This is a genomic window from Pseudolysinimonas yzui (assembly GCF_014653215.1).
Lineage (GTDB): Bacteria > Actinomycetota > Actinomycetes > Actinomycetales > Microbacteriaceae > Pseudolysinimonas_A > Pseudolysinimonas_A yzui.
In genome coordinates, this window is sequence record NZ_BNAI01000003.1 from 278,397 (window position 1) to 334,082 (window position 55,686).

The window sequence follows — 55,686 nt, forward strand, 5'->3', positions numbered from 1 at the left end:
TCGAAGTCGTCGGGCAGCGCCGCGAGGGCGACCTCGACGGCCCGTCCGGTGCCGGGGATGTCGTCTTGGTCGACGACGTGGGCTTCGGGAAGGAACTCGGCGACCGCGGCGGCGACGAGGTCGCGCTCGTGACGCACCACCGTGACGACATGCGCGGCCGACAACTCCCGCGCGGTGGCGAGCACGTGCCCGAGCAGCGGCACGCCGGCCAGGTCGTGCAGCACCTTGGGCCTGGATGACTTCATCCGCGTGCCCTGTCCGGCGGCAAGGACGACGATGGCGAGCCGTGAATCGGTCATGGCCCCATTCTCTCCCGCAGCCAGCGCGCCACGGCGCGAAACTGCCAGGCTGAGTCAATGCCTTCGACTCGCCCCGTGCGCCTCGCCGTCCAGATCGCCCCCCAACACGCGCCCTACGAGAAGATCCGCGACACCGCGGCCGAGCTCGAAGAGCTGGGCGTCGACATCCTCTTCAACTGGGATCACTTCTTTCCCCTGAGCGGCGAACGCGACGGCCTCCACTTCGAGTCCTGGACGATGCTGGCCGCCCTCGCCGAGCAGACCTCGCGGGTCGAGCTCGGCGCCCTCGTCAACTGCAACAGCTATCGCAACCCTCACCTGCAAGCCGACATGGCCCGCACGATCGACCACATCTCCGCACACGGCACCGGCACGGGCCGGTTCATCTTCGGCACCGGGTCGGGCTGGTTCGAGCGCGACTACGACGAGTACGGGTACGAGTTCGGCACCGTGGGGAGCCGGCTGGATGCCCTCGCCCGCGACCTGCCCGTCATCGAGGAGCGCTGGGGCAAGCTCAACCCGGCGCCGACGCGGGAGATCCCGATCCTGATCGGAGGCGGCGGCGAGAGGAAGACCCTCCGCATCGTCGCCCAGCACGCCGACATCTGGCACAGCTTCAGCGACGCCCCCACCCTGGAACGCAAGCTGGGGATTCTCGCGACGCACGGTGACGCTGTGGGGCGCGACGTCTCCGAGATCGAGATCTCGGTCGAAGTCAGCCGCAAGACGCACGCCGAAGCCGAGGAGTTGCACACCCTCGGGGGGACCCTCTTCACGGTCGGCATCTCCGGACCGCACTACGACCTCGCGAAGGTCGGCGACTGGCTCGCCTGGCGGGACGCTCTCAACGCCCCCTAGCCACCGAGCGCCACCGGCCATTCCTCACCGTCGACGGCGGAACCCGCGACCGCGACGGTGGCGACAACGAGCGCGGTCAAACGGTCGACGAACTGTGCTGATGACTCAGGCTGTCCGGTGAAGAACTCAACACCGTAGATGATCCGCACGACGCACTCGGCGAAGACCGTGCGGCCGACCGCCTCCACGGCGGCGCGTCGACCGGGGATGCGCTCCATCAGTCCGCGGATGGCGGCTCGCGACTCCAAGCCGCCTCGACGCCGCAGCTCTTCGTCCACCGAGGCGCGGATGATGACGGCACGAAGAAGACCTTCATGCGCCTGGAACACGTTGAGCATCGCCTCCACCGCGTGGCGCGCGGCGGTCTCGAGGCCATCCTCGGGCCGCACGGTGCTGACCACGCGGGCCTGCGTCGCCGCGACGCGCTCCATCCCATACTCGTAGACCGCGTAGAAGAGGCCCACTTTGCCGTCGACTCTGGCGTAGAGCGACGGGGCGGAGATGCCGCAGCGACGACACACCTCCGAGACCGTCAGCGCGTCCCAGCCACCCGACACGAGCAGGTCGAGACCGGTATCGAGAACGCGCTGCCAGCTCTCGCGGGTGCGATCCTGCCGGGGAGGACGCACGGACGGTGAGGTCGGCATCCTGCGATCATCTCGCATCCGACCCCGCCGCCCGGCTTCCGGTTCACGCGTTCGCGAGAGTCTCAGCCCCCATCTCCTGCAACTGGTCGACGATCTCTTGCGGGCTGCGGTCACCGACCTGCTTCTGCAGCATGTCGGTGCGATCGAGCATGAAGTCGCGCAGCGGGCGGAGGGGCCGCGGGATGTGATGGAACGCCTTACCGAGGATGTAGGCCTGTTGCACCTGCGATGTCGTGTGGGGGATGCGACGTCGGTCGTACTCGAGAAGCGCCTCCTCGACGGCCGGCGTCGATGCGAGGTCGACGTGCTTCAGCAGCTTGGCGAGGGTGTAGCCGTCGCCGATCGCCATCCCCGCTCCGTATGCGGCGTACGGCGAGGTGGCATGAGCCGCATCTCCGGCCAGGGTGACGCGCCCGCGAGACCAGCGCGTGAGCGGCTTTCGGTCGCGAATGGCCCAGCGCTGAGTGTTCTCGTGCTTCGTCGCGGCTATGAGATCGGTCAGCGCCGCTCCGAAGTCCCGGGCGAGTTCGCTCGCGTGGGCGTGCAGATCTGTGGGTGCCGGCTTCTCGGGGTCCCAGGCCTCGAGCACCCACCACTGGTAGCCGTCCCGTCCGTGGTCGCGGATCGCCGAATAGCTGCCCTGCACCCGCCGGGTGTGGGCGATGACGGCTTCGTTGCGCTCGGCGCTCTCCGGCATCTCGGTGGTGTAGCCGCCGATGACCTGAAGTCGGTGCTCGCGCTTGGGTGAGGCGCCCCAGAGGTGGGTCCGCACGACGGAGTCGATCCCGTCGGCTCCGATCAGGACGGGGGTCTGCACCGTCGACCCGTCGGCGAACGTGAGTTGGACCCCGTCGCCGTGATCGCGGATGCCGGTCACCGTGCGGTTGACCTGGATGATGCCGTCGGGCATCGCGCCGAGCATCCGTTCGTACAGCACCGGGCGCAGCATGCCGATGAACCCTCCCTGATAGCGCGCGATGACGTCGTCGGGCAGGTGGGTTTCGGCCCGCACATGCCCGGTGTAGGCGTTGCGGAACGTCGTGTGGCACGGCGCCCCGAGGTCGACGGTGTCGACGCCCATCTCTTCGAGCGCGCGGATCGGCGGCGGCCAGAGGTTCAGGATGATGCCCGCCGGGCGGGCTTCGGGGTAGCGCTCATAGATGCGCACCTCGTGTCCCACGGTGTGGAGCGCCAGCGCGGTAGCCATGCCGGCGGGGCCGCAGCCCAGGACGGCGATCGGGTCGGTCATCGTGATTCCTCTTCCTTGAGGTCGGGCGCCGGCTATTCCGGCTGCCGTCACGGTAAGACCACGATCAATTTCTGTATACCCTTTACAGTTACTACCAGGTATCGCCACCCGAGGGGCCCCGTAGAATCAAGGCGACGACACGCTGGAGTGCCCCGACATGACCGACCTGCGGAACATCGACGCCAACCTTGTCGTCGTGCTGGACGCGATTCTGACGGAACGCAGCCTCACCCGCGCCGGCGAAGCGATCGGCATGACCCAGCCCGCGGTCAGCGGCGCGCTGAGCAAGCTGCGCAAGCTCGTCGACGACCCGCTGCTGGTACGCAACGGTCGCACCTTCGACCTCACCCCCAAGGCGAAGGAACTCCAGCCCCTGGTCAGCGACGCGCTCAAGGAGATCGGGCGCACCTTCAACCTCCGGCCGGAGTTCGACCCGCTCACGAGCGACCGGAGGTTTCGTCTGTGGGCGTCCGACTACGTCCTCGCGACGATGACCGGCACGCTGCTGAGGATCCTCGAGGAGGAGGCCCCGGGCACGTCGGTGGAGTTCGGCACGCTGACCGACACGCAGGTGACCCCGATCGATCTGCTGCGCACCGACGTCGTCGTCACGTCGGCGAATCGGGGGATCCCCGGCAAGCGTCAGGCGCTGTTCTCGGACAGTTTCGTGTGCATCATCAGCACGACCCATCCGCGTCTGTCGCGCGGCCACCTGACGTTGAACGATCTCGCGGATCTCCCCTTTGTGCGGGTCGACTTCGGCGAGGGGATCGTCACCATTCCCGACGATGCGCTCGCCGCGGCCGGCGTCGACCCCCAGATCGCCATGACGGTTCCCGGCTTTCTCTCCGTGCCGTTCATGGTGCAAGGCAGCGACATGTGGGGGATGGTTCAGGCTCGGGTGGCGGAGCTGTACGCCGAGCAGCTCGGGTTGATGATCGTCGACACCCCGGTTCCGCGTTCGAACCTGATCGAGGCCGCGTTCTGGCACCCGTCGAAGACGAGCGACCCGGCGCTGCGGTGGCTCGTCGCCATCCTGCGGAAGACGGCCGAGCGCGTCGAGTTCGCGGCCGAGGATGACCTCGTCGCGTTGTGAGCCCCGGTTCTCAGCGCTCCCGTGGGCGCACGGCGTCCGAGAGGAACGTCGCGGCGCCCGACAGGTACTGACCGCCGTCGACGGAGATCTCGGCACCGGTGACGAACGAGGCGGCATCCGACAGCAGGAAGACGACCACGCCGGCGACCTCGATCGGCTCTCCGCCTCGACCGAGGGGCGAGATGGCGGTATTCGCGTCGAGGAACGACGCGGGAGCGCTCGCGGTCATCTCGGTACGGATGTAGCCGGGATGCACGGCGTTGACTCGGATCCCGCGCGGGCCGAGCTCGGTCACCGCTGTGTGCGTGAGTCCGCGCAGAGCCCACTTGCTGGTCGTGTGCGCGGCCGTGTAGTGACCGGTCAGCCCGGCGGCCGACCCGACGTTGACGATGGAGGCGCCCTGCCCCATGAGGGGAAGAAGCGCCTGGATGCCGAGCATCGCGCCCGTCACGTTGACCGCGAGAACGTGGTCCCACTCGGCCCGGTCCACCTCGCCGATGCGGACGCGGTGGGTGATCCCGGCGTTGTTCACGAGCCCCTTCACGCGTCGGCGACCGAGGTGTGTGGCGAGGGCAGCCCAGTCCGACTCGGAGGTGACGTCGAGTCGGCGGTACTCGACGGTGCCAGGGAGCGCGGCGGCAGCCGCGAGCAATTCGGGCGCCGCTTCGCGTACGTCGGCCGCAACCACGTGAGCGCCGTTCTCGGCCAGGAGCAACGCTTCCTCAGCCCCCTGCCCGCCTGCCGCACCGGTCACCACGAAGACCTCGCCGGTCAAGCCGGGAAGGCGGATCTCACTCATGCGGGAGTGACCAGCGCCTGGAGCGACTCGAACATGACGCGCGGCGCGTCGGCGTCGGGCGTTCCCGGGTGCTGCTCCCACTTCGCCAGCAGCAGCGATGCGTCGACGACGCCCTTGATTCGCGGGATGCGCCGCTCGTAGAACTCGGCGAACTGCTGCTCCAGGTCGCCCTCCTGCGTGACGTACTCGGCGAGGATGAGCGAGTCTTCGACACACTGCGCCGCACCCTGGGCGATCAGCGGAGGCACGGCGTGGACGGCCTCGCCGAGCGCGATGACACGGCCCTGGTGCCACGGCGCGTCGACGAAGATCCACTCGATCTCCTGGAAGTTGAGGAAAGTGGAGGCGTTGATCGATTCCCGCAAGGCGTCGAAGTCGCCGTGGTAGTTCGCCATCAGCCGTTTGACCTCCTCCCAGTCCGCCAGTCCGTTCTGGGGTCGTTCGGGTCGGCACAGAACGAAGACGTAGCACTGGGTCGCGCTGACCGGGGTGTAACCCACCTTGTAGGCGCCGCCGTCATCCTCGAAGGGGAACGCGATGCCGCCCGTCATCTCGGGCTTACGGTCGGTGACCGCACGCCAGATCCCCAGACCACTCGAGGCGCGTTCCGCGCTGATGCCGAGTTTGGGCCGCGTCTGAGACCGGATGCCGTCCGCGACGATGACGAGATCCCAGAACTCGGTCGCGCCATCCGACAGCAGGGTCGACACCTCATTGCCGTGGTTCTCGAAGGAGACCAACTCGCGACCCAACCGGATCTCGACCCCCAAAGACTCGGCCCTGTGCACCAGGATCTCGTGCACGTCCGGCCGGAGCGCGCCGAGTGTCGCGGGAAGGTCGGGCCCGCCCGTGCGCGGGGTCGGCACCTCGGCCATCACGCGACCGTCGGCGAAGTACAGGGTGAGGGCGTCCTCGGCGAAGCCCTTCGCAAGCAACTCGTCGAGGACGCCGAGCTCTTGGAACACCTTGAGCGCATTGCCCTGAATGGTCAGGCCGTGCCCGACCCGCGCCCATGCGGGGGCGCGGTCGACCAGCGTGACGCGCTTGACTCCGCGCTGGGCCAGCGCGATCGCTGCGGTGAGGCCGGTGAAGCCGCCGCCGACAATGAGCACCGAACGAACAGACATCGCACCGACTCCTCAGACCGGACGCACCCTCGCGTCTCGCCTCGACGCTATTGCCGGAGGATGGCGGGTGCCACCGACGAGCGCGATGCCAGGCATCGCTCACACTTCGGTTCGGGGGCTACGGGGCGACTGCCGGCGTGCCCGCAGCCAGTGCGGCCACGATGGTCTCCCGCACCCACGCGTGAGCGGGGTCGTGGGTGTGCGCGGGGTGCCACCACAGTCGCTGGATCAGCTCGACCGCCGGGAACGGGGTCGGGATGGCGACGGTCTCGGTCACCGCTCCCAGCCGATCGACGAGCCGCCGGGGAACGACCCCGATGAGATCCGTTCCGGCGACGATCGGCGGGATGGGCAGCATCGACGAGGTCGTGACCCGCACGTCGAAGGTGAGATCGAGTTCTCTCATCCGACGCTCCGGCGGCGGGACGATCGTGCGACCGAAGTCGCACCGCACGTGGGGCAATCGCAGAAAGTCCTCCATCGAGATCTTCCCGGACTGCACGGCAGGGTTGTCGCGCGCGGCGACGACGACGTACTCGTCCCGATACAACTCGACGCTCTCACCCTCGAACCCGATCCCGGCCGGGGCCACGATGAAGTCGTGAGCCAGCAGCTCGCGGTCGGCATCGAACGGGTCGGCCGGGATGCGCTTGAGGTCGAGTTTGACGCCCCGTGCGGCACGCAGGATCGTGAAGTAGGGGCGCAGCTCGAGCGCCGCGTCGTCGGTGATCTGGAACGAGATCCGACGATCGGCGGCGTCGGGGTCGAAACCTCCGTCGATGCCGAGCGCCCGCTCGATCAGCGGAATCGTCACCTGCACTTGGGGCAGCAGTTGGCGAGCCAGCGGGGTCAGCTCGTAGTCGCGCCCGACGCGAACGAGGAGTTCGTCCTCGAACTGGGTGCGGAGGCGACCGAGAGCGGACGACATCGTCGACTGCCCGATGCCGATGCGCTCCCCCGCCCGTGTCACGTTCGCCTCTTCGAGAAGAGCACGGAGCGCGACCAGCAGATTGAGGTCTGGTTCGCCACCGCTCACGCGATGCATGGTATCCCGGCAATCGCTGGTCGGTCTCGAATCGCCCGTCGTACATTCAGGTCGGCGTGACACGCCACTGTCCTGATGAAAGGTCGACGATGACTCAACGACTGGTCTCGCACCTGCGTTACGCGGCACTCGCAATGCCCAACTTCGACGAGGAACTCGAGTTCTTCACCCAGCACTGGGGCCTCACCGAAACGCACCGCGACGGGGACACCGCCTACCTGGCCGCCGAAGGTTCACCCGAGCCCTACATCGTGCGTCTTCGCCGCGACGACAAGCGCATCGACCTGGTGTCGTTCGGCACGAAGGACCGCGAGGACCTGCTGAAGCTCGCGGACAAGCTTCGTGCCGAGGACGTCCAGTTCGTCCACGAACCGCGCGAGCTGACCCAACCCGGCGGAGGTTTCGGATTCCGGGTCTTCGACGGAGACGGGCGAGTGCTCGAGTTCTCGACCGAGGTCACGCTTCGCGAATCTCGCAAGATCCGGGAACGCGAGCCGATTCCGGTGAAGTTGTCGCACACCGTCTTCAACTCGGCCAATCTCAACGAGAGCGCTCAGTGGTACGTCGATCACCTCGACTTCACCATCTCGGATTCGCTCGTTCTGCCCGACGGCAGCGAGCTCATGCACTTCCTGCGCTGCAACTCGACGCATCACTCGATTGCGATCGCCAAGGGTCCCCACCACTCGCTGCACCACATGTCGTTCGAGATGCGCGGCATCGAGGAGTGGATGCGCGGTGCCGGCAAGATCCTCCGGGCCGGAACGCGCATGATCTGGGGACCGGGCCGTCACAACGCAGGCGACAACACCTTCGCGTACTTCCTGTCACCCGCGAAGAACACGATCGAGTACACGACCGAGCTGCAGATCCTCGACGAGGACACCTGGCACCCGTCTCGCCTCGACATCAGCCAACTGTCGACCCAGGATCAGTGGGGGACGGCATCCGAGATGAGCGAGCTCATCGCCCGGGAATCGTTCAACGACATCGACAAGGGCCTCTTCGTGGCCCCGCCGGTCTAGCCACCCCCGCCACTTCTGGGAGTCTGAGAACATGCGCATTCACCTCGCCGCCAACTTCGGCGGATATGCCCTCGCCCGGGCGCTCGAAGCGCGCGCGATCGCTGCCGGTCATGACGTCGTCTGGCACGGTTCAGCCGAGCCCGATCCCGACGACGACTACCCCATCTACGCGGTGCGCGTCGGGAAGGCAGTCGTCGAAGATCAGGATGCCGCCGTCGACGCTTTCGGGGTGCTCGTCGTCGACGACGTTCTGGCCGGCGTTGTGGCCGCCAACAAGGTCAACGGTGCTCGCGCCGTCCACGCACCGTCGTCGGCCGTCGCGATAGCCGCTCGTCGCGGCGTCGATGCCAACGTGCTCGTCCTCGAAGACATCGCGTATGAGCCGTCGGCCTGGGAGGCCCTCGCGGTGTTCATGTCGACGAGCATGGAGCACAAGGTCGCGCCCGCTCGGCGCATCCTGCAGATCGAGGAATACGAGAACTCGGGCACGATCGAGGGGTGGGCGATTCAGCTGCACCCCGTGCAGGAGTCACGCGTCTACCCGCCGGAATCCTGACATCACTCCGGGATGAGTCACGCAGCGCTGTACCACCGCACGGGGACACCCGACGTCCTCGTCGTCGAGGACGTCGGCGACATCGAGCCGGGTGCCGGTGAAGTCGCCGTCCGGGTGCGGGCGGCCGGTCTGAATCCCGTCGACGCGAAGCTGCGGAGCGGATTCATCCCGTCGGATGCCCCGTTCCCCCGCCGCATCGGCTCCGACCTCGCCGGAACGGTCGAGGCCGTCGGCCCGGGGGCCGCGTACGCCGACGGCACGCCGATCGCGGTCGGCGACGAGGTCTTCGGGCGCGCGGCGGGTTCGATCGCCGAGCGCGTCGTCGCGCTCGCCTCCGAGCTCGCCCGGCGACCCGAGCGATTGGCAGGAGAGGTGGCCGGCGGACTGAACGTGGCGGGCCTCACCGCGGTGTCGTGTCTTGCGACCGCGCCGATCGGGCCGGGTGACACGGTGCTCGTCGGCGGAGCCACCGGAGCCGTGGGCCTCCTCGTGTGCCAGTTGGCGCGGGCGGAGGGCGCGACGGTCTTCGGCACTGCAGCGCCGCGGAACCACGACTTCCTCCGCGCAATCGGGGTCCAGCCCGTCGCGTACGGCGCCGGACTCGCGGAGCGGGTCGCCCCGCTCGGCCGCGTCACGGCGGTGATCGACTGCCACGGTCGGGAGGCGCTCGACGCGGGCGTCGCCCTCGGGGTGCCGGTCGACCGCATGGTGGCGATCGCCGCCTACGCCGCGCTCGACGAGCTCGGCGTTCTCAACGTCGAGCGGGCCGCCCGCACGACCGCCAACCTCGCGAAACTGGGCGAGGCGATCGCGGACGGCCGACTCGTCTTCCCGGTGGCTGCCACGTTTACCCTCGACGAGGTCGCCGCCGCGTTCCGCGCGCTCGAGTCCTCCCACCAGCCGGGCAAGATCGTCCTGCTGCCCTGAGTGGCGGCGACCGTCAGCCTTTCCAGATGGTCTTGAGGTTGCAGAACTCGCGGATGCCGGCGGCGGCGAGCTCCCGCCCGACACCGGAATCCTTCACGCCGCCGAAAGGCAGCTCCGGGTACGAGATCGTCATTCCGTTCACGAACACCGCACCGGCGTCGAGGTTCTGGATGAACCACTCCTCGTCGTCGGCATCGTTCGTCCAGACCGCGGAGCTGAGGCCGAAGGTGGTGCCGTTGGCGATCGCCAGCGCCTCCTCGCGGTCGGCGACCCGGTAGACCGAGGCCACCGGGCCGAAGGCCTCCTCCCGGTAGATCCGCATCGCCGGGGTGATGCCGTCGAGCACCGTCGGCGTATAGAACCATCCCGCGCGGTCCGGCACGGTGCCGCCGGTGACGGCGGTCGCGCCCTGGGCGACGGCATCCGCCACCAGCCCGGCGAGCTCGTCGCGGCCCGACCGGGTCGCGAGCGGACCGACATCCGTCGTCTCGTCGAGCGGGTCGCCGACCGTGAGCGCCGCGACCTTCTCGGTGAAGAGGCGCACGAAGTCGTCGTAGACGTCGGTGTGCACGATGAACCGTTTCGCGGCGATGCACGACTGACCGTTGTTCTGGTTCCGCGCCGTGACGGCGACGGTTGCGGCCTTCTCGAGGTCGGCGCTCGGCAGCACGATGAAGGGGTCGGACCCCCCGAGTTCGAGAACGACGTGTTTCACCTCGGAGCCGGCGATCGACCCGAGGGAACGTCCGGCGGGTTCGGAGCCGGTCAGCGTCGCGGCCTTGACGCGGGGGTCGCGGAGCACGCGCTCGACCCCGGATGCCGGAATGAGCAGAGTGTGGAAGGCGCCGGTCGGGAAGCCGCCGCGCTCGAAGAGCGTGTCGAGGTAGAGCGCCGACTGCGGCACGTTGGAGGCGTGCTTGAGCAGGCCCGTGTTGCCCGCCATCAGGGCCGGGGCAGCGAAGCGCAAGACTTGCCAGAGCGGGTAGTTCCAGGGCATGACCGCGAGCACGACACCGATCGGGGCGTATCGGGTGCCCGCCGCGGAGGCGTTGACCGCCGACGGATCGGCGAGCGCCTCGGGTGCCAGGAACTCTTCGGCGTGATCGGCGTAGAAGCGCATGCCCTTCGCGCTCTTGCGCACCTCGGCGCGAGCCCCCGCGATCGGGCGGCCCATCTCGATCGTGATGAGACGCGCGAGCTCCTCGACCTCGTCGTCGAGTAGCTGGGCCGCGGCCCGCATCCACTCCGCGCGCTGGGCGAACGTCGTCGCGCGCAGGGCGTGGAATGCGGCGTCCGCGGCTGCGATCCGGCGCTCCACCTCGGCGTCGCTGTGGGGCTCGAACGTCTGCTCGGTCTCGCCCGTGAACGGGTTGATCGTCGCGATGGCCATGCGCTGCTCCTCGTCGAGTGAAGAAGTGACTCGACGAGACTACGTGGCGCGAAGGGGCGCCACAGCCGATAGCTGGCATACCCGCTGCGCTCTCGTCACGACGCTCGATATTTGATATTCCTGGCAGATGACCATTCACCGCCCGGCCCGCATGGCCGATCAGGTCACCCGCGTCCTGCGCGATCGGATCGTCGACGGCACCCTTCCCGCGGGCTCCCGCATCGATATCGGCGAGACCGCGAACGAACTCGGTGTCAGCCCGACGCCCGTGCGCGAGGCGCTCGTGCAGCTCGAGTCGCTCGGACTGCTGACCCGCGAGCCGTACCGCGGCGCCGTCGTCGTGGGCATCGACCTGAACCGCCTCGAGGAGGTCACGGCGCTCCGCATCGACCTCGAGGGTCGTGCCGCCGAACTCGGCGTCCCGCGGCTCAGTGACGCCGACCTCGAACGGATGCGGGAGGTGCTCGGGCAGCTGGAACGCGGCTCCGACGACGCGGCCTTCTCGTTGGGACTGTTCAACGAACTCAACCGCGAGTTCCACTCGGTGATCTATCGCGCGAGCGATTCGCCGACCCTCGTGCGACTCATCGACCTGCTGGGCGCCGAAGCCGATCGCATGCGACTCCATGTCGACGTCCGCGCCCCGTTCGCTGAGGCGTTCCACCGGCAGATCCTCGCCGGCTGCGAGCGCCGGGACGCGCCCGCGGTGGCGGCCGCGACGCGCCAGCACCTCCTCGAGGCGTACATCGCGATGCGTCATGGCGACGACACGATCTCCCCCGGGATCCTCGCGGATGTGCTCAGCAGCACCGGAACCGAGGCCCGCCATGGGTAGCGAGGGATTCGTCGCAGAACCTGCGACCCGCTTTCTCACCGACAGCGATGTCGCGGCACTCGCCGACTGGGACAGCGCCATCGCGGCGTTGCGCGCCGCGTATGCGCGCGCGGACGAGCCCACCGCCACTCCGGAACGGTCGGTGGCCGTGACGGCGACGGGGTGGCAGCGCACGATGCCGTCGGCGCCACCAGGTGCACGGTTCGCGGGATCGAAGACGATCACCGCGTCGATCGCGACCGGCCTCGTGAGCTACCTGATCACCCTCTTCGACCAGAACGACGCTCGCCTCGCTGCGCTGATCGACGGCAACCGCCTCACGGGCATCCGCACGGCGGCGACCGCCGCCGCCGCGCTCACGGCTCTCCTGCCGCGCCAGCCGATCGTCGCCGCCGTGGTGGGATCCGGGTTCGAAGCCCGCGCTCAGGTGCGGGCGGCATCGCGCGTCGCCGATCTCTCCTCGGTGCGGGTCAGCAGCCCCACCGCCGCCAACCGGGAGCGCTTCGCGACCGAGCTCGCGGCCGAGCTGGGACTCCCCGTCGTCGCCGTCGACTCCGCCGAAGCGGCGGTGCGAGACGCCGATCTCGTGCTGTGCGCCGCACGCTCGCGCGACGAGACCCCGACCGTGTTCGCCGAATGGGTCGCCGACGACGCGACGATCGTCTCGGTCGGCTCGACGACCCCCGCCCAGAGGGAACTCGACCCGGCGCTCATCGGCCGAGCCGGCCTCGTCGTCGCCGATGCCCTCGCCGAGGTGCTGCACGACTCGGGCGACATGATCGCGGCGCGCGCCGCGGGGTTCGATCCCGACGTGGTCACGGTGTCCCTCCACGACCTCCTCGGCGGCCGCGTGTGCCGGCCGGCGTCGGGGATCGCCATCTACAAGTCCACCGGCTCGGGATTCCAAGACCTCGTGATCGCCGAACTGCTCTACGAGCGCGCCGTCGAACGGGGCCTCGGCACACCGCTCCCGGTCGGCATCCTCACCATCCGCAAGTAACCCACCTCACCGACACGACCCCAGGAAGAACCATGGCCAGCTACCAGAAGTCCGAGGCCCGCGAGTGGGCGCGGGAGCGCCTCATCGGTGCCGTCAACTGCACGATCCCGTCGTTCACCACCGACCTCACCGCGATCAACGAGACCGGCATCCGGCACGACATCCAGCTGGCGAAGGAGCACGGCTTCCTCGGCACCCTCGGCGTCTCGGAGGTCAGCATCACCCTGCCCGAGTACCTCGAATTCCTCGCGATCTCGAAAGACGAGGGTGGCGACGGCTTCGTCGTCGTTCATCACGCGAGCTGGAGCACTCTCGAGCAGAACATCGAGGCCGTCAGGGGCGCGGAGGCGGCGGGGGCCGACCTCGTTCTGCTGTCCTACCCGCCGAACTTCTACCCGCAGAGCGAGCAGGAGATCTACGACTACACGAAGGCGGTCTGCGACGCGACGAATCTCGCGGTGATCCTCTTCCCGATGCTCCTCTGGGGATTCAGCCAGCGCATCCACCCCTCCGACATCCCGACGCGCCTCATCCGCCGACTCCTCGACGACGTGCCGAACATCGCCGTCATCAAAGCCGAGGGCGGCTTCCCGAGCATCATGGGGATCATCGAAGCCCACCGGGTGTTCGGCGACGAGGTCGTCATCTCCTGCCCGATCGAGGGCGAGCTGCTGCCGCTCGGCCAGCTCATCCCGATTCAGCTCTCGGCGACGAGCGACCACGAGTTCTGGGGTGCGACGATTCCGCAGGCGATGAGACTGCTGGACGACGGCAGGTTCGCCGAGGTCACCGAGCTCTACTGGAAGATGCACCCGGCGAGAAAGGCGAAGGCCGCGATCGCACAGCAACTGAACGGTGGAGCATTCATCAACCGGCAGCTCTGGAAGTTCCAGGGCTGGCTGCAGGGCTACAACGGCGGGCCGTTGCGTCTGCCCACCCAGCGCATCCACGACCCGCAGATGGGCGCGCTCAAGAAGGGGCTCATCGACTCCGGGTACGAGCCGACGAGCGATCCGTTCAGCGCCTTCTTCGTGGGGCGCAACCCCGTCTGATCCGATGCCTCCCATGCGCAAGAGCCCTGCCGCGGCGGGCGCGACGTGATTCAGGATGGGGCAACGAGCAAAGGAGCCGCCGCGATGCGATTCGTCGACCTGTCCATGCCCCTCGACGATGTGACCCCCGTCGACCCGGCCTTCCTCAGACCGAAGATCGAATACAAGAACCACCTCGACACCGTCGAGGAGATGCGCGCGATGTACGGCATCCGGCCCGACCAGCTTCCGGAAGGTCAAGGCCTCGCGGCTGAGAACCTCACCCTCACGACGCACTCCGGAACCCACGTCGACGCCCCCTGGCACTACCACCCGACGATGAACAACGGCGAGCGCGCCTGGACGATCGACGAGGTTCCGCTCGACTGGTTCTTCCGCCCCGGCGTGAAACTCGACCTGCGCCACCTCCCCAGCGGTCACCTCGTGACACCCGCCGAGATCGATGCCGCTCTCGCCGAGATCGGGCACGAGTTGCAGCCTCTCGATATCGTGCTCGTCCATACGGTCGCGGCGGATGCCTACGGCCGCGACGACTACATCGATACGGGGATCGGGTTCGGCCGCGAGGCGACCCTGCACCTCACCGGCAAGGGGGTGCGCGTGGTCGGCACGGACGCCTGGAGTTGGGACCTGCCGGTGAGCCTCAACCGGCAGCTCTTCGAGCAGACCGGCGACCCGTCGGTCGTCTGGGAAGGCCACAAGGCCGGCGCCGAGGTGGGGTACTGCCAGATCGAGAAGCTGCAGAACCTCGGCGACCTGCCCGCCACGGGCTTCACCGTCGCGTGCTTCCCCGCAAAGGTGCGGGGCGCATCCGCGGGGTGGACCCGAGCCGTCGCGATCTTCGACCACTGACCCGACTCGACCCGATCCGCGTATCAGCGAGAGCGATGACGGGGATCGGCAGGACCACCTTCCACCCTGAGGCCTCGCCTCCGTAGCGTGTGAACGCGCGACGGTGCGAGCCGCGACGCAGCGAGCGGAGATCCCACAATGTTCATGTACTTCCCCACCAACTACGTCTGGAGCATGGCCGCCGTCGGCGCGCTCAACAACGGCGGTTTCATCGACGAGGTCGACCGGGCCTGCAAGCCCGTACTCGAGGCCTCGCAGAACGGCGACGACGTCGGCACCGAACTGCTCTACGACTCGTGGGCGGCGGTAGCCGACCGGCTCATCGCCTCGGCCGACGCGGATGTCACCCTGGGCCGAGTGATCAATGCCGGCGACAAGCTCTACCGCGCGAGCCTCTACACCTCGATGGCCGAGCGGCTCCAGTCGCCGCAGTGGGAGGGGCGCCGCGCCGCGTACCAGAAGTCGATCGACCTGCTGCTGCGCCACATCGAGCTCTCCGGCAGCCCCGTCACGACCCTCGAGGTCCCCTACGAAGACACCAGTCTTCCGGCGTACTTCCACCCCGCCGACCCGGCCGCCGTGCCCGCGGGCACGAAGTCGCCGGTCATCATCCTCTGGAACGGGCTCGACTCGACGAAGGAGATGATGTACTACTCCAGCTACCCGCAGATGCTCGCCCGGCGGGGCATCGCGACCCTGATGGTCGACACCCCCGGATCCGGTGAGGCGTTGCGGATGCGCGGCCTCACTTCGCGGTACGACACCGAGGTCTGGGCGGCGGCGTGCGTCGACTACCTGGAGACGCGGGACGACATCGACCCGAAGGCGATCGGCATCACCGGCTGGTCGCTCGGCGGCTACTACGCGCCCCGCGCCGCAGCCTTCGAGAAGCGCATCGCCCTCGTCGTCGCCTGGGGGGCCAACCACGACTGGGCCGAAGTGCAGCAACGTCGGCTGCAGCGCGAAGGCGAGAACCCGGTTCCGCACTACTGGAACCACGTGCAGTGGGTCTTCGGCGCCTCCTCGATGGACGACTTCATCGAGAAGACCAAGAACATGAGTCTCGACGGGGTGGTCGAGAAGATCACCGTTCCGTTCCTCATCACCCACGGCGCGAACGACCGGCAGATCCCGGTCGCCTACGCGCACCGGTCGGCCGAGCAGGCGGTGAACTCGCCCAAGCTCGAGTTGCGCATCTTCGACGAGCCCGAGGGCGGCACGGAGCACATCTCGATCGACAACATGCCCTACGTCGCCGCATTCGTCGCCGACTGGGTCGCCGAGACCTTCGCCGAACTGCGGCGCTGACGCGTCAGAACGGATCCGGGGACGCCACCACGCACCCCCGGATCCGTGGACCTGGTGACTGCTCGGCTACCCCGCCGCGCGGGTGCGCGCCCGTGAGCGCGGCCGGGCCGGCGGGATGGCCGGGGTGACCCGCGACTCGCCGAGCACGTTGCGGATCTCACCGAGGCGCTCCACCCGGATGACGACCTCGTCGCCCGGAACCAGCGGAGCCGGCACGAGTTCGCCGGCGCGACCCCAGAGCTCGGCGAGGCACCCGCGCCCGGCGGTGCCCGAACCCAGCACGTCACCCGGAACGACCCGTGTGTCGCGGCTCGCGTAGGCGACAAGCTCCGCGAAGGGCCACCCCATGTTGCTGAGCAGGTCGGTACCGATCGTGACGCCGTTGACGAGAACCTCGACCTCGAGCTGCAGGAACCCTTCGGCATCGACCAGGTCGGCGACCTCGTCGGCCGTCACGAGCACCGGGCCGAGAGTGGTCGCGAAGTCCTTGCCCTTGGCCGGCCCCAGCTTCACCGCCATCTCACGGAACTGCACGTCGCGCGCCGACCAGTCGTTCATGATCGTGTAGCCGAAGATGTGGGCCCCGGCTTCGTCCGGCGCGAGGTGCGCGCCGTCGCGGCCCGGCACAGCGCCGATGACGGCGGCGACTTCGAGTTCGAAGTCCCGCTTCACCGACGCGGCCGGAAAGATGACCGGGTCACCGGTGGCGATCACGGAGTGCGGGTTGGTGAAGTAGAAGGTCGGGAACTCGTACCATTCCGCCGGAATGTTGCCGGTGCCGTCAGGCCCGGCCGTCATCCCTTCGACGTGTTCCTCGAAGGTCACGAAGTCACGGATCGTCGCGGGGCGCAGCGGCGGCAGCAGGGTGACGTCATCGAGGCGCACGGCCGCGTCGGTCAGCCCGGCTTCGACGTCGGCACCGATCTCGAGTGCCCGCGTGAGACCTGCCTCGAGAAGCTGCTGGATGCCGACGCCGGCCGGTAGCTCGCCGAGACGCTCGCCGACCATCACCCCTTCGTGCACGGCAGGGTCGCCGGGCTGACGCCAGCGCGCGAACCTCACGCGGGTACGCTCGCGAGCTCGGCGATCCGACCGATGAGCCCGGGAACATCCCCTTGCTCGTGGTTGAGCTGCCACCGCCCGAGCTGCAGGGACGCCTCGACGATCGTGCGCGCGCGCTCAAGCCGCCGGCGGGTGAACTCCTCCCACACCGCATCGTCGACCGTCGACTCCCGGGCGAGGATCTCGCACAGCACGAGCGCATCCTCGGTCGCCTGCGCCCCGCCTTGAGCGATGGTCGGCGGGCAGCTGTGGGCGGCGTCGCCGATCAGCACCACGCGACCGCGGTTCCAGGGGCCGTCGATGAGGTGTGAGGTGAACCAGGTGTAGTTCACTCGGGAGTCGGCGCCGAGGCTGTCGCGGATCTGGTTCCACGGCCCGCCGTAGGCGCGAGTGGCATCGCGCATGATCTCGACCGACTGCTCAGGGGTGAGCCCCGAGCGATCCTGCTTGTCTTCGACGAGGTAGGCGTACATCATGTCTTCACTCGTCGGGCAGTAGCCCGCGATGTACATCGGTCCGCCGTAGTAGAGGTCGGTGCTCGTGACCTCGGCGGGCCGCGGCACGAACGCTCGCCAGATGCCCATGCCGGTGGGTTCCGGCTTGACGTCGATTCCCACCATCGAACGCACCGCCGAGTTGATGCCGTCGGCACCGATCAGCAGGTCGACCCGATCCGTCGTGCCGTCACTGAGCTTGATGTCGACGCCGTCCGCATCCTGGGTGAGCGATTCGATGGTGCGCCCGAAGTGCACGCGCGCTCCCAACTCGGTGGCTCGATCGAGCATGATCTGCGCGAGGTCGGGGCGGAACATGCCGGCAGCGGCGGGGAAGTCGGGGCCGCCGGTGCGCGCATCGGGGATGGTTGCGATGACGGTGGCGTCGGGCCCGGGAGCGCGGAGGGTCAGCACGTCCTGCGACCAACACTGCTTCTGCACCTCGTCCCAGATCCCGAGCCGGGCGAAGCTCCGCAGGGCGTTGCCCTGAAGAGTGATGCCCGACCCGAGAGCGGTCAGCTCCGGCTTGATCTCGTAGACATCGACGTCGACGCCGTCTTCTGCCAAGAGGATGGCGGCGGCAAGGCCGGCCATACCGGCTCCGGCGATGGCGACGCGCTGCACTGCGCTCATGGGGTATCCCTTCGGTGGTGGGTGCCGCTACTTGACGGCGATGGGGTTGACAGGTGAACCGACCGCGCCGGTGATGCGCAGCGGCGGAGCAGTGAGCAGGAAGTCCCAGCGGCCGTCGCCCGCACAATCGGCGGCCAGCTGATCGAAGTCCCACATCTCCCCGATGGTCAACCCCATGTTCGGGATGACCACCTGGTGGAGGGGCTGGAAGGCCTCGTCGAACTCGTTGGGCCGCACTTCGAAGCCCCAGGTGTCGGTCGCCACCGCAGCGACTTCCTTCGCGTGCAGCCAGCGGGCGGTCGTGAAGGACAGTCCCGCGCTCGGGCCGCCGGCGTACCCGTTCCAGCCCTCGCGTTTGGCGCGGGCCAGTCGGCCGGTGCGCACCAGCAGGATGTCGCCGCGGCCGACGCGCGCGCTCTCCCCCTGCGCCGCGATCGTCGCCTCGAGGTCGTCGACCGTGATCGGGTAGCCGTCCTCGAGCTCACCGTCGGCGCTCAGGTGACGCGCGACATCGAGCAGCACGCCGCGCCCGACGAGCTGGGATGCCATGTGCTCGATGCCGGTGACGAGGTCGCCTTCGCTCGTGACGACCTGCTCGGAGCGGCGGCCGTTCCATGCCATCCCGTGGTCGAAGATGTGGCCCAAGCCGTCCCACTGGGTCGAGCACTGCAGGGGCATCGCGATGACGTCATCCGCACCGCCGATGCCATGCGGAAATCCCTGATTGCCGAGCGCCGCGTCGACCCCCGTGTCGGTCATCGTGTGCACCGGGTTGGTGCGACGGCGCCAGCCGGTCTGCGGGCCGTCGGTGTCGAACGCCTGGGAGAGCGAGAAGGTCACGCCGCGGCGCACGAGGCCGGCGGCCTCGATGCGCTTGGTCTCGTCGAGAAAGTTGAGGGTTCCCAGAACGTCGTCGGGTCCCCAACGGCCCCAGTTGCGCACGTCGCGGACGACGCGCGCGATCTCGCCCTCGGCATCCGAGCGGTCCAGGGTCATCGAGTTCTCCTCCCCGGGGACCTCGCTGCGTTGCAAGCTACCGGGACTCCAGTGTCGATCTGGGTCGCCGCTTCCGGGAAGGCGCATTGGATGATGCCGACTATCGGTGTCACCGATGGTCCACCTGAGTATCGGTCTGAGGGATTCCAGGCATCGACGCCTCCGCGTTCCCCGGCACTCGATCCCGCGCGACAGTGGAGCCGACCGGGCACGGAGCCCGTCGCCGCGACCAGAGGATCGAAGATGATCAAGTTGCTGTCCCACCTCGCCCACATCGAGATCACCTCTCCCGATGTCGAGGCGAGTGCGAAGTTCTACGAAGAGCAGGTCGGCCTGCGGGTTTTCGCCCGCGAAGGCGGCAAGGTGTACCTCCGCTGCTGGGGTGACTACTACAACTACTCCCTCGTCATCGCCCCGGGTGAGCAGCCCGCGCTGGGCGCGATGGCCTGGCGCACCTCGAGCCCTGAGGCGCTCGAGGAGGCGGCGAAGCGCATCGCCGCCGAAGGCATCGAGGTGCAGTGGTCGGATGACCGCCTGAGCCTCGGCAGGAGTTTCCGCTTCGTCGGCCCCTACGGCCACACGATGGAGCTGTTCTGGGACGTCGAGAAGTTCCACGGCACCGGCGACCAGGCCTCGATCTACCCCGACCGCCCGGAGCGACGCAGTCGGCACGCGGTCGCGCCGCGCCAGCTCGACCATGTGACCGTAGCCGCCAGCGACGTGCGCGGGATGGCCGACTGGTACAGCCGGGTTCTCGGCTTCCGCATCATGGCGTACACGGTGCTCGAAGAGGCACCGGTCACGGTCTTCACGGTCGTCACGACGAACGAGAAGTCGCACGACCTCGGCATCGTGCTCGATGGCTCGAAGACCCCAGGCCGGATCAACCACTACGCGTTCTGGGTGGACACCCGCGAGGACCTCCTCCAGGCGGCCGATGTGCTGATGGAGAACGGCACGAACATCGAGTACGGCCCGAGCATCCACGGCATCGGCGAGCAGAACTTCCTCTACTTCCGCGACCCGTCGACCATGCGTATCGAGGTCAACACGGGCGGCTACCGCAACTACGTGCCCGACTGGGAGCCGAACGTGTGGAAGCCCTCGCAGGGCCCGAACAACTTCTACCGCAACTCGTCGATGCCGATGTCGATGACCGAGTCGTTCCCGCCCGCTGACCTGCCGTCGGCGACCGAGGAAGGCATCCACCCCGACACCCGTGAGGCGCTGCTCGGAAACATGAACCCCTACTCGGAGCACGGGCGCGGCTAGCCCACGGGTATCGACCAGGCCGATTGCTGCTATCGCGGATCGGGCTTTCCAAAGGGCACAACGAGCGGCACCCTGGGCCGTGATCGCCCTGCACCCATGAAAGAGCGAGAGAGGCCTCCGGGCCACGTCGTCAAAGGAGACAACACCATGCATCGTCAACCCCTGTTGCGTCGGGCCCTCGTGGCCGCCGCGTCAGCGACCATCGCGCTTCTCGCGCTGGCCGCCTGCACCACACCGGAACCCACCGAGACCGACCCGGGTGCCGGAGGCACCGACTCGGCGGCGCTGCTCGCCGAGGTCTACGCCGGAACCTTCCAGGCTCCCCCGACCGAGCCGGTCGAGCTCGTCGAGGGCCTGTCGCTCTGGCACGTCTCGTGTGGTGAGGCCAGCCCGACCTGCTCCACCCCCGCCGCCGCGACCCTGGCCGCCGCTGACGCGGTCGGCTGGGATGCCACCCTCTGCGACGGCAAGCTCAACCCCGAAGGCTGGGGCACCTGCGTCCGTCAGGGAATCGCCGCGGGCGTCGACGTGATCAGCCTCATCGGCGTCGACTGCGCGCCCATCGCGGGTCCGCTCACCGAGGCCGCCGAGGCGGGCATCATCACGATCGGCGTCGGAGCCAAGGACTGCGACCAGACCGGCGGTGAAGCCCTCTACTCGGCCGTGACCACCTACCTGCCCGACACCTCGTACGACGAGTGGTGGCTCAACGTCGGCGCGACGCAGGCCAAGTGGATCGTCGGCCAGAACGACGGTGCCGCCCAGGCGCTTCAGATCATCTTCCCCGACCCGGCGTTCGGCCCGATCATGGCCGCCGGCTTCGAGGAGGAGATGGCCAAGCACGAGGACAGCTCCATCGTCGCGACGCTCGAGATCACCAACGCCGACTTCGCCGGTGGCACCTTGGTGTCGAAGTTCTCGACCGCGCTGCTCCAGAACCCCGACATCAACTCGATCGTGGTTCCGATCGACGGATGGTTCCTCGCCGGACTCGCCCAGGCGATCGAGGCGTCGGGCCGCTCCGACGAACTCGCCGTGATCGGCGTGTTCGGTTCCATCCCGACCTTCGGCCTGATCGCCGAAGGCACCGGACAGGACGCAACCGTCACCTGGCCGAGCGAATGGGATGGCTACTCGGTGATCGACACGACCCTGCGGGTCCTGGCCGAGCAGGAGATCCTGCCGACCGGTCTTGGAATCCAGGTGGTCGACGCGGAGCACAACCTCCCCGCACCCGGCACGCCGTTCAGTTTCGAACCTGCCGTCGACTTCCGCGCCGCCTACCTGGCTGCCTGGGGTCTCGAATAACCCATGACGGTCCTGCCAGCGCTCGAAGCCTCCGGCGTCGTGAAGACGTTCGGCGGGACCGTCGCCCTTGCCGACGCGCACCTGCGCGTCGGCAAGGGCACCATCCACGCCCTGCTCGGCGGCAACGGTTCGGGCAAGTCGACGCTCATCAAGTGCCTCGCCGGCGTGTACCGGGCCGACTCCGGCCGGATCGTCGTGCACGGTGAGGAACGAGCGGCGGCCGATCAGACGCCCGCAGTCGCCCGGCGCTCCGGACTGCACTTCGTGCACCAAGACCTCGGGCTCTTTCCCCAGCTCAGCATCGCCGAGAACATCGCCCTCGACCGGGGGTACCCGACCGCACGGGTGCTCGGTGGTGTGCGCTGGTCCCGCCTCGAAGCCGATACCGCGGCCCTGCTCGAGCGTTTCGAGATCGCCGCGTCTCCTCGCACTCCGGTCGCGGCTTTGCGACCGAGCCAGCGCAGCCTGGTCGCCATCGCCCGCGCGCTCGCGGATGCCGGTGACGACGCCATCCTGATGCTCGACGAGCCGACGGCCACCCTCGCCGAACACGAATCGCAGGAACTGCTCGCCGCGTTGCGCAAGCGAGCCAATCGCGGCCAGACCATCGTGCTGGTCAGTCACCGCTTCCCCGAGGTCCAGGGGGTCGCCGACGATGTGACGGTCTTCCGCGACGGCCGCGTCGCCGCGACCGACGCCATGAGCGAGATGCCCATCGACCGCCTCGTGGCCGCCATGACGGGCGGCGCGGAGTTGCCTCATCCCGAGCGCACGGCCGTGCGAGCCGGGTCGGCCGAACGGTTGCGGATCACCGGGCTCCACGCCGGAGCACTCCGCGGAGTCGATCTCACCCTGGCCGCCGGCGAGATCGTCGGACTCGCCGGACTCGGTGGCTCGGGACGATCGAGCCTTCTGCGCACCGTCTTCGGGCGGCTCCCCATCCGCGCCGGGTCCATGGAACTCGATGGCGCTCCGTACTCGCCCCATTCCGCCGCGCAGGCGATGGCTCTCGACGTGGCTCTCGTTCCGGAGGATCGGCTCGGCGAGGCCGCGTTCCTCGACCTGTCGGTGCGCGAGAACACGAGCATCACGGTGCTGAAGCGGTTCTGGCGGCGCCTGGCGATCTCACCGTCCGCGGAGCGGAGCTCGGCGGAGGCCCTGGTCGCCGCGTTCGGGATTCGGACGCCGGGGATCGAGACACCCCTCGGCTCGCTCTCGGGCGGCAACCAGCAGAAGGCGATCCTCGCCCGGTGGCTGCAGCGGGCGCCGAAACTGCTGCTGCTCGACGAGCCGAGTCAGGGTGTCGATGTCGTCGCCCGTTCCGAGATCTCGGCGCATGTCGTCGCGGCCGCCGATGCCGGTGCCGGCGTGATCGTCGCCTCGTCCGACCTCGACGAGCTGTTCGCCTTGACGCACCGCATCGTCGTGCTTCGTGCGGGCCGCATCGTCGCCGATCTCACGACCTCGAGCACCACCCGCGACGAGGTCGCCCATTTGTCCATGCTCGATTCCGAGGAAGGGATCCCCACATGAGCCAGCCCGTCACTTCGCGACGCACCCCCGTGGCCGAATGGGGCGAGCGCCTCGGCCTGCCGATTCTGCTCGCCGTCATCGTGCTGTTCTTCTCGGTGTTCCCCGCGAGCAGCCGCGCCTTCTTCTCGGTCGCCAACCTCACGATCGTGCTCGCAAATCAGTCGATCATCATGCTCGTCGCGATCGCCCTGATGTTCCCGCTGATCGCCGGCCACTTCGACTTCTCGGTCGGCGCGATGACGGTGCTGGCCGCCGTGGTCTGCGCCGGGACGAACGCGCAGATGGGCCTTCCCATCGCGGTCAGCATCCTGCTCGCGATCGGCGTGGGGCTCGCCGTGGGTCTGGCGAACGGAGTCCTGGTGGCTCGGCTCGGCTTGAACTCGTTCGTGTCGACGCTGGGCGCCGCGACCCTCATCGGCGGCCTCATCCAGTGGTACACCGCCGGGCAGGCGATCATCGGCATCGACCCCGCGCTGCTGCAGTTCGGGTCGCGTCAATGGCTCGGCGTGCCGCGAGTGCTGTTCATCGTCATCGTCGTCGGCTTCGCGGCCTGGTACATCCTCGGCCACACCCCCTTTGGGCGATCCCTGTATGCGATCGGGTCGAACCCCCGCTCCGCGGATCTGGTGGGCCTGCCGCGGATGCGCTACACCCTGTTCGCCTTCGCGATGTCGGGCCTCATCGCGGGGATCGCCGGCGTCGCCCTGACGGCGCGGACCGGAGGGGCCAACCCCGATGGGGGCACCTTCCTGCTGTTCCCCGCACTCGCAGCCGTCTTCCTCGGGGCGACGGCGATCATCCCGGGCCGGTTCAACGTCGTCGGCACCGTGATCGGCGTGCTCTTCGTCGCGGTGAGTGTGAGCGGGCTGACGCTCGCGGGGGCGCAGAGCTGGGTCGACGCGGTGTTCAACGGCGCGGCGCTGATCATCGCCGTGTTCGTCTCGAGTGTCCTGCGAAAGCGGCGCGCCGGATCCTAGGGTTTCGCGCCGACGACGGAGCGCAGTGCGTCGATGATGTGCGTCGCCCGCACGTCGTCGATCGCCTCCATCTGGGTGGTAAGGAACGCGAAGCCGACCTTCGCAGCCCGGTCGGCGAAGGCCACCTGACCGCCCGCGCCGTCGTGACCGAAGGATGCCTCGCCGAGGTACCGCCGCGCCTCGGCGTCGAGCTGGAACCCCATCGCCCACCGCGGCCAGGGCGGCGGTGACGGGAAGACCGGTTCCCCCTCGCTCTGCACGACGAGGGCTCGATCGAGCGTCGCGTCATCCAGCACGCGCACCCCGTCGGTGTCGGTCACCGTCGAGGACCAGATCGCGGCGAGCGCCCGGGCCGTGGCGATGCCGCCGGCCCCGGGGATCTCCGCGGCGCGCACCGCCGGGTCGTTGAAGCCCTCGGCTTCCCCGACGAGGGTGCGCGGCAACGCGCCTCCCAGCGTCAGCGCGCGGGCGTTCCAGTCGATACCGGGCATCGGGTCGGCGTTCTGCTGCCCGACGAGCCGGGCGAGGCTGGCGCCGACCCGGAGGTGAGCCACCCGATGCGCCTCGGCAGCCGGGAGCCCGATCCAGGCGTCGGCGTGCAGCGGCGCGGCGAGCGTGCGCGCCAGGTACTCGCCGACGTGCATCCCGGTGATCCGGCGGATCACCTCGCCGATCAGCCAGCCGTGGGTGATCGCGTGATAGGCGTACCCCGTTCCCGGCTGCCACAGCGGCTCCTGCCGAGCGAGAGCATCCGTGATCCTGCCCCAGTCAGCGAGGTCGGCGGTGATGAAGTCCTCGCGAGGCGCGGAGAGACCCGACCGGTGGGAGAGGATGTGGCGCACGAGCACGCCGCCCTTCCCCGCCTGCGCGAACTCGGGCCAGTACCGGGCGACGGGCGCGTCGTAGTCGAGGCGGCCCTCCTGCACCAGCCGCGCGGCGAGCACCGACATGATCCCTTTGCTGCACGAGAAGATCACCGTCGCGGTGTCGTCCCGCCAGGGCGAGCCGTCGCGGGCGTCGGCGATGCCGCCCCACAGGTCGACGACCGTCGCGCCGCGATGTCGCACGGCGAGCGCCGCTCCCATCTGCGGAAGCCCCGCGAAGGCCGCCACGAAGGCGTCGCGCACTCCCTCGAAGCCCGGGGCGATCTCGCCGTGGATCGCCACCGTCATCGAGCAACCTCGCGTTCCGCGTCGACCACCAGCGTCTCCCCCGCCCAGCTCAGGGGCAGCGGGTCGGACAACCTGCCGACGAACTCGCCGTCGCTGCCGATGTTCTCGAAGGCCAGCAGCATCCACTGCCCCGCCCGATCGCGGATCGCCCGGCCGCTGTAGTGCCGCTCGTCGAGCAGTCGGGTCGCCTCCCCGACCGGATAGCCGGCCGGGCCGGGCGCATCCGCGACCCAGATGCCCCCGCGTTCCCCTCTCGCGGCGCGCTCCCCCGCGAGGTGCGGGGTGTCACACGAGAACAGCAGCAGGGCGCGGCCGTCGATCTCGAGGTGCTGTGGAACCTCGAGGTGCATGAAACCCGCCCCCGGCGCGCTCGCCGGCGCGCGCACCGTCCAGGTCATCAGGTCGGCGGAGGTCGCGAGGCCGATGACGCCGCGGTCGACGAGATCGCCGTCGGCGCTGCGCGCGGTGACGAGCATCCGCCACTCGTCGCCCACCCGGAACACCCACGGATCACGCCACGCCTCCTCGCGCCAGGTGCCCGCGTCGAGGGTCTCGTACCACCGGGGGTCGGCGACGACGATCGGCCCGGGCGCCTTGACCCAGGTGTGCAGGTCGCGCGAGGTCGCGACGCCGATCGTCTCGATGTTGGCGACGGAGTCGGCGGCGAGGAATCGCGAGCCGGTGTAGAACATCCGCCACACCCCGTCGTCGCCGCGCACCACCGAGCCCGTCCAGGTCGCCGAGCCGTCGAACCCGTAGGCGTCGCCGGGTCCGAGCACGGGGCCGTGGTCCTGCCAGGTGCACAGGTCGTCCGAGCTCGCGTGCCCGATGCGGGCGTGCCGGTGCCGCAGGTCGGGGTCGCCGAGTGACCGTGAGGCGTAGAGGTAGTAGAGGTGGAACCGCTCGCCGTCGTCGGCCAGCCAGAAGTCCCAGACCCAGTGGTCGGCGTGGACGAAGCTCATGGTCGGTGTCTCGTTTCGTGGTTCGTTCGGCGCGAGCGCCGGCGTCGGCGTCAGCCCTTGACGGCGCCCTGCAAGAGGGCCTTGATGAACTGGCGCTGGAAGATCAGGAACACCACGATCGCCGGGGTGATGATGATGAGCGCGCCGGCGTTGAGGAGCGGGATGCTCGCGTAGTACTGCCCCTGGAAGAAGGTCAGCGCGCCGGCGACCGTGCGGTCGAGCGGATCCTGGATGAGGGCGACCGGCAGGATGAACTGGTTCCAGGTCCACAGGAACAGCAGGATCGCGAGCGCCGCGAGGGCGGGGCCGGCGAGCGGGATCTGGATGCGACGGAACTCCTGCCACACCGTCGCGCCATCCACCCGCGCCGCCTCGGAGAGTTCGGTCGGCACCCCGACGAAGTGCGCCCGCATCCAGGCGACGCTGAACGGCATGAACAGGCCGATGAGGGTGAGCCCGACGGCCCACGGGGTGTTCAGAAGGCCGAGCGACTTCATGTGGTAGTAGATCGGGATGATGAGCGACTCGAACGGGATCGTGAGGCCCGCGACGAACAACAGCAGCAGGAAGCGGCTGCCGCGGATGCGCAGGTTGCCGAGCGCGTAGCCCGCCATGGTCGCGATGAGCAGGCTCGCCGGTACGACGATGAGTACGATCACGAGGCTCGAGCGCATGAGCTGCCAGACGTGCCCCGCCTCGAACGCCGTCACGAAGTTCTGCCACTGCGGGTCGCTCGGCCAGACCAGGCCGGTGGGGTTGCGGTCGGCCGGCTGGAGGGCGGCCGAGAGCATGCTGACCAGCGGCAGCACGGTCACGAGGAGCACGACGATGAGCACGATCCGGCCGACGACCGCCTCGGTGCGATTGCCGATCACGAGCTCTCCTTCGACAGGCGCTGGATCGGGATGACGACGATCAGCACGAGTGCCATGAGCACGATGCCGAACGCCGAGGCGAGCCCGACGTCGCTCTGGGTGAATCCGATGCGGAAGATCGACAGCCCGGGAACCAGGGTCGCCCGACCCGGTCCGCCCTGGGTCGAGGTGTAGATGATGTCGAAGCTGCTGAGCGCGGCGATCACGGTGATGGTGATGAGCACCGCGATCTGCTGACGCAGCCCCGGGATCGTGATGGTGATGAACTCCCGGAACCAGCCGGCCCCGTCGAGTCGCACCGCCTCGTAGAGCGAGGCGTCGATCTTGCTGATGCCGGTGAGCAGCAGCACGGTGCACAGGCCGGTCAGCACCCACGATCCGATGAGCCCCACCGCGGGGAGGGCGGTGCCGTAGTCGGCGAGCCACGGCCGGGTGATGCCGCCGAGACCGACGGCGGAGAGGATCTGATTGACCGTTCCGGTCTGCGCGTACATCCACGACCAGGCGATGCCGGCGGCAGCGAGCGGGATGATCTGCGGCAGGAAGAGGATCGTCTGCGAGACCGTCGAGAAGACGCCCGCCCGGATGTTGCGGATGAGCGTCGCGAGCACCAGGCCGGTGCCGACCGGGATGACCGTGAAGAAGATCACCAGCACGAAGGCGTTGCGGATGGCGGACAGCATCTCGCGGTCGGTGAACACCCGCAGGTAGTTGTCGACGCCGACCCAGGTCGAGGCGCCGACCCCGTTCCAGTCGTAGAACGAGTACTGCACGCCCTGGATGAACGGGACGAGCACGAAGAAGCCGTAGGCGGCGAGGGCCGGTGCGATCATCAGCACGCCGGCGAGGGGTCCCCGCCGGGTCGCCTTGCGAGCGACCCGGCGAGGGGCAACCGCGGACGTCGCCGGAGGTGAGTCCGCATCGCCGCCCGAGTGGGACACCGCCCCGATGGCGCCGCCGCGGTTGCCGGCAGACATCAGCCGCCGATCTCTTGCTCGTAGAACGCCTGGACGCGCTCGACGAACTCCTGTCCGGTGATCTGACCGGTCACGAGCAACTGGGATTCGGGGATGATCGAGCCGGCGTAGATGCCGGCCGTGGTGTTGGCCATGAAGTCGACCTGACCGTTCTCGGCACCGATCGTGGCGCTCATCTCCAGCGCCTTCTCGATGAGCGAACCGGGCTCGACGTCGGGCAGCGGCAGCGACGGGTCGCCACCGGGCGAAGCGCCGGTCACGTCGACGATGATCTGCCGGGCGACCGGATCGGTGTGGATCCAGTTGAGGAAGTACACGATCTCGTTGAGGTTGTCCGAGCCCGCGGCGACGGAGAACGAGTTCGCGGCCCCCATCGCGACGTGATCGCCGCCTTCCTCGACCGGCGGCACGAGGAAGAAGGTCACGTCGTCACCGAGCGCCTCCTGGTACCCGGCTGCCGCCCAGTTGCCGTTGAAGGTGAACAGGCCTTCGCCCTCCGAGAAGCGGGTCACAAAGGTGAAGTAGTCGATCGCGTTGATGTCCGACGGGAAGTAGCCGGCATCCGCCCACTCCCGCACCAGCTCCGCGCCTTCGACGGTGCCGGGCTGGTCGTAGCTGGCGCCCGGCTCGTTGAACATCCACGACATGAACTCGTCCTTGTCGACGAACTGGTTCATCGCGGCCTGCACCACGAAGTTCACGACGCCGTCGGAGTCACCCGCCATGATCGGCAGCACCCCGGCATCCTTCGCGATCTGCATCTGCTCTTCGAACTCCGCCATGGTCTCCGGCGGGGCGTCGATTCCCAGCTCGTCGGCGAGGGCCAGGTTCATGAAGATGCCGGTCACCGAGTAGCCCAGACCGAGCTGGTAGAGCGATCCGGAACCGCGCACGCCGTCATCCGTCATGCGCAACGGTGCGAGCTGCGACGCCGGCCAGGCGTCCCAGCCGTAGGCGTCGAAGTACGGGTCGAGGTTGGCGAGCAGGCCGTCCTTGACCGTGTCGCCGATGGTGGGGAGACGGATGAGGTCGGGCGGGTTGTCACTGGCCAGCAGGCGCGGCGCGTTCGCGGTGAGGTTCTGGAACGTGTCGCGGGTGATCTCGAAGGTGACGTTCGGGTGCTGCTCGGTGAACGCCGCCGCGAGCTCGTCGGTGACCGGGAAGCCGGTCTCGTCGGCGATGGTCAGGACGACCTCTTCGTCGGTGAGCTCGGTGCTCACGTCGACGCTTTCGGTCGGTCCCGCGGTGCCGCCGGGGGCGCAGCCCGCGAGGGTGAGGCCGGCGACCGCGATGAGTGCTGCGGCGGCGACCGGCGAGCGCCCGAAGCGGGCACGTCGGAGTGTTGCCATGTCTGACTCCTTTGTCGTTCGTGTCGGTACAGGGGTGCTAAATGGTTTCAGCACCCTCATCATTCGCCGTCGCGGTCGATTCTGTCAAGCTGAATCGAATTAGCTGCCAAGCTCTCACTGGTTCAATGATCCGTGACGACGGAGCTGGCGGGAGGGTGAGATGGCACAGAAGCGGGTGACGCTGGCGGATGTCGCGCGCCGAGCCGGCCTGTCGACGTCTGCCGCCTCGATGATCCTCAACGGCCGGCCCGACACCCGCCTCTCCCAGGACGCCCACGACCGGGTCAACGCGGCGGCCGCCGAACTCGGCTACCGGCCCAACATCGCCGCGCGCGGGCTGCGCACCGACAAGACGCACACCATCGGCTTCGTCTCCGACCTCGTCGCGAGCACCCGATTCGCGAGCGGGCTGATCAAGGGCGCCCTCGAGGCGGCCGAGAAGGCCGAGCACGTGGTGCTCGTCGCCGAGACCGGCGGCGAGCCCCGGCGTGAAGAGGAGGCGATCGCCGCGCTGCTGGACCGCCAGGTCGACGGGATCATCTTCGCGACGATGCGGGCGAGGGAGCTCTTCGTGCCGGAGCTTCCGAGCGCGACGACGGCCGTCATGCTCAACGCGACGAACCCCCGGTACACCGACTCGGTGCTCCCCGACGAGCTGGTCGGCGGCCGGGCCGCCGTCGAACTGCTGCTCGCGGCCGGCCATCGTGACGGCATCGCCCTGATCGGCCAGAGCGATGCCGCCGAACGCGACGTCTTCCGGTCGGAGACCGTGTCGCGACGGGTCGCCGGCATCCGCGAGACCCTGCGCGAGAACGACCTGCGGTTCGTCGCCGAAGAGTCGATCTGGCTCTGGGAGCCCGAGAACGGCTACGAGGCCACCCTGCGGCTCCTGACCGCGGACCCCGGCATCCGGGCACTCATCTGCATGAACGACCGCCTGGCCTTCGGCGCCTACCAGGCGGCCGCCGAACTCGGTCGCCGCATTCCGGCCGACCTCTCGATCGTGTCGTTCGACAACGACGAGATCGCCGCCTACCTGCGCCCCGGGCTCACCACCGTCGCACTCCCCCATGAGGAGATGGGGCGCCGGGCCGTCGAGATCCTGCTCACCGGCGAGCCCTCCGGTCAGACGCTGGTGCCGATGCCGGTCATCGTGCGGGACTCGATCGCTCCGCCCGGGGAGTAGCCCGCCGGAACGGTGATCGGAATCGCTTCGACGCCCCCCGCCGTGAGGTGGGACATGTGATGTATGCTGTTTGCGGCTGCGATCGGCGCGCCGAGGACCGTCGAAGGTGACATGAAGATCACGGGGTACCGCATCCTGCGTTCCTTCCACGACTGGGGGCGCCCGGTCGGCGACGTCAACGGCTACATCGAGTCGGGCCTCACCCCGGTGCCGGTCGTCCTGGTCGACACCGACGACGGCCTCACCGGGGTCGGCATGGGTTCCGATCACGACATCGACCGCATCTTCCCCGCGATCGAAGGCGAAGACCCGCGATCGGTCAGCGCGCTCTACGACCGGATGCTCGCGCAGGTCTTCAAGGCTGGTCACTCGGGTGCGACCTTCGGAGGCATCGGCACGCTCGACATGGCTCTGTGGGATCTCAAGGCCAAGGCGGCGGGCGAACCCCTGTGGCGGCTGCTGGGCGGGCGCGACCGGTTCGTCGCCGGCTACGCCTCGGGTCTCGACATCGCCCTCGACGACGACCGGCTCGCGGCCTGGTACGCCACGATGGCCGCACGCGGCTTCACGAGCGGCAAGCTCAAGGGCGGCCGCGACATCCCCGCCGACATCCGCCGGCTCGGCATCATCGCCGACGCCCTCCGCGTCAACACCCCGAACCCGGCGCTCATGCTCGACGCCAACGAGTCGTGGAACCTCAAGCAGGCGGTTCGGCACGTGAGCGCGGTCGAGGCGGTGCACGACCTCACCTGGATCGAGGAGCCGCTGCGCCGCTGGGACGCCGGCGGCCATGCCCGGCTCACACGATCGATCCGGGCGGCCGTGGCCACCGGCGAGAACCTGACCGGGCTCGAGCAGTACGGTCCCCTCTTCGACGCCGGTGCCGTCGACGTGGTACAGGCCGGCAGCGTCTGGGGGATCACGCACTTCCTGCGCGTCGCCTACGCCGCGCACAGTCGCGACCTGCCGATGAGCCCCGTCGGACTCACCGGCAACAACGCGGTGGCGCACGCGGCCGCCGCCATCCCCAACCACCTCTCGGCCGAGGTGCAAGACCTCGGCGCACCGTTCGGCATCACGGTCGATCAGGAGTTCGCCGACGGCGGCATCGTGCTCGGCGACACCCCGGGGGCGGGGGTGTCGATCGACGAGGCGGCGATCCAGAAGCGCACCGCCGCCGCCGACTGGCTCGTCACCGAAGGTCCGCACGTACGGCCGAAACGGGCGGGGCTGCAACTGGTGGCCGACCCTCCGCCCGCCCTTCTGGGCTGACCGATCGCGCGCCCTACACTGAATCGCATGACCGAAGCGGCCGGCGCGGGCGACGGGCGACGCCCCGTGCTCGTCGCGTCTGCCGGTCGCGTCCCGCCCGCCCGGCTGGGCGTCGCGGTCGTCGCCGACCTCGTCGCCGCGATCATCACCGGCGTTCTCGAGCCCGGCGAGGTGTTGCCGCCCGAAGGCGAACTCAGCCAGCAATTCGGCGTCTCGCGCACCGTCATCCGGGAGTCCGTCAAGCGGATCGAAGAGAAGGGTCTGGTTGTGGTGGCGCAGGGGCGCGGCACGACCGTCAACCCCCCGAGCATGTGGAACGTGCTCGACCCCGTCGTGCTGTCGGCGATGGTCGATCACGACGACTCGCTCGGCGTGCTCGATGAGCTCTCGATCGTGCGCGGCAGCCTCGAGGCCTCGATGGCTCGGGCCGCCGCCGCGAGCCAGACCCCGGAACGAACCGCCGCACTGCAGGCCGCGTTCGACGACACGCGCCACCGCATCGACGACTTCGAGGCGTACAACCAGGCCGACGCCGACTTCCACTACCTGATCATGGAGCAGTCGGGAAACCGTCTCGCCGCCAACATCACCCGCATCCTGTTCGCCCGCGCGCGGGAGAGCGCCCGCTTCATCGGCACCCCGGGACCGGAAGCGTTGCGCGTCACCCTCGACGAACACCAGGCGATCCTCGAAGCGATCACGCGCGGCGACGGTGAGGCCGCCGCTCAGGCGATGCGCGACCACATCGCGAAAGCCTGGGCTCGCCGCCGGCCGACGAATCCCCGCACCGGCGCCTGACCGACTGCTCCGCCCCCAGGATTCGAACCTGGACCTAACGGCTCCAAAGGCCGTCGTGCTGCCGTTACACCAAGGCGGATCGCGTTCCCGCGGTGCGGGGCGCCGATCTAGCTTGCCAGGCTCGGCGCGCAATACTGGACGGGTGCCCGCTTCCGACGAGGTCGACCGCATCGTCGACGCGTGGTCGCGCGAACGTCCCGACATCGACTTCACGCCGTTGCAGGTGCTGTCGCGGGTCGACCGCCTCGCCCGCCACCTCGATCGGTCGCGTCGTTCGGCGTTCACCTCCTCGGGTCTCGAGCCGTGGGAGTTCGACGTGCTCGCGGCGCTGCGCCGCGCGGGTGACGCCGCCCAGCTGAGCCCGAAGGCGCTCCTGCAGCAGACCCTCGTCTCGAGCGGCACGATGACGAACCGCATCGACCGGCTCGTCGATCGCGGGCTCGTCGAACGCCACACCGACCCGCACGACGGTCGCGGAGTGCTCGTCGTGATGACCGACGCCGGGCGGCGGCAGGTGGATGCCGCGATCTCGGTGCTCGTCGCCGAGGAGGCCGAGATGCTCGCGGGCCTGTCGAAGGCCGACCAGGAGCGGCTGAGCGGCCTGTTGCGGAAGCTCAGCCTCGACTTCGACTAGCCATGCCTGTCGCCGAAGATCTCGACGCGCCTCCCCGGGAGCGGCGGCTGTCTCTCTGGCGCGACGGAATCGGTGACGGGGCCGCCGCCCACGAGCACCGGCTGCTGTCGGCCGCCCGCCCCGCGCTCCCGCTGCTCAACTGGCTCGGCCAGTTCGCGAACCCGATCATGAGAGTGCCGGGTCTCGGCTGGATCACCGCCGACCCCCGCACGGCGCGCGCCCTGCTCAACGACCCGGAGCACCTCACGCTGCTCTCCGAAGGCGGAGTCGGCCACCTCTGGGCGCAGATCCTGGGCGACTGGGTGCACGACCTGTTCGACGGGCCCGGGCATCACGACCTGCGCACCCGCAGCCGGGAGCTGTTCACCGAGAAGACGTCGGCCGCGTTCGTGACCCGGGCCTGGGGTGCTCGCCTGGCGGAGGCCCGGGCCTCCTTCGAGGCCGGCGAGGAACTCGACCTCGCCGACCTGTCGCGGGTGCTCGTCGGGCACATGGTCGTCACGCTGCTCGGCCTCCCGATCGAGAGCGGCCGCGGGGATGACGCCTACCGCGAGATCTTCGCGACCGGCGAGCAGCTGGCATCCATCGCCCTCGGCACGACCGCCGACACCACCCTCCCTCCGCAGAAGATCGCGGTGGCCCGCGAGATCGTCGAACGGCTCACCGCCCACATCGGCGACGCGTTCGGAACCGCGCATCCCGACACGATCATCGGCCGCTGCCGCGAGATCGGCCTCACCGTGCAGCAGACCCAGGGCCTGTCGACCCTGCTGATGGTCGCCGGCACCGAGACGGCCGCCTCGGCGATGGCACGCACCGCCGCCCTGCTGTTCGACTCCGGCGAGCAGCACCGGCTGCTCGCGATGCCCCAGCACCGGGATGACGCCATCCGTGAGGCGCTGCGCGTCACCAGCCCGGCGCCTCTCATCGGGCGCTCCGTGCTCGCCGATCTCGACGTCGCCGGCCGGCGGCTGCGGGCCGGCGAACGCGTCATGGTGCTGACCTGGACGGCGAACAACCTCGCCGGTCCGTACCGGATCGACCGCCCGTACCTTCCTCAGCACCGCCAGTTGTGGTTCGGCGCCGGACGGCACCTCTGCCTCGGCGGCCCCCTCGCCCGGGCCGAACTCGGCGCGATCGTCGACCTGCTGCTGGGCGACGGGCGGCCGTTCCGGGTCGTCGAGCGCCGCTACGGCCGCAAGGTGCTCATCCCCGCCTACTCCTCGCTCGTCGTTCAGAAGGACCGCGGGCCCCGGAGAGAGGAGTAGGTTTCTCCAGTGCAGTTGAGCGGCCGCGTCGCGGTGGGAAAGCGCAGCCGTCGGCGTTTTCATCCGGCGCAGGTGATCTTCGTCGCCTTCGCGGTGTCCGCGCTCGCCGGCACCGGGCTCCTCCTGCTGCCGATCGCGAAGGCCGGCCCGGGCGGAGCGACCTGGGTGGAGGCACTCTTCACCGCCGTCTCCGCGGTCGCCGTCACCGGGCACGTCGTCGTCGACACCCCGACCTACTGGACGCCGTTCGGGCAGGTCGTGATCCTCGCCCTCATCCAGCTCGGCGGTCTCGGGGTCATGACCTTCGCGACCTTCGTCGGCGTCGTGGTCGTGCGCCGCCTGTCGTTCCGGTCGCGCCTCAACACCGCGACCGAGACGAAGGCGCTCGGCCCCGGCGAGGTGCGCGGCCTCGTGCTCGGAGTCGTGCGGGTGTCGCTGCTCGTCGAAGGCGTCGTCGCCGTCATCCTCGCGCTGCGCTTCGCACTCGGCTACGGCTACTCCCCCGGTGAAGCGATCTGGCTCGGCGTCTTCCACGGCGTCTCGTCGTTCAACAACGCCGGATTCGCCCTGTTCAGCGACTCGATGATCGGGTTCGTCAGCGACCCGGTGATCAGCCTGACGGTGTGCGCGTCGATCATCCTCGGCGGTCTCGGATTCCCGGTGCTGTTCGAACTGCGCAAGCGCTTCCGGCGCCCCCTGCTGTGGAGCATGAACACCCGCCTGGTTCTCGCGTTCACCGTCGCCCTGCTCGTGCTCGGCACCCTCTTCATCACGGCACTCGAATGGAACAACCCCGCGACGCTCGGCGACCTCGCCTGGCACGACCGCATCCTCGCCGGCTTCTTCCAGTCGGTGCAGACCCGCACCGCCGGGTTCAACTCGGTCGACATCAGCCAGCTCAACGGCGCCACACTGCTCGGGATGGACGCGCTGATGTTCATCGGCGGCGGCCCGGCCGGAACGGCGGGCGGCATCAAGGTCACCACGTTCGGCGTGCTGCTGTTCATCCTGATCGCCGAAGTGCGCGGCGACGCCGTCGTCAACGTCTTCGGCAAGCGGCTCTCGCGCGCCGTGCACCGGCAGGCGATCGCCGTCGTGCTCGTCTCGGTGGCCCTCGTCGTGGTGAGCACCATCGCGATCATGATCATCAGCGGACTCGACCTCGACCGCGTGTTGTTCGAGACCATCTCGGCGTTCGGCACCGTGGGACTCTCCACCGGGATCACGGCGTCGCTGCCGGTTCCCGCCCAGCTCATCCTGGTGCTGCTGATGTTCCTCGGCCGGCTCGGCCCCATCACGTTCGCCACCGCGCTCGCGCTGCGTCCGCGGTCGATCCTGTATCAACTCCCGAAAGAGAGGCCCATCATTGGCTAGTTCTCGTAAGACAGGGCAACGCGGCGACATGGGGCGCATCGCCGCCGCCGACTCGGTCGCCGTCATCGGTCTGGGCCGCTTCGGTCGCGCACTCGCGCTCGAACTGATGGCGAGCGGCACCGAGGTGCTCGGCATCGACGCGAGCGAAGACATCGTGCAGGACCTCAACGGCCAGCTCAGTCACGTCGTGATGGCCGACTCGACGAAAGAAGACGTGCTGCGTCAGCTCTCGGTTCACGAGTTCGACCGCATCGTCGTCGCGATCGGTAGCGACGTGCAGTCCAGCATCCTCACCACCTCCCTGCTTTTGTCGTTCCGGCCCCAGCATCTCTGGGCGAAGGCCGTCAACGACGCTCACGGCCGCATCCTCGAGCAGCTCGGCGTGCAGCACGTCATCTACCCCGAGAAGGAGATGGGCAAACGCGTCGCCCACCTCGTGCGCGGCTCGATGCAGGACTACCTCGAGATCGGCGACGACTTCGCGCTCGTGAAGACCAAGCCGAGCGCGCGGTTCGTCGGCACACCCCTCGGGCAGCTCGGCATCCGCGCGGAGCACGGCGTGACGGTCACCGCCGTGAAGCACGCCGGCGAGCGCTGGACCTACACGACCGCCGACACGGTGCTCGCGCCCGACGACGTCATCCTGGTGGCCGGCGAGACCCGCAAGGCGGAGGCGTTCGGCCAGCTCCGCTGAGGCATCACCAGCGCTCGGCGCCCTCGAGCGTCGTCGGGGTGGGGCGGTAGCCGAGGCGGGTGCGGGCGGCCGTGAGGTCGAGGGTGCGCTCCATGCCCACCTGACTCACGGCGTAGCGGGTGAGGGCGGGGCGCCGACGGCGGATGCGGGCGGCCGTCTCGAGGGATGCCGCGAGGGCGAAGGCCGACCGGTACGGGATCGACGCGATGCGCACCCGCATCCCACGGCGCGTGAACACCTCGCGTAGCACGGCGGCGAGCACCACCGGGGAGTCGTCGGCGACGTTGTAGGTGCCGCGCGGGGTGCCTGCGTCGAGCGCGCGTCGCACCGCGAGCACGAGGTTGTCGATGTGGGTGAGCGAGTGCCGCACCTCGGCGCCCTCGGGCAGCACGAGCCGTCCCCGCCGCACCCCCGCCAGAAGCCGGGGCAGCAGGGTCGTGTCACCGGGGCCGTAGACGGCGTGCGGGCGCAGGATGACGGCATCCGTTCCCGCGAGTTCGAACTCGGCGAGCGTCTTCGACTCCGAGTAGGTCGAGAGGAATCGCCGCACCGGCGCCGCCGACTCGGGCACGTCGATGTTGGGCACGAACGCGTCGTACACGCTCGACGTCGACAGGTGCACGATGCGCGCCCCCGGGAAGCTGCGCACCACCGTGCGCGTGCCGTCGCGGTTCGCCTTCAGGGCCGCGGCGAGGGGCGCCCAGTCGTCGGCGAGCGCCGCGCAGTGCACGACCGCCTCGAAGTCGCGGTCGGCCCGCAGCGGACCGCTGTCGAGATCCCAGTACCGGTACCGGGCCCGCGGGTGCGACCAGCCCCCCGCCTGCCGTCCGAATCCGACGACCTCGTGGTCGGCATCCGCGAGCGCCGTCGCCACGGCACCGCCGATGAACCCGCTCGCTCCGGTCACTGCGATCCTCACGACAGGCTCCGGGCGATCCCGGCGACGGCGGCACGGTCGAGTTTGCGCGAACGCCCGGCCCGCGGCAGCTCGGGCACCGCGACGACGAGGTCGGGCAGCGCCCCGGCGTCGATCAGTCCCGGCAGGGCGCGCGCGACGGCGCGGGCGACGGGATGCGACGAGTCGGGATGCGCGGGCGGATCATCGGGGACGACGAGCACCACGATGCGGTCGTCGCCGATCGCGTCGGGCACTCCCGTCATGACCGCTTCGCGCACGCCCGGGAGGCCGGCGATCACCGGCTCGTAGAGTCCCGGGTACACGTTCTGCGTGCCGCGGATGAACATGTCCTTCTTGCGCCCGAGCAACACCAGCTGGTCGCCGTCGAGACGCGCGAGGTCGCCGGTGCGCACCTCCGCCAGCGGGGGTTCGCCGAGATACCCCGCGGCGAGTCCCGGGCCGCTGAGCACCAGCTCCCCGGTGTCGAGACGGGCGCGCACACTCGGCACCAGACGCCCTGCGTAGTCGCCCTCGGCGTCGCGACGCGCCAGCTTCTCGGCGCCGTCGGCGATCGCGACAGGCAGGATCTCGGTCATCCCGTACACCGCACGGATCGTGACCCCGGGAAAGCGGGCGAACGCGCGCTCCAGCAGCGGGCGCAGCACCGGCGCTCCGCCGAGGATGAGCGTCTCGAGCCGCAGCGGGGCGAGGTGCGGGGCGTCGTCGAGCAGCCGCAGGATCGCGTCGAGCGCCGCCGGCGGGGTGAACAGCACCTCGGCGTCGGGCAGCAGCCCGAGGTAGCGCTTCGGCGACGCCCCCGGGTCGAGGCCGGGAGTCGGCATGATCCAGTGCGCGCCCGCGATGAGCGCCGGGATGCCGACCATCAGCTGGTCGGTGACGACGCGTTGGCCGGCGCGCATGCTCGAAGCCGCGACATCCGCGAGCCCGGCGCCGAGCGACCCGCGGGTGTGCACCACGGCCCGGGGCGCGTCCGTCGTGCCCGACGTGAACACGATCAGCGCCTCGTCGGACTCTCGCCCACCCGTGGGTTGAGGAGCGCCCGGCGCAGCCGGACGCGTCTCGAAACCGTCCCCGGGGTAACCCACCGGCGGGGTTTCGAGACGCGTCGCCCTTCGGGCGGCGCTCCTCAACCCGCGGACTGGGAGGGCGCCTCTGGGCACACCCGGAAGCCAGGGGCCGACGTAGAGGTGGCGGGCGTCGGGGACGAGGCGGGCGTAGGGGGCGAGATCGAGCCCGCGCCGCCGGGCGAGCGGACGCAGGGGGCCCGACGACCCGAAGTAGAGGAGCGACTCGGCGGCGACCCACTTCGGGGCGGCGAGGGCGGTGCGGGCTCGGAACAGCGCCTCCCCGGCCCCGGGGTCGGCGAACACGACGGTGCCGCCGGCGAGCACGATGGCGAGCGCGAGGATGACGGCATCCGGTCCCGGGCGCACCGAGAACAGCACGCGGTCGCCGCGCTGCATCCCTTCGGCCCGCAAGCCGGCAGCCGTCGACCGGATCGCGGCACCGAGTTCTGCGTAGGTGTGGGTTTCGAGACGCGTCCGCCGAAGGCGGGCGCTCCTCAACCCGCGGGTGACCGCTGCCGCCGATCCGTGCCGATCGCAGGCGGCGAGCACGGCATCCAGAAGGTCGGTCATGACCGCTCCACGACGAGCGAGGCGTAGGAGGGGATGAGCACGCCGCGCGACGGGCGACGCGACACCACGCGCAGGGTGGGGGTGCCGAGCAGGGCGTCGAGGGTGAGCCGGATCTGCGCCATCGCGAGCGGCGCCCCGAGGCAGAAGTGGCTGCCGGCCCCGAACCAGAGCTGCTTGAGCTGTGCGGCGGGGTTGGTCGCCGGATCGAATTCGCCGAGCGCGCGGTTGGCCCAGTACGTGCCGAGCAGGATGCGCTCCCCCGGCCGCACCGCGACTCCCCCGATCGTGCGCGGCTGCACGACCGACCGCAGCATCATCGGCGACGGGGTGGTGACGCGCAGTCCTTCGGCGACCGCCGCATCCACCTGCTCCGGCGAGGCCGCGAGCCGCGGCAGCCAGCCCGAGTCGATGAGGATCGCGGCGAGCCGCGGCACGTACGACACGATCGTCTCGGTGCCGGTGAGCACGAACGCGCCGACCGCCCCGAGGGCTTCGCGTTCGTCGAGGCCGAGCGCCCGCATCCGCCCCGGCACGGTCGACTCGTCGCCCGCGTAGGCGCGTCGCGCGTGCTCCCCCAGTTCGGCGAGGATGCCGCGCGCGATCCCGAGCTGACGGGGCGTCAAGCGCGGGCGGGCGAGGGTGACGAAGCCCGTCACCCGCGACACCCGGGCGAACAGCTCGTCGTCGATGACCCGTTCGTCGAGCCCGACCAGGCGCGCGATCACCGCGGAGGCGCCGCGCCGGGAGTGCGCGACCAGGTCGACCCGCTCGCCGCGGGCGAGTGCATCGGCGAGGTCCCGGGTCGCCGCGCCGAGGCTCTCGGCCACCAGGGCGTCGACGAACGCCGGGGCGAACAACGGGCCGAGCTTGCGCCGCAGCGCCGCATGCTCGGCGCCCTCCATGTTGAGCAGCACGCTCGGGCCGAGCACCGGCGTCCAGAGGTCGCTGGGCGCCCCCGGCCCGTTCTTGGTGAACCCCTCCGTGTCGAGGAGGGTCGCCCGCAGCAGGTCGGCGTCCTTCACCAGCACGCCGAGCCCCGGGATGCGGCGCACGGGTGAGCGGATCGCCGACAGCAGCGGAAAGGCGATCGGATGCGCGGCGCGCAGCACGCGCTGCTCCCACCGGGTGGCCGACGCGATGCTCATCTGATGTCCACGTGCTCCGGGCGGTAGGCGTGATCCTTGTACCAGAGCAGGGTGTTCTTCAACCCCCAGGCGCGCACCCGACGGGATGACCCGTAGACGACGACATCCGATCGGCGGGCGTAGGCGCGGGTGAGGCGGCGCACGGCGTTGACGAGGGCGCGATCCTCGTGCACGTCTTCGATTCGCGTGCGCGGGAACCCGCCTGCCGCGACATACAGCTCGGCGGTGATGCCGACGTTGCAGCCCGCCGCCATCAGGTACGGCCCGAGATACTCGGGGCCGCGGTTGCCGGGGCGGATGCGGCCGAACGCCTCGGCGAGGTGCACGGCACCGCGCAACGCGAGTCGGGTCAGCCAGCCCACGCCTTCGTCGCGGCGCGGTACGAGTTCGCCGCCGACGAGACCGAGGCCACGGCCGCCCTGCGACGACGGCGTCAGCGACCGGCGGATCGACGCCGTCCAGTCGGCGCGCGGCAGGCAGTCGGCGTCGGTGCGCGCGAGCAGCGTCGCCCCCGCGGCGATCGCGGCGCGCATCCCCGTGTCGGCTGCCGCGCCGGTGCCCTTCTGCGGCTCGTCGATCACCCGCCACCGGGTCAGCCCGCGCTCGACGATGAACGAGCGGATGACGTCGCCCGACCCGTCGCGCGACCCGTTGTCGACGAACACCGCGTCGAAGTCGGCATCCCGTTGCCCCGCGAGCGCCTCGAGGGTGGGACGGATGCCGGCCGCCTCGTCGTACACCGGCACCACGACGGCGAGGGTCCCACCACGATCGGCCACTAGAGCCGCACCACCATGAGACCGAGGGAGATGCCGCCGGCGAGGCCGATCATCAGCACGAGCGACCCGGGGCCGATCATGCCGCTCTCGCGGGCGAGCCGCAGTTGCAGCGGCAGGGTCGCCGAGGCGATGTTGCCGTGCTCGGCGACCGTGATGACGGTGCGGTCGTCGCGCACCCCGAGCCGGTCGAAGATCGGACCCAGGTAGGGCAACGCCACCTGGTGGATGGCGACGAGGTCGAAGTCATCCATCGTGTAGCCGGTCTCGCGCAGCATCCGCATCACCGGCTCGGGGCCCAATTCGAGGAACGCCCTCTGCAGCCCCGCGCCGTCCATGTGGAAGTAGGCGGCATCCGGATCGTGGGTGCGCATCGTGCCGCCGCCCGGCAGGGTGCCGACCGCCCAGTGCCGCGACTCGGCGAAGAACCGCGACGCCCGGATGCCCGCCTCGGGATCGTCGGAGGCTTCGAGCACGACCGCGGCGCCGGCATCCCCCATCACATACCCGGGGAACGACGGCAGGAACTGGGCCGGATCGCCCAGCCGCCAGCGCACCGACACCGACGTCTTCTCGCCGCTCGCGACGAGCACGCGACGGTATTGCCCGGTGCGGATGAGGGCGTCGGCGACCTGCATGCCGTTGAGCACCGAGTTGCAGGCGTTCTTCACGTCCATGACGGGAGCGGTGAGGCCGAGTTTCGCGGCGACGATGTGACTCGTGGCCGGTTCGACGAGGTCTTGTGCGGCGGCGGTGAACAGCACGAGGTCGATGTCGCCCGGGCTCTCGTCGAGCGCCTGCCGCGCTGCCGCCACCGCGAGATCGGAGGCCTGCCAGTCATCCGGGGCGATGTGCACGCGCTCCACCCCGGTCATGCGTGAGATCAGGCCGGTCGCCAGTCGCATGCCGGGGTTCTCGGCTTTCAGGCGCTGCTCGGTCTCGGCGGTGGCCCTCACCCGCTCAGGAAGGTGCACCCCGAGTGCGGCGATTCGGGTCGACGCGGACATCGACGCGAGCCTAGCGGCCCCGGGTCACGGCCGAGGCCCGCGGCCGGCCGACTGCGCAGGTTGCCATCGCCGTTTCCCCGTCAAAGGGGCACGGTCATGCCGGTTGTCGGCTGGGGGCGGGGCGGTGTCGTTCGTCTTCGGAGTCTGGCGGCGGCTCGGGATCGGGCGGGCATCGGGATGGGTCGCTGGTCGAGGTCAACAGAGCGGGGTGGGATGGCGGCGAATCCGTGGACGGGATCTCGGTTGATGGTCCATCCGTTGTCGTGGATGAGCATGTGGTGGTGTCGGCAGAGGAGGAGTCCGTCGCGGGTGTCGGTCGGCCCGCCGTGTTTCCAGGGGATGCGGTGGTGGGCTTCACACCAGGAGGCGGGGCGGTCGCAGTCGGGGAAGCGGCATCCGCCGTCGCGGGCGGCGAGCACGTCGCGTTGCTTGGCGGAGAACAGGCGACGCGTCACTCCGAGTCGGAGGGGTTCGCTGTCGTCGGCGAAGTGGATGGGGACGATGCCGGTGTCGCAGATGTGTTGTTCGGCGGTGGGGATCGAGATGGCTTCGGTCTGGTCGTGGATGAATGCCGGTCCGCGGCGTTCGCGCAGGTCACGGTCGGTGACCAGCACCCGCACCGCGTGACGGCGGGCGCCGAGCAGTCGGCCGGGGTCGGCTTCGGTGCCGATGCGGATCAGGTCGACGAAGGTGTCGAGGGCGATCTGCCCGAGGCTGCGCTCGTCGGCCGCCAGTTTCTCGGCCCGTGCCTGCTGTTCGGCGTCGACGAAACGGGGTCCGCCACGCCGGGGTGAGGTGGCGGCGTCGTAGGCAGCCGACACGATCGCGGCCGATGCCGGGTCGAGCAGCCCGGAGAGGTGGGTCATCCCGTCGGAGAGGGGAGTGAGGGTGAGGTATCGCTTGTCGCGCAGCATCCGCTCCCGATCCCGCACCCCCGCGGTGTCGAGGTCATCACGCAGTTCCCGGGCCCGCGCCGCGAGCTTCTCGACCGTCATCGTCGGCGCCAACAGCGCCAGCTCGGTGGCGGCGTCGGCGAGATCATCCGCCGCGACATCCTCCGTGGGGGATCCCAACCCGGCCTTGATGACGTCGGCCTTCACCACCGACACCCGCCCCGAAGCGACCTCGGTGCCGACCGCTGCGAGCCACGGGTCGGCATCCACCGTCAGCAGTTGCCCGACACGCACCAGCGTCTGCGACTCCCGCTTCGAGACCCCCGACACCTGCTCCACCAACTTCTCGGGCGTGCCCGCGCCGAGGCGTTGGGCGAGACCGCCGAAGCCGTCTTCCCGCCGGGAACGATGCTTCACCTCCGCCGCGAACGACCCCAGCGACGCCTCCACCAGTCGCCGCAACTCACCCAACTCACGGGCACCCGTCAGCAGCGCGTCATCATCGAGCACCCGAGGGTCAGCCGCCAGCCACGAGGCCAGACCGGGGGCGGAAGAAGACATACCCCCAGTGAAGCAACACTCGAACGCATGTACTAGATAGACGAACCATTCTCAGGATAAGTCGCGCGCAACCACCCTGTGGAGGACTCGACGGCCGCCCATCGACGGATGGCTGGCGACCCCGCTACGCTCGCGACGTGAAAGCACCTCACGCTGCCCGCGCCCTTCTCGTCGCCGTCGGAGCGCTCATCCTCGTCGCCGCCGGAACCGCACCTGCCGCAGCAGACCCGCACGACGGCCCCGACGCTCCGCCGGTCGTCGCGCTCGACGCGGCCGGCAGCGGGGTCGACGACTTCGAGTTCGCGTCGTTCGACGCGGTCTACGAGCTCTCGCGGGATGGCAGCGGCCGCTCGCAGCTGCACACCGTCGAGACCCTGGTCGCCGTGTTCCCGGAATACGACCAGAACCGGGGCATCCGCCGAGCGCTGGTGACGGACTACAAAGGCCACAGCACGAGCATCGACATCGTGTCGGTCACCGACGGCAACGGAGTGCCGCGCCCCTACGAGGTGACCGGCGACGGCGAGTTCACGCTCGTCACGATCGCCGTGCCGCAGGGGCAGTACGTGCACGGCGAGCAGACCTACGTCATCGAGTACACGCAGTCGGATGTCACCTCGACCGAGACCGACCTCGCCGACGGCGTCACCCGCGACGAGTTCTACTGGGACACGAACGGCACGGGCTGGGCTCAGCCGTTCGGCGAGGTCAGCGCGACCATACGGGTGCACGCCGACCTCGTTCCGGCGCTCACGGGTGAGGCGTTCTGTTACTACGGCTACGAGGGCTCCAGCGATCAGTGTGAGATCGACAACGACGGGGATGGCGAGTTCAGCGCGACGGTGCGCGACCTGTTCGCGTACCAGAACATGACGCTGGTGATCGCGTTCGAGGAGGGCACCTTCGCGGGGGCGCCGTTCTGGGCGTACGTGCCGATCCTGGCCCTCATCGCTGCGGCGCTCGTGCTGTTCGGGCTCATCTTCGCGCTCGTCGTGCGGTTCGTCTTCTGGCGCGACGCCAAAGGGCGCGGCATCGTCATCGCCCAGTACGAGCCGCCCGCGGGGCTCAGCATGATGCTGGCGGCGAACATCGCCGGCAACCCGAAGAAGGGGATGGCGGCGACGATCGTCGACCTCGCGGTGCAGAAGAACCTGCGCATCATCGAACACGATCAGGGCTGGAGCAAGGTCTTCGGCGTGCAGAAGCTGTCGAGCGCCGACCTCGCCCCCGACGAACAGCGCGTGATGGGTGCGCTGTTCTCGGTCAACCCGTTCTCGATGGGCGGCCTTCTTCCCGGGCTCAAGAACCTGCTGTCGCTCGGCGGCAGCACACCCCCGCCGGCGGCGGACGCCAACGGCGAGGTGCGCTGGCTCACCAAGGGCGACACGGTGCTCGGGCAGCAAGTCGTCGCGCTCACCAAGTCGATCGAGCGCGAGGCCGAGGCGGGCGGGCTGCGCCGCAAGCCGTCGTGGCGGCCCATGCTCATCGTGGTCGGCGCCATGGTGCTGGCGGGCATCCTGCTCCTCATTCAGACGATCGTCGGCGGCGAGAGCGAGATCTCGATCATCACCGGGGTCGTCGGCTTGAACGCCGTGCCGTGGATCGCGATCTTCGCCGCCGGCATCCTCACCCGCCGTCGCCCGCTCACGAGTAAAGGGGCGGAGCTGAAGGAGCACCTCGACGGATTGCGCGAGTTCATCCGCGTGGCCGAGGCCGACCGGCTGCAGATGCTGCAGAGCGTCTCGGGAGCGGAACGCATCAGCACCTCCGACACGACGGCGATCATCAAGATCTACGAGAAGCTGCTGCCCTACGCCGTGATCTTCGGGCTCGAGAAGCAGTGGGCCGAGGAGATCGCCAAGTACTACGACACGAACCCGCCCGACTGGTACTCGGGCCCGAGCGGCTTCCACGTGGCCGCGTTCGCGGCCGGCATCAGCACGCTGTCGTCGAGCGTCTCGACCTCGTACGCCAGCTCGTCGGGGTCGTCGTCGAGCGGTGGTGGCGGTGGCGGCGGTTCGTCAGGCGGTGGCGGCGGCGGCGGCGGCGGAGGCGGCGTCTAGCTCTCGAGCTGCGCGCCGAGTGCCAGCCACTGCTCTTCGAGGGCATGCGCTTCGGCCTCGAGTGCCGCGATCGCGGTCTGCTTCGCCCCCAGCGTGACGTAGTCACTCGGGTCGACGGCATCCAGCTCTGCCTTCGCCTTGTGGATGCCGTGGGTCGCCTTCTCGAGGCGCCGCTCGACCGCCGCCACTTCCTTCTCGACCGCGCGACGGTCGGCTCCGCCCAAACCCGTCGGTTGAGCAGCGGCCGCAGGCCGCGTGTCGAAACCAGCCCCGCGCGAGACGGACTTCCGGAGTTCGAGGTACTGGTCGACGCCGCCGGGGAGGTGACGGAAGGCTCCGTCGAGCACGGCGTACTGGTTGTCGGTGACGCGCTCGAGCAGGTAGCGGTCGTGCGAGACGACGAGCAGGGTGCCGGGCCAGGTGTCGAGCAGGTCTTCCATCGCGGCGAGCATGTCGGTGTCGAGGTCGTTGGTGGGCTCGTCGAGGATGAGCACGTTGGGCTCGTCGAGCAGGATGAGCAGCAGCTGCAGTCGTCGCTTCTGGCCGCCCGAGAGATCCTTCACGGGCGTCGAGAGTTGCGCGGTCGTGAAGCCGAGCCGCTCGAGCAACTGGCCCGGCGTCATCTCGACGCCGCCCGACACGTACGACGACTTCTGCTGGGCGACGACGGCGCTCACCCGGTCGTTCATGAACCCTTCGAGCCCGACGAGGCGCTGATCGAGCACGGCGATCTTCACCGTCTTTCCACGCTTCACCCGCCCGCTCGTCGGCTGCACGGTGCCGGCGACGAGGCCGAGCAGCGTCGACTTGCCGGCGCCGTTGATGCCGATGACGCCGGTGCGCTCCCCCGGAGCGATGCGCCAGGTGACGTCGTGCAGCACGACCGTGTCGCCGCCGCGCTCTGCGCCGGGGAACGAGACCGAGACGTTCTCGAGGTCGACGACGTCTTTGCCGAGCCGCGCGGTCGCGAGCTGCTTGAGCTGCACCGTGTCGCGGGGGTCGGGCACATCCTCGATGAGCTGGTTCGCCGCATCGATGCGGAACTTCGGTTTGCTCGTGCGCGCCGGCGGCCCGCGCCGCAACCAGGCCAGCTCCTTGCGCATCAGGTTCTGCCGCTTCGCCTCGATCGTCGCCGACATCCGGTCGCGCTCGACCCGCTGCAACACGTAGGCGGCGTACCCGCCCTCGAAGGGTTCGAGGATGCGGTCGTGCACCTCCCACGTCGTCGTGCACACCGCGTCGAGGAACCACCGGTCGTGGGTCACGACGACGAGGCCGCCGCGGTTCGCCGGCCACCGCGAGCGCAGGTGCTCGGCCAGCCAGGCGACCCCCTCGACGTCGAGGTGGTTGGTGGGCTCGTCGAGGAACACGACATCCCAGTCGCGGGTGAGCAGCGCGGCGAGCGCGACCCGGCGTTGCTGTCCGCCGGAGAGGTCGCCGATGCGGCCCTCCCACGGCACGTCCCCGAGCAGCCCGGCGATGACGTCCCGAACCTTCGCATCGCCTGCCCACTCGTGCTCGACGCGGTCGCCGACGACCGCCTCCGAGACGAGCTGCTCGGGCGGGAGGGTGTCGCCCTGGTCGAGCATCCCGAGCGTCACGCCGCCGCGGCGGGTGACCCGGCCGGTGTCGGGTTCGATGCGCCCGGCGAGGATCTTCAGCAGCGTCGACTTGCCGTCGCCGTTGCGGCCGACGACCCCGATGCGGTCACCTTCGTCGATGCCGACCGTGACGGCGTCGAAGACGACCCGCGTCGGATACTCGAGCCCGACGCTCTCCGCGCCGAGCAGATGAACCATCCTTCGAGCGTAACGTTGTGCGGGTGAAGCAGATCGCCGTCGAGATCGTCGCGCTGCTCGCCTCACCGGTGCACCGCTACGAGGGTCGGCCCGGTGATGGTCCCGCCCCTGCTCCCGATGACGAGCTGCGCGACCACCTTGAACTCCGCGCGGGGCTCGGCATCGTCGGCGACCGGTACTTCAACCAGCCCGCCCACCGGGCGTCATCCGTCACGATCCAGGCGGTCGAGGCACTGGAGGCCGTCGCCGCCGAGCTGGGCATCGCGGTGCCGGGCCTGCGCCAGACGCGCCGCAACATCCTGCTGCGGGGCGTGGATGTCGACGCCCTCGCCCGCACGACGTTCAGTCTCGACTCCGGCGAGGGTGAGATCCGGTTCGGCGACGCACGCCCGGCGAATCCGTGCGCCTGGATGAACACCGCCATCGGCGAGGGTGCTCACCGCGCGCTGCGGCGTCGGGGCGGGGTGCGCACGGGGCCCCTGGACGACGGGGTGCTGCGCCTCGGCCCGGCCGTGCTGCGCGTCAGCTGAAGCGGTTGCGCAGGTCGAGCTTCTTCACCTTGCCCGACGCCGTGCGCGGGAGTTCGTCGACGACGACGACGTTCTTCGGGATCTTGTAGCGCGCGATCCGGCCGTTCAGGTGCTCCGCCAGGCGTTCGGTGGTCAGCTCGGCCCCCTCGCGCAGGGTCACGACCGCCCACGGCGTCTCGCCCCAGCGCTCGTCGGGAATGCCGATCACCGCGGCTCCGGTGACCTCGTCGAGCCCGAGGATGAGGTCTTCGACCTCGGCGGGGTAGATGTTCTCACCGCCCGAGATGATCATGTCCTTGAGCCGGTCGGCGACGAAGAGGAAGCCCTCGTCGTCGAACGACCCGAGGTCGCCGGTGCGGAACCAGCCGTCGGGAGTGAACGCCTCCGCGGTCGCCGCCGGGTTGCCGTGGTACCCGGGGGTGACGTTCGGCCCGCGCACCTGGATCTCGCCGATCTCGCCCGGTTCGAGCACCTCGCCGTTCTCGCCCACCACCCGCACCTCGGTGAAGAAGTGCGCCTGGCCGGCCGAGCCCATCTTCGCGCGGGTGCGCGTCGCCGGCAGGTAGGTCGCGCCGGGCGACGTCTCGGTCATCCCGTAGCCCTGCGAGAACGACAGCCCGCGGGCCTCGAAGGCTTCGAGCACCCGGGTCGGCACCGGCGAGCCGCCGCAGGTCAGCTTCCCGAGCGTCGAGAGGTCGGTGCTCGCCCAGTCGGGATGCTCGGCCATGAACTGGTAGGTCGTCGGCACGCCGCTCAGCATCGTGACGCCGTGCTCTTCGATGAGCCGCAGGGCACGGCCCGCGTCGAACGCTCGCTCGAGCACGACGGTGGCGCCCTTGAGCAGCACGGGCAGCAGCCCCATGCCGAGGGAGGCGGCGTGGAACAGCGGCGAGATCACGAGGGCGACGTCGGTCGAGACGATGTCGGCGTCGATGATCGTGTTGAGCGCGTTCCAGGTGAGGTTGCCGTGGGTGAGCACCGCCCCCTTCGGGCGCCCCGTGGTTCCCGACGTGTAGAGGATCGCGGCGGGGTCGTCGAGACCCACCCCCGGCGTTTCTGGTGCCGGTTCGACGGCGGCGAGCGCCGCATCCGCGTCGGCGCCGACCACGATCCGAGGGAGGTCACCGGCCGCCTCCGTGGCGACGGCGCTCGAGCGGTCGTCGTGCACGAGCAGGCGCGCGCCGCTGTCGGCGAGGATGTAGGCGACCTCGGGTGCCGCGAGCCGGGTGTTGACCGGCACGAACACGACACCGACCCGGGCCGCCCCGAACAGCACCTCGACGAACGCGGGCTGGTTCTCGCCGAGGAACGCGATGCGCTCGCCGCGGCCGATCCCGCGTGCGGTCAGAACGGCGGCCCAGCGTGCCGCGCGATCGGCGAGTTCGCGGTAGGTCACCTGCTCGCCGTCGCCGTGCACGAGCGCGACGACATCTCCCGAGGTCGCGGCTCGAGTGGTCAGCCAGGAGCCGATTCCACGGTTCTGCATGGGTCCCTCCTCGTCGAGGTGCTGTCGTCAGCCGCGAAGCTCAGGCGTAGAAACGGTACAGGCCACGCGCGACGACGGCAGGCTTCGTGCCGCCCTCGACCTCGATCGTCTGGTCGACGGTGAGCTGGTAGCCGCCCGGCACCTCTTCGACCTCGGCGATGACGCCCTTCATGCGGATGCGGGAGCCGACCGGAACGGGCGCCGGAAAGCGCACCTTGTCGAGGCCGTAGTTGACCCGCGTCGTGACCCCGGTGACGTCGAAGAGCTCGGTCCAGAACGGGATGGCGAGCGACAGGGTGAGGAAGCCGTGCGCGATCGGCCCGCCGAACGGCCCGTCTTTCGCCTTCACCGGGTCGACGTGGATCCACTGGTGGTCGTCGGCGGCGTCGGCGAACGTGTTGACCTGCTCCTGGGTGATCTCGCGATACTCCGAGTAGCCGAGGTCGGTCCCCGCTGCGCTGCCGAGCTGGCTGTAGTCGAGGGTGATGGTCATGGTGCTCTCCTTGTGGATCGGATGGATGCGGTGGGTCAGCGGAACGCGCTCAGGCCGGTGATGCCGCGACCCACGATGAGCGCGTTGATCTCGTGGGTGCCTTCGTAGGAGTAGACGGCCTCGGCGTCGGCGAAGAACCGGGCGAGCCGATGCTCGAGCAGGATGCCGTTGCCGCCGGCGACCTCACGTCCGAGCGCGACCGTCTCGCGCAGCCGGGCCGCCGTCCACATCTTCGCAAGCGCTGAATCCTCGTCGCTCGACAGGCCGGCGGCCTGGCGTTGGGTCAGGCGCACGACGAGGGCGAGGGATGCCGTGAGGTTGCCCAGCATCGTCGCGAGCTTGGACTGCACCAGCTGGAATCCGCCGATCGCCCGCCCGAACTGTTCGCGCTCGCGCACGTAGGCGACGGCCGCCTCGTAGGCGCCCGCCTGTGCGCCGACCGCGATCCAGGCGACGTCGGCGCGCATCGCTCCGAGCATCCGCGCGACGTCGGCGAAGGTGCTCACCCGCGCGAGCCGGGCCGATTCCGGCACCCGCACGCCGACGAGCTGGATGTCGGAGTTCTGCACGATGCGCAGCGCGATCTTGCCGGTCATCGTCGTCAGGGTCAGTCCCGGGGCATCGCGCGGCACGAGGAACGCGCCCACCCCCTCCTCGGTGCGGGCGAAGACGACGATGACGTCGGCGAGTACCGCGCCGCCGATCCAGCGCTTGCGGCCGTCGATGACCCAGTCGTCGCCGTCGCGGCGTGCCGTCGCCTGCATGCCGCGCGCGATGTCGGAGCCGTGGTCGGGTTCGGTGAGCGCGAACGCCCCGCGCAACTCGAACGATCGGATGCGGGGGGCGAGGTCGGCGACCTGCGCCTCGGACCCGCCGAGTTCGACACTCGTGCGGAAGAGCCCCGACTGCCCGTTGTAGAACGTCGCGACCGAGACGTCGGTGCGCGCCAGTTCGAAGTTGCGGAACCCCCGGTAGAGCGCGTGGCCGGCATCCGTCGCCCCGCCGAACTCGGGGGGGTCCATCAGCCGCAGGTCGGCGAGCGGCGCGATGATCTGCTCGGGAAAGGTGGCGCGTTCCCAGTGCTCGGCGACGAGCGGCTCGACCCGGGTGTCAAGCACGGCGCGCAGCCGGGCGAGGGCTGCGCGTTCGGCGTCGTCGAGCAGGTCGGCGAAACCGTAGGGGTCGTGGCCGGTCGTCACGCTAGAGGCCCAGCAGGCGGATGGCGTTGTCGCGCAGGATCTTGCGGGTCACCTTCTCGTCGAGCCCGTGTGCCGCGAAGTCGTCACGCCAGCGCGTGGGGTGCAGCACGGGGTAGTCCGAGCCGAACAGCACGCGATCCTGCAGGTAACTGCGCGCGGCACGCACCAGGTTCTCGGGGAAGTACTTCGGCGACCAGCCGGAGAGATCGATCCAGACGTTCGACTTGTGGGTCGCGATCGAGAGGGCCTCGTCTTGCCACGGCACCGACGGATGCGCGAACACGATGTCGAGGTCGGGGAAGTCGCCGGCGACGCCATCGAGCAGCATCGGGTTCGAGTAACCGAGCCGGAACCCGCCGCCACCGCGGGTGCCCGCGCCGATGCCGGTCTGCCCGGTGTGCACGAGCATGGGCACCCCGAGTCGCGAGAACTCCGCATAGAGCGGGTAGTACGCCTCGTCGGAGGGGTCGAAGCCCTGGACCGTGGGATGCAGTTTGAACCCGCGCACCCCGCTGTCCTCCACCAGGCGTCGCGCGAGTTCGACGGCATCCGCCCCGGTGCGCGGGTCGACCGACCCGAACGGGATGAGCACGTCGGCGTTGCGGGTGGCCCCGCGCGCGATCTCGGCGCTGTCGATCGGCTGATGCCCGAGTCCCGTGCGCGCGTCGACCGTGAACACGACGGCTGCCGACTTCAGCTCGCGGTAGAGGTCGGCGATCGCGTCGAGCGTCGGCAGGCCGTCGGACTTGAAGTACTTCGCTGCCGCCTCGGCGAGTGCATCCGGCAACGACAGGTGCCCGTGGTCGTCGATCTCGATGTGCACGTGCACGTCGAGGGCGTCGAGGCTCTCGATGTCGAGCCGGGGCTCGTACCGCTCGGTCATGGGGTCGGGCCCGTTCAGGAGGCCGCGGGCTCGCGGCGCAGCTCGTCGGGCAGCGGCGGGAACGACTCGCCGATGCTCTGCAGCCGGTCGCCGAACAGCCCGGCGAAGTCGTCGACGAGGGCTTCGTAGGTCCAGCCGCCGTCGCGGTACTCGGTCGCGACCGGCTCCGGGTGGCTCCAGATCTGCACCCGGTCGCCGCCGATTCCGATCGCCTGACCGGTCACGCCCGCGGCCGCGTCGGAGGCGAGGTAGGCGATGAGCCCGGCGACGTCGTCGGCCGTGCCGAAGCCGAGGTCGTGACGGAAGAAGGCGGGCATCGGCTCGCCCGCGGCATCCGCTTCGACCGCGGCGGCGAAGTACGGCACCGTGGCGGTCATCCCCGTCGCGGCCACCGGGATGACGGTGTTGACGGTCACCTCGGCCTTCTTGAGTTCGAGCGCCCAGGTGCGCGCCATGCCGACGATGCCGGCCTTCGCGGCCGCGTAGTTGGTCTGGCCGAAGGTGCCGCGCTGCCCGGTCGGCGACCCGATGCAGATGATGCGCCCGCCGTGCCCGGCCTCGCGGAAGTGGGTCGCTGCGGCTCGTGCGCAGGTGAAGGTGCCGCGCAGATGCACGTTGACGACGCGGTCGAAGTCGTCGTCGCTCATCTTCCACAGCACGGTGTCGCGCAGGATGCCGGCGTTGGTGACGAGGATGTCGAGGCGCCCGAAGTTCTCGAGCGCGGCGGCGACGAGCGCGTCCGCGGTCTCGGTGCTGCCGACCGGCGCGACCACGGCGACGGCCGAACCGCCGTCGGCGGTGATCGTCGCGACCGCCGCCTCCGCGGCGGCGGCATCCACGTCGTTGACGACGACCGACGCACCCTGCCGGGCCAGCTCCCGCGCGTACGCGAGGCCGAGACCCTGTCCGCTGCCGGTGACGATGGCGGTCTTTCCTGCGAGCGACACGATTGCTTCTCCTTTGGAGCCGGGTTGTGTCACGACGGGACATTCATGACATCTGCGAGTACATCATGCAGAGTGAATGTCATGCATGTCAATGGCGCCGTCGTGCGCCGATGGGTGGCATCGGAAGGGACGGGCGACCGCTACGCGACGAGGCGCGTCCAGTCGGAGACGGCGCGACGTTCGACCGAAGCCGCCAGGGCCGGGTCGCTGCGCGCGACCACCGACCGCACGTGCGCGGTCGCGAGATCGCCGAGAGCGTCGTGGGTCTCCAGGAACAGGTCCCGGGCCCGCTCGCGCGGCCAGTCCGGCGGCAACAACGCGGCGGGCAGATTCGGGTCACCGCTGGCCAGATCGAGCCAGGCCTCCAGCAACCGAGTGCGCTGCACCAGGGCGCTCACCGGCGACGCGTCGGCGTGGGTGAGCAGCTCCCGCGCCAACGTCGTCTGCTCGATCACGTCGTGGTAGGCCTGAGCGAGCTGCTCGAGGTTCCACGCGTTCTGGGGCAGCCGGGTCGGCGACGCGGAGTCGGCGACGGTCGCCTGCAGCGCCGTCGCTTCGACGCCCAGCGCGACCAGCTCACGCACGGCATCCTCGTGCCGGTCGTGCGGGCAGATCCAGACCTCGTCGTAGAGGGGCGCGAAGCCGAGCCAGCCGAGCCGGTTGCGCGCCGCGACCCGCAACGATCGGCTGTTCTCGGGGATGCTGAACGCGACGACGCTCCACACCCCCGCCCAGTCGTCGGTGGGGCCACCGAAGTCGATGATCCGACGGCTCGCGTCGGTCAGGATCTGCTGGGTTCGCCGGCTCGTGCGGTACGACGTCGTGCGGCCGGCCTTCGACGACTTCAGCAAGCCGCGTTTGACCATCCGACTCAGCGCGGCACGAGCTGCGGCGTCGTTGACCCCGAAGTCTCCGAGCAGACTCACCAGAGCGGCCGAGGGAAAGCCGCCCGGCGATTCGAGCCAGTAGTCGCCGAACAGCATCAGGAGCAGGCTCGGCGGCGAACCGCGGCGGGTTCCCGCGACGCGCAGGCCGCGCGCCCTCCGCGAGTCGCCGCCCTCACCGCCGCTGGTCATAGGCGCCATTGTGACACGCACCCCCTTCGCGCCGACCACGGGGTTCTTCGTCGACACATTGACATCCTCGACATTCGTACTGCAGATTGTAGGTATTAGTGTCATGAATAACCGCCGACCGTCTGGTTGAGACGGTCGGCCCGCCACCCAGCATCTCCCTTCAATGAAGAAGAAAGGTCCTGTCATGAACCGCAGCACACTCCTCGGCGGCCTCGCGTTCGCCACAGCCCTCGCCCTCGTCGGCTGCACCGACTCCGGCGCACCCTCCGAGCCGACCGACGCCGGCCCCGGCGAGACCTATCAGGTGCGCGTCGCCGCCCTCCCGATCGCCGAGACCGGGGCCATCTGGGCCGCGCTCGATGCGGGCATCTTCGAAGAGCACGGCATCGAGCTCGAGATCCTCCCCGCCCAGGGCGGCGCGCAGGCGATCCCGGCCCTCGTCGCCGGCGACATCGACTTCGCGATCGGCCAGCCGATGGGCCCGTTCCGGGCTGCGCTCGGCGGCGAAGAGGTGCGCATCCTCAGCAACTACGCCAACAGCCTCGCGAGCGGCGACGGCGACGTGAACTCCGTGGTCGCGAGCGCCGCGAGCGGCATCACCTCGTGGGCCGACCTGTCGGGCAAGACCGTCTCGGTCAACAGCCTCGGCGCTGCCGGTGACCTCACGATCCGAGCTGCCGTCGAAGCCGACGGCGGAGACCCGAGCACGATCGAGTTCGTCGCCGTCGCCTTCCCCGACGTCCCCGCCCAGATCGAGGCCGGCACGATCGACGCCGCGTGGGTCCCCGACCCGTTCCGCGGCATGGTCGTCGGCGCCGGCGGCACCGACCTGGGTGGCCCCTACCAGGCGACCATCCCCGGTCTCACCGTGCTGACCAACTTCACGCTGCAGAGCGTCATCGACGAGCAGCCCGAGATGGTCGCGGCCTGGACCGAGGCCCTCGCCGCCGCACTCGAGTACGCCGCGTCGAACGAGGATGCCGTGCGGGCCGCGATCGCGACCAACCTCGACATCCCCGAGGAGGCTGCCGCAGGCATCGTGCTGCCCGAGTTCACCGCCGACCTGAGCAACGCGGGTCTCGAGGACCTCGTCGCCCTGGCGATGGAGTACGCCTACTTCGAGACCGAGCCCGACCTGGCAACGATCGTCGTTCAGTAGCACCCGATGGTGGTCCGGGATCGACCGGTCCCGGACCACCGACCTGACCGGAAGGTTCGTGCGATGAGGCGACGACTGCGGCCCGTGCTGCTCGGCCTGGCTGGCGTGGTGGTGTTCCTCGCGCTGTGGCAGCTCGCCGCCACAGTCGGCTGGGTGAACGGCAAGTACGTTCCGCCGCCGACCGAGGTGTTCGCCTCCCTCGGGCGCATGAT

The 55,686-nt window shown here is 69.7% G+C and carries 53 protein-coding genes and 1 tRNA gene (2 of these 54 running past the window's edge); 25 read left to right on the forward strand and 29 right to left on the reverse strand.

What is annotated here, in order from left to right:
• On the reverse strand, positions 1-299 hold the beginning of the coding sequence (gene glmU / locus IE173_RS09985) for a bifunctional UDP-N-acetylglucosamine diphosphorylase/glucosamine-1-phosphate N-acetyltransferase GlmU (RefSeq protein ID WP_191283319.1). 1,117 nt of this gene lie to the left of the window's left edge; the window shows 299 of its 1,416 coding nt (coding positions 1-299); its start codon is at positions 297-299; its stop codon lies beyond the left edge, outside the window.
• 57 nt (positions 300-356) lie between these two features.
• Between glmU and IE173_RS09990 the strand changes: the two genes are divergently transcribed.
• Positions 357-1,157, forward strand: coding sequence for an LLM class F420-dependent oxidoreductase (locus tag IE173_RS09990; RefSeq protein ID WP_191283320.1), 801 nt, complete (start codon positions 357-359; stop codon positions 1,155-1,157).
• Here IE173_RS09990 and IE173_RS09995 read toward each other — a convergent pair.
• Complete coding sequence (locus IE173_RS09995) at positions 1,154-1,804, reverse strand: TetR/AcrR family transcriptional regulator (protein WP_191283321.1); 651 nt, start codon at positions 1,802-1,804, stop codon at positions 1,154-1,156. The genes IE173_RS09990 and IE173_RS09995 overlap by 4 nt on opposite strands.
• 43 nt (positions 1,805-1,847) lie before the next feature.
• Positions 1,848-3,053 carry an FAD-dependent oxidoreductase gene (locus tag IE173_RS10000; protein WP_191283322.1) on the reverse strand — a complete coding sequence of 402 codons (1,206 nt, stop codon included), beginning with the start codon at positions 3,051-3,053 and terminating at the stop codon, positions 1,848-1,850.
• Between the two features lie 157 nt (positions 3,054-3,210).
• On the opposite strand from IE173_RS10000, the gene IE173_RS10005 reads away from it, so the two are divergent.
• Positions 3,211-4,149, forward strand: a complete 939-nt coding sequence (locus IE173_RS10005; RefSeq protein WP_191283323.1) for a LysR family transcriptional regulator — start codon at positions 3,211-3,213, stop codon at positions 4,147-4,149.
• A 10-nt stretch (positions 4,150-4,159) separates the two neighbouring features.
• Here the strand turns inward: IE173_RS10005 and IE173_RS10010 are convergent, their stop codons facing one another.
• The 3 genes from IE173_RS10010 to IE173_RS10020 form a co-directional block, all read right to left on the reverse strand.
• Complete coding sequence (locus IE173_RS10010; RefSeq protein WP_191283324.1) at positions 4,160-4,948, reverse strand: SDR family NAD(P)-dependent oxidoreductase; 789 nt, start codon at positions 4,946-4,948, stop codon at positions 4,160-4,162.
• Positions 4,945-6,075 carry an FAD-dependent oxidoreductase gene (locus tag IE173_RS10015; protein WP_191283325.1) on the reverse strand — a complete coding sequence of 377 codons (1,131 nt, stop codon included), beginning with the start codon at positions 6,073-6,075 and terminating at the stop codon, positions 4,945-4,947. Before IE173_RS10015 ends, IE173_RS10010 begins: the two co-directional genes overlap by 4 nt.
• A gap of 118 nt (positions 6,076-6,193) precedes the next feature.
• The gene (locus IE173_RS10020; protein ID WP_191283326.1) at positions 6,194-7,111 is read right to left on the reverse strand and encodes a LysR family transcriptional regulator; all 918 of its coding nucleotides are present in this window, start codon (positions 7,109-7,111) and stop codon (positions 6,194-6,196) included.
• A 98-nt stretch (positions 7,112-7,209) separates the two neighbouring features.
• Between IE173_RS10020 and IE173_RS10025 the strand changes: the two genes are divergently transcribed.
• From IE173_RS10025 to IE173_RS10035, 3 genes are read left to right on the forward strand one after another with little or no spacing between them, the layout of a single operon-like run.
• The gene (locus tag IE173_RS10025) at positions 7,210-8,145 is read left to right on the forward strand and encodes a VOC family protein (RefSeq protein WP_191283327.1); all 936 of its coding nucleotides are present in this window, start codon (positions 7,210-7,212) and stop codon (positions 8,143-8,145) included.
• A 31-nt stretch (positions 8,146-8,176) separates the two neighbouring features.
• Positions 8,177-8,701, forward strand: a complete 525-nt coding sequence (locus IE173_RS10030; RefSeq protein ID WP_191283328.1) for an RpiB/LacA/LacB family sugar-phosphate isomerase — start codon at positions 8,177-8,179, stop codon at positions 8,699-8,701.
• 12 nt (positions 8,702-8,713) lie between these two features.
• A complete protein-coding gene (locus tag IE173_RS10035; RefSeq protein ID WP_191283329.1) occupies positions 8,714-9,628 on the forward strand; it encodes an NADP-dependent oxidoreductase in 915 nt (304 codons plus the stop codon).
• A 13-nt stretch (positions 9,629-9,641) separates the two neighbouring features.
• Here the strand turns inward: IE173_RS10035 and IE173_RS10040 are convergent, their stop codons facing one another.
• Positions 9,642-11,018 carry an NADP-dependent succinic semialdehyde dehydrogenase gene (locus tag IE173_RS10040; RefSeq protein ID WP_191283330.1) on the reverse strand — a complete coding sequence of 459 codons (1,377 nt, stop codon included), beginning with the start codon at positions 11,016-11,018 and terminating at the stop codon, positions 9,642-9,644.
• Between the two features lie 127 nt (positions 11,019-11,145).
• On the opposite strand from IE173_RS10040, the gene IE173_RS10045 reads away from it, so the two are divergent.
• The 5 genes from IE173_RS10045 to IE173_RS10065 all read left to right on the forward strand — a co-directional run bounded on the left by IE173_RS10045 (position 11,146) and on the right by IE173_RS10065 (position 16,065).
• Positions 11,146-11,853 (forward strand): GntR family transcriptional regulator, encoded by a 708-nt coding sequence (locus tag IE173_RS10045; protein ID WP_191283331.1) that lies wholly within the window; start codon positions 11,146-11,148, stop codon positions 11,851-11,853.
• Positions 11,846-12,853, forward strand: a complete 1,008-nt coding sequence (locus IE173_RS10050; protein WP_191283332.1) for an ornithine cyclodeaminase family protein — start codon at positions 11,846-11,848, stop codon at positions 12,851-12,853. The genes IE173_RS10045 and IE173_RS10050 overlap by 8 nt, the downstream gene beginning before the upstream one ends.
• A gap of 32 nt (positions 12,854-12,885) precedes the next feature.
• Positions 12,886-13,905, forward strand: coding sequence for a dihydrodipicolinate synthase family protein (locus tag IE173_RS10055; RefSeq protein WP_191283333.1), 1,020 nt, complete (start codon positions 12,886-12,888; stop codon positions 13,903-13,905).
• 84 nt (positions 13,906-13,989) lie between these two features.
• Positions 13,990-14,757 (forward strand): cyclase family protein, encoded by a 768-nt coding sequence (locus IE173_RS10060; RefSeq protein ID WP_191283334.1) that lies wholly within the window; start codon positions 13,990-13,992, stop codon positions 14,755-14,757.
• Positions 14,758-14,895: 138 nt separating this feature from the next.
• The gene (locus IE173_RS10065; RefSeq protein ID WP_191283335.1) at positions 14,896-16,065 is read left to right on the forward strand and encodes an alpha/beta hydrolase family protein; all 1,170 of its coding nucleotides are present in this window, start codon (positions 14,896-14,898) and stop codon (positions 16,063-16,065) included.
• 66 nt (positions 16,066-16,131) lie between these two features.
• Here IE173_RS10065 and IE173_RS10070 read toward each other — a convergent pair whose 3' ends face one another.
• The 3 genes from IE173_RS10070 to IE173_RS10080 are packed head-to-tail and all read right to left on the reverse strand — an operon-like array spanning position 16,132 to position 19,250.
• Complete coding sequence (locus IE173_RS10070) at positions 16,132-17,127, reverse strand: fumarylacetoacetate hydrolase family protein (RefSeq protein ID WP_229842029.1); 996 nt, start codon at positions 17,125-17,127, stop codon at positions 16,132-16,134.
• On the reverse strand, positions 17,124-18,254 hold the full coding sequence (locus IE173_RS10075; protein ID WP_191283336.1) for an FAD-dependent monooxygenase: 1,131 nt from the start codon (positions 18,252-18,254) through the stop codon (positions 17,124-17,126). The genes IE173_RS10070 and IE173_RS10075 overlap by 4 nt, the downstream gene beginning before the upstream one ends.
• A 27-nt stretch (positions 18,255-18,281) precedes the next feature.
• A complete protein-coding gene (locus IE173_RS10080; RefSeq protein ID WP_191283337.1) occupies positions 18,282-19,250 on the reverse strand; it encodes a cyclase family protein in 969 nt (322 codons plus the stop codon).
• A 243-nt stretch (positions 19,251-19,493) separates the two neighbouring features.
• On the opposite strand from IE173_RS10080, the gene IE173_RS10085 reads away from it, so the two are divergent.
• From IE173_RS10085 to IE173_RS10100, 4 genes are all read left to right on the forward strand, one after another.
• Positions 19,494-20,522: a VOC family protein gene (locus IE173_RS10085; protein ID WP_191283338.1), complete on the forward strand. Its 1,029-nt coding sequence runs from the start codon at positions 19,494-19,496 to the stop codon at positions 20,520-20,522.
• Positions 20,523-20,669: 147 nt separating this feature from the next.
• Positions 20,670-21,830, forward strand: a complete 1,161-nt coding sequence (locus tag IE173_RS10090) for a sugar ABC transporter substrate-binding protein (protein WP_191283339.1) — start codon at positions 20,670-20,672, stop codon at positions 21,828-21,830.
• A 3-nt stretch (positions 21,831-21,833) separates the two neighbouring features.
• Positions 21,834-23,363 (forward strand): sugar ABC transporter ATP-binding protein, encoded by a 1,530-nt coding sequence (locus tag IE173_RS10095; RefSeq protein WP_191283340.1) that lies wholly within the window; start codon positions 21,834-21,836, stop codon positions 23,361-23,363.
• Positions 23,360-24,340: an ABC transporter permease gene (locus IE173_RS10100; RefSeq protein WP_191283341.1), complete on the forward strand. Its 981-nt coding sequence runs from the start codon at positions 23,360-23,362 to the stop codon at positions 24,338-24,340. Before IE173_RS10095 ends, IE173_RS10100 begins: the two co-directional genes overlap by 4 nt.
• Here the strand turns inward: IE173_RS10100 and IE173_RS10105 are convergent.
• The 5 genes from IE173_RS10105 to IE173_RS10125 are packed head-to-tail and all read right to left on the reverse strand — an operon-like array spanning position 24,337 to position 29,675.
• Entirely contained in the window at positions 24,337-25,512 is a 1,176-nt protein-coding gene (locus tag IE173_RS10105) for a serine hydrolase domain-containing protein (RefSeq protein ID WP_191283342.1), read from the reverse strand. The two genes, IE173_RS10100 and IE173_RS10105, sit on opposite strands and share 4 nt — an antisense overlap.
• On the reverse strand, positions 25,509-26,474 hold the full coding sequence (locus IE173_RS10110) for a glycoside hydrolase family protein (protein WP_191283343.1): 966 nt from the start codon (positions 26,472-26,474) through the stop codon (positions 25,509-25,511). The genes IE173_RS10105 and IE173_RS10110 overlap by 4 nt, the downstream gene beginning before the upstream one ends.
• 50 nt (positions 26,475-26,524) lie before the next feature.
• Positions 26,525-27,349, reverse strand: coding sequence for a carbohydrate ABC transporter permease (locus IE173_RS10115; protein ID WP_229842030.1), 825 nt, complete (start codon positions 27,347-27,349; stop codon positions 26,525-26,527).
• Complete coding sequence (locus IE173_RS10120; RefSeq protein ID WP_191283344.1) at positions 27,346-28,326, reverse strand: carbohydrate ABC transporter permease; 981 nt, start codon at positions 28,324-28,326, stop codon at positions 27,346-27,348. Before IE173_RS10120 ends, IE173_RS10115 begins: the two co-directional genes overlap by 4 nt.
• The gene (locus tag IE173_RS10125; protein WP_191283345.1) at positions 28,326-29,675 is read right to left on the reverse strand and encodes an ABC transporter substrate-binding protein; all 1,350 of its coding nucleotides are present in this window, start codon (positions 29,673-29,675) and stop codon (positions 28,326-28,328) included. Before IE173_RS10125 ends, IE173_RS10120 begins: the two co-directional genes overlap by 1 nt.
• Positions 29,676-29,835: 160 nt before the next feature.
• Between IE173_RS10125 and IE173_RS10130 the strand changes: the two genes are divergently transcribed.
• The 3 genes from IE173_RS10130 (at position 29,836) to IE173_RS10140 (ending at position 32,931) form a co-directional block, all read left to right on the forward strand.
• The gene (locus IE173_RS10130) at positions 29,836-30,861 is read left to right on the forward strand and encodes a LacI family DNA-binding transcriptional regulator (protein ID WP_191283346.1); all 1,026 of its coding nucleotides are present in this window, start codon (positions 29,836-29,838) and stop codon (positions 30,859-30,861) included.
• A 111-nt stretch (positions 30,862-30,972) separates the two neighbouring features.
• The gene (locus IE173_RS10135) at positions 30,973-32,133 is read left to right on the forward strand and encodes a mandelate racemase/muconate lactonizing enzyme family protein (RefSeq protein ID WP_191283347.1); all 1,161 of its coding nucleotides are present in this window, start codon (positions 30,973-30,975) and stop codon (positions 32,131-32,133) included.
• 27 nt (positions 32,134-32,160) lie between these two features.
• Positions 32,161-32,931, forward strand: a complete 771-nt coding sequence (locus IE173_RS10140; RefSeq protein ID WP_191283348.1) for a FadR/GntR family transcriptional regulator — start codon at positions 32,161-32,163, stop codon at positions 32,929-32,931.
• Positions 32,932-32,938: 7 nt separating this feature from the next.
• Here IE173_RS10140 and IE173_RS10145 read toward each other — a convergent pair.
• Positions 32,939-33,010 (reverse strand) — tRNA-Gln (locus IE173_RS10145).
• Positions 33,011-33,073: 63 nt separating this feature from the next.
• Here IE173_RS10145 and IE173_RS10150 point away from each other — a divergent pair.
• Genes IE173_RS10150 through IE173_RS10165 form a run of 4 tightly spaced genes read left to right on the forward strand, consistent with a single transcriptional unit; the run spans position 33,074 to position 36,901 of the window.
• Positions 33,074-33,565 carry a MarR family winged helix-turn-helix transcriptional regulator gene (locus IE173_RS10150; protein ID WP_191283349.1) on the forward strand — a complete coding sequence of 164 codons (492 nt, stop codon included), beginning with the start codon at positions 33,074-33,076 and terminating at the stop codon, positions 33,563-33,565.
• Between the two features lie 2 nt (positions 33,566-33,567).
• Entirely contained in the window at positions 33,568-34,833 is a 1,266-nt protein-coding gene (locus IE173_RS10155; protein WP_191283350.1) for a cytochrome P450, read from the forward strand.
• A gap of 9 nt (positions 34,834-34,842) precedes the next feature.
• Positions 34,843-36,207, forward strand: coding sequence for a TrkH family potassium uptake protein (locus tag IE173_RS10160; RefSeq protein ID WP_229842031.1), 1,365 nt, complete (start codon positions 34,843-34,845; stop codon positions 36,205-36,207).
• Positions 36,208-36,235: 28 nt separating this feature from the next.
• Positions 36,236-36,901: a potassium channel family protein gene (locus IE173_RS10165; RefSeq protein WP_191283351.1), complete on the forward strand. Its 666-nt coding sequence runs from the start codon at positions 36,236-36,238 to the stop codon at positions 36,899-36,901.
• 4 nt (positions 36,902-36,905) lie between these two features.
• Here IE173_RS10165 and IE173_RS10170 read toward each other — a convergent pair whose 3' ends face one another.
• The 6 genes from IE173_RS10170 to IE173_RS10195 form a co-directional block, all read right to left on the reverse strand.
• A complete protein-coding gene (locus IE173_RS10170) occupies positions 36,906-37,820 on the reverse strand; it encodes an NAD-dependent epimerase/dehydratase family protein (protein ID WP_191283352.1) in 915 nt (304 codons plus the stop codon).
• On the reverse strand, positions 37,817-39,457 hold the full coding sequence (locus tag IE173_RS10175; RefSeq protein WP_191283353.1) for a class I adenylate-forming enzyme family protein: 1,641 nt from the start codon (positions 39,455-39,457) through the stop codon (positions 37,817-37,819). The genes IE173_RS10170 and IE173_RS10175 overlap by 4 nt, the downstream gene beginning before the upstream one ends.
• Positions 39,454-40,602: a cytochrome P450 gene (locus IE173_RS10180; protein WP_191283354.1), complete on the reverse strand. Its 1,149-nt coding sequence runs from the start codon at positions 40,600-40,602 to the stop codon at positions 39,454-39,456. The genes IE173_RS10175 and IE173_RS10180 overlap by 4 nt, the downstream gene beginning before the upstream one ends.
• A complete protein-coding gene (locus IE173_RS10185) occupies positions 40,599-41,351 on the reverse strand; it encodes a glycosyltransferase family 2 protein (protein WP_268248911.1) in 753 nt (250 codons plus the stop codon). Before IE173_RS10185 ends, IE173_RS10180 begins: the two co-directional genes overlap by 4 nt.
• Before the next feature lie 29 nt (positions 41,352-41,380).
• Positions 41,381-42,385, reverse strand: a complete 1,005-nt coding sequence (locus tag IE173_RS10190) for a 3-oxoacyl-ACP synthase III family protein (RefSeq protein ID WP_191283355.1) — start codon at positions 42,383-42,385, stop codon at positions 41,381-41,383.
• A gap of 80 nt (positions 42,386-42,465) precedes the next feature.
• Positions 42,466-43,839 carry an HNH endonuclease signature motif containing protein gene (locus tag IE173_RS10195; RefSeq protein WP_191283356.1) on the reverse strand — a complete coding sequence of 458 codons (1,374 nt, stop codon included), beginning with the start codon at positions 43,837-43,839 and terminating at the stop codon, positions 42,466-42,468.
• 137 nt (positions 43,840-43,976) lie between these two features.
• Here IE173_RS10195 and IE173_RS10200 point away from each other — a divergent pair, with 137 nt between their 5' ends.
• Positions 43,977-45,902 (forward strand): DUF2207 domain-containing protein, encoded by a 1,926-nt coding sequence (locus tag IE173_RS10200; RefSeq protein ID WP_191283357.1) that lies wholly within the window; start codon positions 43,977-43,979, stop codon positions 45,900-45,902.
• Here the strand turns inward: IE173_RS10200 and IE173_RS10205 are convergent.
• Positions 45,899-47,701, reverse strand: a complete 1,803-nt coding sequence (locus IE173_RS10205) for an ABC-F family ATP-binding cassette domain-containing protein (protein ID WP_191283358.1) — start codon at positions 47,699-47,701, stop codon at positions 45,899-45,901. The two genes, IE173_RS10200 and IE173_RS10205, sit on opposite strands and share 4 nt — an antisense overlap.
• A 23-nt stretch (positions 47,702-47,724) precedes the next feature.
• Between IE173_RS10205 and IE173_RS10210 the strand changes: the two genes are divergently transcribed.
• Positions 47,725-48,231 (forward strand): molybdenum cofactor biosysynthesis protein, encoded by a 507-nt coding sequence (locus tag IE173_RS10210; RefSeq protein ID WP_229842032.1) that lies wholly within the window; start codon positions 47,725-47,727, stop codon positions 48,229-48,231.
• Here IE173_RS10210 and IE173_RS10215 read toward each other — a convergent pair.
• The 6 genes from IE173_RS10215 to IE173_RS10240 all read right to left on the reverse strand — a co-directional run bounded on the left by IE173_RS10215 (position 48,224) and on the right by IE173_RS10240 (position 54,315).
• A complete protein-coding gene (locus IE173_RS10215; protein ID WP_191283359.1) occupies positions 48,224-49,717 on the reverse strand; it encodes an acyl-CoA synthetase in 1,494 nt (497 codons plus the stop codon). The genes IE173_RS10210 and IE173_RS10215 overlap by 8 nt on opposite strands.
• A 40-nt stretch (positions 49,718-49,757) precedes the next feature.
• Positions 49,758-50,210, reverse strand: coding sequence for a MaoC family dehydratase (locus tag IE173_RS10220; RefSeq protein ID WP_191283360.1), 453 nt, complete (start codon positions 50,208-50,210; stop codon positions 49,758-49,760).
• Positions 50,211-50,245: 35 nt separating this feature from the next.
• A complete protein-coding gene (locus IE173_RS10225) occupies positions 50,246-51,409 on the reverse strand; it encodes an acyl-CoA dehydrogenase family protein (RefSeq protein ID WP_191283361.1) in 1,164 nt (387 codons plus the stop codon).
• Between the two features lies 1 nt (position 51,410).
• Complete coding sequence (locus tag IE173_RS10230) at positions 51,411-52,292, reverse strand: amidohydrolase family protein (RefSeq protein WP_191283362.1); 882 nt, start codon at positions 52,290-52,292, stop codon at positions 51,411-51,413.
• A 14-nt stretch (positions 52,293-52,306) separates the two neighbouring features.
• Positions 52,307-53,239 (reverse strand): SDR family NAD(P)-dependent oxidoreductase, encoded by a 933-nt coding sequence (locus IE173_RS10235; protein WP_191283363.1) that lies wholly within the window; start codon positions 53,237-53,239, stop codon positions 52,307-52,309.
• Positions 53,240-53,379: 140 nt separating this feature from the next.
• Complete coding sequence (locus IE173_RS10240) at positions 53,380-54,315, reverse strand: PaaX family transcriptional regulator (RefSeq protein ID WP_191283364.1); 936 nt, start codon at positions 54,313-54,315, stop codon at positions 53,380-53,382.
• A gap of 184 nt (positions 54,316-54,499) precedes the next feature.
• Between IE173_RS10240 and IE173_RS10245 the strand changes: the two genes are divergently transcribed.
• Both IE173_RS10245 and IE173_RS10250 read left to right on the forward strand, forming a co-directional pair.
• Complete coding sequence (locus IE173_RS10245; RefSeq protein WP_191283365.1) at positions 54,500-55,474, forward strand: ABC transporter substrate-binding protein; 975 nt, start codon at positions 54,500-54,502, stop codon at positions 55,472-55,474.
• Positions 55,475-55,537: 63 nt separating this feature from the next.
• Positions 55,538-55,686, forward strand: the 5' portion of a protein-coding gene (locus IE173_RS10250; protein ID WP_229842033.1) for an ABC transporter permease. The gene runs 631 nt beyond the window's last position; only the first 149 of its 780 coding nucleotides appear in the window; it begins with the start codon at positions 55,538-55,540; the stop codon falls past the right edge of the window.

What these genes read in the sequence shown, in the direction of transcription:
- IE173_RS09990 (WP_191283320.1), top strand. Translation starts at nt 357, where the DNA reads ATGCCTTCGACTCGCCCCGTGCGCCTCGCCGTCCAGATCGCCCCCCAA.
- IE173_RS09995 (WP_191283321.1), bottom strand. Translation starts at nt 1,804, where the DNA reads ATGCCGACCTCACCGTCCGTGCGTCCTCCCCGGCAGGATCGCACCCGC.
- IE173_RS10000 (WP_191283322.1), bottom strand. Translation starts at nt 3,053, where the DNA reads ATGACCGACCCGATCGCCGTCCTGGGCTGCGGCCCCGCCGGCATGGCT.
- IE173_RS10005 (WP_191283323.1), top strand. Translation starts at nt 3,211, where the DNA reads ATGACCGACCTGCGGAACATCGACGCCAACCTTGTCGTCGTGCTGGAC.
- IE173_RS10010 (WP_191283324.1), bottom strand. Translation starts at nt 4,948, where the DNA reads ATGAGTGAGATCCGCCTTCCCGGCTTGACCGGCGAGGTCTTCGTGGTG.
- IE173_RS10015 (WP_191283325.1), bottom strand. Translation starts at nt 6,075, where the DNA reads ATGTCTGTTCGTTCGGTGCTCATTGTCGGCGGCGGCTTCACCGGCCTC.
- IE173_RS10025 (WP_191283327.1), top strand. Translation starts at nt 7,210, where the DNA reads ATGACTCAACGACTGGTCTCGCACCTGCGTTACGCGGCACTCGCAATG.
- IE173_RS10030 (WP_191283328.1), top strand. Translation starts at nt 8,177, where the DNA reads ATGCGCATTCACCTCGCCGCCAACTTCGGCGGATATGCCCTCGCCCGG.
- IE173_RS10035 (WP_191283329.1), top strand. Translation starts at nt 8,714, where the DNA reads ATGAGTCACGCAGCGCTGTACCACCGCACGGGGACACCCGACGTCCTC.
- IE173_RS10040 (WP_191283330.1), bottom strand. Translation starts at nt 11,018, where the DNA reads ATGGCCATCGCGACGATCAACCCGTTCACGGGCGAGACCGAGCAGACG.
- IE173_RS10045 (WP_191283331.1), top strand. Translation starts at nt 11,146, where the DNA reads ATGACCATTCACCGCCCGGCCCGCATGGCCGATCAGGTCACCCGCGTC.
- IE173_RS10050 (WP_191283332.1), top strand. Translation starts at nt 11,846, where the DNA reads ATGGGTAGCGAGGGATTCGTCGCAGAACCTGCGACCCGCTTTCTCACC.
- IE173_RS10055 (WP_191283333.1), top strand. Translation starts at nt 12,886, where the DNA reads ATGGCCAGCTACCAGAAGTCCGAGGCCCGCGAGTGGGCGCGGGAGCGC.
- IE173_RS10060 (WP_191283334.1), top strand. Translation starts at nt 13,990, where the DNA reads ATGCGATTCGTCGACCTGTCCATGCCCCTCGACGATGTGACCCCCGTC.
- IE173_RS10065 (WP_191283335.1), top strand. Translation starts at nt 14,896, where the DNA reads ATGTTCATGTACTTCCCCACCAACTACGTCTGGAGCATGGCCGCCGTC.
- IE173_RS10075 (WP_191283336.1), bottom strand. Translation starts at nt 18,254, where the DNA reads ATGAGCGCAGTGCAGCGCGTCGCCATCGCCGGAGCCGGTATGGCCGGC.
- IE173_RS10080 (WP_191283337.1), bottom strand. Translation starts at nt 19,250, where the DNA reads ATGACCCTGGACCGCTCGGATGCCGAGGGCGAGATCGCGCGCGTCGTC.
- IE173_RS10085 (WP_191283338.1), top strand. Translation starts at nt 19,494, where the DNA reads ATGATCAAGTTGCTGTCCCACCTCGCCCACATCGAGATCACCTCTCCC.
- IE173_RS10090 (WP_191283339.1), top strand. Translation starts at nt 20,670, where the DNA reads ATGCATCGTCAACCCCTGTTGCGTCGGGCCCTCGTGGCCGCCGCGTCA.
- IE173_RS10095 (WP_191283340.1), top strand. Translation starts at nt 21,834, where the DNA reads ATGACGGTCCTGCCAGCGCTCGAAGCCTCCGGCGTCGTGAAGACGTTC.
- IE173_RS10100 (WP_191283341.1), top strand. Translation starts at nt 23,360, where the DNA reads ATGAGCCAGCCCGTCACTTCGCGACGCACCCCCGTGGCCGAATGGGGC.
- IE173_RS10105 (WP_191283342.1), bottom strand. Translation starts at nt 25,512, where the DNA reads ATGACGGTGGCGATCCACGGCGAGATCGCCCCGGGCTTCGAGGGAGTG.
- IE173_RS10110 (WP_191283343.1), bottom strand. Translation starts at nt 26,474, where the DNA reads ATGAGCTTCGTCCACGCCGACCACTGGGTCTGGGACTTCTGGCTGGCC.
- IE173_RS10120 (WP_191283344.1), bottom strand. Translation starts at nt 28,326, where the DNA reads ATGTCTGCCGGCAACCGCGGCGGCGCCATCGGGGCGGTGTCCCACTCG.
- IE173_RS10125 (WP_191283345.1), bottom strand. Translation starts at nt 29,675, where the DNA reads ATGGCAACACTCCGACGTGCCCGCTTCGGGCGCTCGCCGGTCGCCGCC.
- IE173_RS10130 (WP_191283346.1), top strand. Translation starts at nt 29,836, where the DNA reads ATGGCACAGAAGCGGGTGACGCTGGCGGATGTCGCGCGCCGAGCCGGC.
- IE173_RS10135 (WP_191283347.1), top strand. Translation starts at nt 30,973, where the DNA reads ATGAAGATCACGGGGTACCGCATCCTGCGTTCCTTCCACGACTGGGGG.
- IE173_RS10140 (WP_191283348.1), top strand. Translation starts at nt 32,161, where the DNA reads ATGACCGAAGCGGCCGGCGCGGGCGACGGGCGACGCCCCGTGCTCGTC.
- IE173_RS10155 (WP_191283350.1), top strand. Translation starts at nt 33,568, where the DNA reads ATGCCTGTCGCCGAAGATCTCGACGCGCCTCCCCGGGAGCGGCGGCTG.
- IE173_RS10165 (WP_191283351.1), top strand. Translation starts at nt 36,236, where the DNA reads ATGGGGCGCATCGCCGCCGCCGACTCGGTCGCCGTCATCGGTCTGGGC.
- IE173_RS10175 (WP_191283353.1), bottom strand. Translation starts at nt 39,457, where the DNA reads ATGACCGACCTTCTGGATGCCGTGCTCGCCGCCTGCGATCGGCACGGA.
- IE173_RS10180 (WP_191283354.1), bottom strand. Translation starts at nt 40,602, where the DNA reads ATGAGCATCGCGTCGGCCACCCGGTGGGAGCAGCGCGTGCTGCGCGCC.
- IE173_RS10190 (WP_191283355.1), bottom strand. Translation starts at nt 42,385, where the DNA reads ATGTCCGCGTCGACCCGAATCGCCGCACTCGGGGTGCACCTTCCTGAG.
- IE173_RS10195 (WP_191283356.1), bottom strand. Translation starts at nt 43,839, where the DNA reads ATGTCTTCTTCCGCCCCCGGTCTGGCCTCGTGGCTGGCGGCTGACCCT.
- IE173_RS10205 (WP_191283358.1), bottom strand. Translation starts at nt 47,701, where the DNA reads ATGGTTCATCTGCTCGGCGCGGAGAGCGTCGGGCTCGAGTATCCGACG.
- IE173_RS10215 (WP_191283359.1), bottom strand. Translation starts at nt 49,717, where the DNA reads ATGCAGAACCGTGGAATCGGCTCCTGGCTGACCACTCGAGCCGCGACC.
- IE173_RS10220 (WP_191283360.1), bottom strand. Translation starts at nt 50,210, where the DNA reads ATGACCATCACCCTCGACTACAGCCAGCTCGGCAGCGCAGCGGGGACC.
- IE173_RS10230 (WP_191283362.1), bottom strand. Translation starts at nt 52,292, where the DNA reads ATGACCGAGCGGTACGAGCCCCGGCTCGACATCGAGAGCCTCGACGCC.
- IE173_RS10240 (WP_191283364.1), bottom strand. Translation starts at nt 54,315, where the DNA reads ATGACCAGCGGCGGTGAGGGCGGCGACTCGCGGAGGGCGCGCGGCCTG.
- IE173_RS10245 (WP_191283365.1), top strand. Translation starts at nt 54,500, where the DNA reads ATGAACCGCAGCACACTCCTCGGCGGCCTCGCGTTCGCCACAGCCCTC.